General features: G+C 44.3%; 54 protein-coding genes and 1 pseudogene (2 of these 55 cut by a window edge). 33 read left to right on the top strand and 22 right to left on the bottom strand.

Going from position 1 to position 57671, the window contains the following annotated elements; translation table 11 throughout:
• The 5 genes from tnpC to ACHZA2_RS14415 form a co-directional block, all read right to left on the bottom strand.
• Positions 1 to 1132: the 5' portion of an IS66 family transposase gene (tnpC, locus tag ACHZA2_RS14435; protein ID WP_319580293.1), read on the bottom strand. Its footprint begins 317 nt before the window's first position; the window shows 1132 of its 1449 coding nt (coding positions 1-1132); the start codon lies at positions 1130 to 1132; its stop codon lies off the left edge, out of view.
• A 279-nt stretch (positions 1133 to 1411) separates the two neighbouring features.
• The gene (locus ACHZA2_RS14430; RefSeq protein ID WP_319580292.1) at positions 1412 to 4267 is read right to left on the bottom strand and encodes a S8 family serine peptidase; all 2856 of its coding nucleotides are present in this window, start codon (positions 4265 to 4267) and stop codon (positions 1412 to 1414) included.
• Positions 4268 to 4777: 510 nt separating this feature from the next.
• Positions 4778 to 5113 (bottom strand): metalloregulator ArsR/SmtB family transcription factor, encoded by a 336-nt coding sequence (locus tag ACHZA2_RS14425; RefSeq protein WP_319580291.1) that lies wholly within the window; start codon positions 5111 to 5113, stop codon positions 4778 to 4780.
• A gap of 143 nt (positions 5114 to 5256) precedes the next feature.
• The gene (locus ACHZA2_RS14420; protein ID WP_319580290.1) at positions 5257 to 6069 is read right to left on the bottom strand and encodes a methyltransferase domain-containing protein; all 813 of its coding nucleotides are present in this window, start codon (positions 6067 to 6069) and stop codon (positions 5257 to 5259) included.
• A 71-nt stretch (positions 6070 to 6140) separates the two neighbouring features.
• A complete protein-coding gene (locus ACHZA2_RS14415; protein WP_319580289.1) occupies positions 6141 to 6488 on the bottom strand; it encodes a putative zinc-binding protein in 348 nt (115 codons plus the stop codon).
• A gap of 366 nt (positions 6489 to 6854) precedes the next feature.
• On the opposite strand from ACHZA2_RS14415, the gene ACHZA2_RS14410 reads away from it, so the two are divergent.
• From ACHZA2_RS14410 to ACHZA2_RS14380, 7 genes are all read left to right on the top strand, one after another.
• Positions 6855 to 7079 carry a hypothetical protein gene (locus tag ACHZA2_RS14410; RefSeq protein WP_319580288.1) on the top strand — a complete coding sequence of 75 codons (225 nt, stop codon included), beginning with the start codon at positions 6855 to 6857 and terminating at the stop codon, positions 7077 to 7079.
• 189 nt (positions 7080 to 7268) lie between these two features.
• Entirely contained in the window at positions 7269 to 8096 is an 828-nt protein-coding gene (locus ACHZA2_RS14405; protein ID WP_319580287.1) for a permease, read from the top strand.
• Between the two features lie 64 nt (positions 8097 to 8160).
• Positions 8161 to 8397, top strand: a complete 237-nt coding sequence (locus tag ACHZA2_RS14400) for a thioredoxin family protein (protein ID WP_319580286.1) — start codon at positions 8161 to 8163, stop codon at positions 8395 to 8397.
• Positions 8394 to 8843 carry a putative zinc-binding protein gene (locus ACHZA2_RS14395; protein WP_319580285.1) on the top strand — a complete coding sequence of 150 codons (450 nt, stop codon included), beginning with the start codon at positions 8394 to 8396 and terminating at the stop codon, positions 8841 to 8843. Before ACHZA2_RS14400 ends, ACHZA2_RS14395 begins: the two co-directional genes overlap by 4 nt.
• A gap of 215 nt (positions 8844 to 9058) precedes the next feature.
• Positions 9059 to 9751 (top strand): hypothetical protein, encoded by a 693-nt coding sequence (locus ACHZA2_RS14390; RefSeq protein ID WP_319580284.1) that lies wholly within the window; start codon positions 9059 to 9061, stop codon positions 9749 to 9751.
• A gap of 617 nt (positions 9752 to 10368) precedes the next feature.
• Positions 10369 to 11190: a helix-turn-helix domain-containing protein gene (locus tag ACHZA2_RS14385; protein ID WP_319580283.1), complete on the top strand. Its 822-nt coding sequence runs from the start codon at positions 10369 to 10371 to the stop codon at positions 11188 to 11190.
• Between the two features lie 108 nt (positions 11191 to 11298).
• Positions 11299 to 11655, top strand: coding sequence for a hypothetical protein (locus ACHZA2_RS14380; protein ID WP_319580282.1), 357 nt, complete (start codon positions 11299 to 11301; stop codon positions 11653 to 11655).
• Positions 11656 to 12292: 637 nt separating this feature from the next.
• Here ACHZA2_RS14380 and ACHZA2_RS14375 read toward each other — a convergent pair.
• The 4 genes from ACHZA2_RS14375 to ACHZA2_RS14360 all read right to left on the bottom strand — a co-directional run bounded on the left by ACHZA2_RS14375 (position 12293) and on the right by ACHZA2_RS14360 (position 16302).
• A complete protein-coding gene (locus tag ACHZA2_RS14375; RefSeq protein WP_319580281.1) occupies positions 12293 to 13150 on the bottom strand; it encodes a hypothetical protein in 858 nt (285 codons plus the stop codon).
• 92 nt (positions 13151 to 13242) lie between these two features.
• On the bottom strand, positions 13243 to 13893 hold the full coding sequence (locus ACHZA2_RS14370; RefSeq protein WP_319580280.1) for a DUF4956 domain-containing protein: 651 nt from the start codon (positions 13891 to 13893) through the stop codon (positions 13243 to 13245).
• Positions 13887 to 14603 (bottom strand): polyphosphate polymerase domain-containing protein, encoded by a 717-nt coding sequence (locus ACHZA2_RS14365; protein ID WP_319580969.1) that lies wholly within the window; start codon positions 14601 to 14603, stop codon positions 13887 to 13889. Before ACHZA2_RS14365 ends, ACHZA2_RS14370 begins: the two co-directional genes overlap by 7 nt.
• A 67-nt stretch (positions 14604 to 14670) precedes the next feature.
• Entirely contained in the window at positions 14671 to 16302 is a 1632-nt protein-coding gene (locus ACHZA2_RS14360; RefSeq protein WP_319580279.1) for a CotH kinase family protein, read from the bottom strand.
• 269 nt (positions 16303 to 16571) lie between these two features.
• On the opposite strand from ACHZA2_RS14360, the gene ACHZA2_RS14355 reads away from it, so the two are divergent.
• The 3 genes from ACHZA2_RS14355 (at position 16572) to ACHZA2_RS14345 (ending at position 20234) form a co-directional block, all read left to right on the top strand.
• The gene (locus ACHZA2_RS14355) at positions 16572 to 17204 is read left to right on the top strand and encodes a DUF47 family protein (protein WP_319580278.1); all 633 of its coding nucleotides are present in this window, start codon (positions 16572 to 16574) and stop codon (positions 17202 to 17204) included.
• Positions 17205 to 17209: 5 nt separating this feature from the next.
• Positions 17210 to 18391, top strand: coding sequence for an inorganic phosphate transporter (locus ACHZA2_RS14350; RefSeq protein WP_319580277.1), 1182 nt, complete (start codon positions 17210 to 17212; stop codon positions 18389 to 18391).
• A gap of 148 nt (positions 18392 to 18539) precedes the next feature.
• Positions 18540 to 20234, top strand: coding sequence for an ATP-binding protein (locus ACHZA2_RS14345; protein ID WP_319580276.1), 1695 nt, complete (start codon positions 18540 to 18542; stop codon positions 20232 to 20234).
• A 35-nt stretch (positions 20235 to 20269) separates the two neighbouring features.
• Here the strand turns inward: ACHZA2_RS14345 and ACHZA2_RS14340 are convergent, their stop codons facing one another.
• The 3 genes from ACHZA2_RS14340 to ACHZA2_RS14330 all read right to left on the bottom strand — a co-directional run bounded on the left by ACHZA2_RS14340 (position 20270) and on the right by ACHZA2_RS14330 (position 26034).
• Entirely contained in the window at positions 20270 to 22480 is a 2211-nt protein-coding gene (locus tag ACHZA2_RS14340; RefSeq protein WP_319580275.1) for a hydrophobe/amphiphile efflux-3 (HAE3) family transporter, read from the bottom strand.
• Between the two features lie 75 nt (positions 22481 to 22555).
• Positions 22556 to 23818, bottom strand: coding sequence for an S-layer protein (locus ACHZA2_RS14335; protein ID WP_319580274.1), 1263 nt, complete (start codon positions 23816 to 23818; stop codon positions 22556 to 22558).
• 1097 nt (positions 23819 to 24915) lie between these two features.
• A complete protein-coding gene (locus ACHZA2_RS14330; protein WP_319580273.1) occupies positions 24916 to 26034 on the bottom strand; it encodes a class I SAM-dependent DNA methyltransferase in 1119 nt (372 codons plus the stop codon).
• A 320-nt stretch (positions 26035 to 26354) separates the two neighbouring features.
• Between ACHZA2_RS14330 and ACHZA2_RS14325 the strand changes: the two genes are divergently transcribed.
• Together ACHZA2_RS14325 and ACHZA2_RS14320 are read left to right on the top strand one after the other, a co-directional pair.
• Entirely contained in the window at positions 26355 to 26783 is a 429-nt protein-coding gene (locus ACHZA2_RS14325) for a transposase (protein WP_319580968.1), read from the top strand.
• Positions 26784 to 26862: 79 nt separating this feature from the next.
• Positions 26863 to 27192 (top strand): annotated as a pseudogene (locus ACHZA2_RS14320) (transposase); the annotation flags it as partial.
• 161 nt (positions 27193 to 27353) lie between these two features.
• Here ACHZA2_RS14320 and rd read toward each other — a convergent pair.
• The 4 genes from rd to hcp form a co-directional block, all read right to left on the bottom strand.
• Positions 27354 to 27515 (bottom strand): rubredoxin, encoded by a 162-nt coding sequence (gene rd / locus ACHZA2_RS14315; RefSeq protein WP_319538183.1) that lies wholly within the window; start codon positions 27513 to 27515, stop codon positions 27354 to 27356.
• Between the two features lie 3 nt (positions 27516 to 27518).
• Positions 27519 to 27800 carry an NAC family transcription factor gene (locus ACHZA2_RS14310; RefSeq protein ID WP_319580272.1) on the bottom strand — a complete coding sequence of 94 codons (282 nt, stop codon included), beginning with the start codon at positions 27798 to 27800 and terminating at the stop codon, positions 27519 to 27521.
• Entirely contained in the window at positions 27797 to 28177 is a 381-nt protein-coding gene (locus tag ACHZA2_RS14305) for a cupin domain-containing protein (RefSeq protein ID WP_319580271.1), read from the bottom strand. Before ACHZA2_RS14305 ends, ACHZA2_RS14310 begins: the two co-directional genes overlap by 4 nt.
• Positions 28178 to 28318: 141 nt before the next feature.
• Positions 28319 to 29935 carry a hydroxylamine reductase gene (gene hcp, locus ACHZA2_RS14300; protein ID WP_319580270.1) on the bottom strand — a complete coding sequence of 539 codons (1617 nt, stop codon included), beginning with the start codon at positions 29933 to 29935 and terminating at the stop codon, positions 28319 to 28321.
• Positions 29936 to 30020: 85 nt separating this feature from the next.
• On the opposite strand from hcp, the gene ACHZA2_RS14295 reads away from it, so the two are divergent.
• The 7 genes from ACHZA2_RS14295 to ACHZA2_RS14265 all read left to right on the top strand — a co-directional run bounded on the left by ACHZA2_RS14295 (position 30021) and on the right by ACHZA2_RS14265 (position 34801).
• The gene (locus ACHZA2_RS14295) at positions 30021 to 30380 is read left to right on the top strand and encodes a helix-turn-helix domain-containing protein (protein ID WP_319538187.1); all 360 of its coding nucleotides are present in this window, start codon (positions 30021 to 30023) and stop codon (positions 30378 to 30380) included.
• A 58-nt stretch (positions 30381 to 30438) separates the two neighbouring features.
• On the top strand, positions 30439 to 30690 hold the full coding sequence (locus ACHZA2_RS14290) for a hypothetical protein (RefSeq protein WP_319538188.1): 252 nt from the start codon (positions 30439 to 30441) through the stop codon (positions 30688 to 30690).
• A complete protein-coding gene (locus ACHZA2_RS14285) occupies positions 30687 to 31373 on the top strand; it encodes an NAD(P)/FAD-dependent oxidoreductase (protein WP_319580269.1) in 687 nt (228 codons plus the stop codon). The genes ACHZA2_RS14290 and ACHZA2_RS14285 overlap by 4 nt, the downstream gene beginning before the upstream one ends.
• 5 nt (positions 31374 to 31378) lie before the next feature.
• Positions 31379 to 31717: a cupin domain-containing protein gene (locus ACHZA2_RS14280; protein WP_319580268.1), complete on the top strand. Its 339-nt coding sequence runs from the start codon at positions 31379 to 31381 to the stop codon at positions 31715 to 31717.
• A gap of 98 nt (positions 31718 to 31815) precedes the next feature.
• Positions 31816 to 32631, top strand: coding sequence for a transcriptional regulator FilR1 domain-containing protein (locus ACHZA2_RS14275; RefSeq protein WP_319538191.1), 816 nt, complete (start codon positions 31816 to 31818; stop codon positions 32629 to 32631).
• Between the two features lie 110 nt (positions 32632 to 32741).
• Positions 32742 to 33410, top strand: coding sequence for a cytochrome c biogenesis protein CcdA (locus ACHZA2_RS14270; protein WP_319580267.1), 669 nt, complete (start codon positions 32742 to 32744; stop codon positions 33408 to 33410).
• 452 nt (positions 33411 to 33862) lie between these two features.
• Complete coding sequence (locus ACHZA2_RS14265) at positions 33863 to 34801, top strand: cation diffusion facilitator family transporter (RefSeq protein WP_319580266.1); 939 nt, start codon at positions 33863 to 33865, stop codon at positions 34799 to 34801.
• A 3-nt stretch (positions 34802 to 34804) separates the two neighbouring features.
• Here the strand turns inward: ACHZA2_RS14265 and ACHZA2_RS14260 are convergent, their stop codons facing one another.
• A complete protein-coding gene (locus tag ACHZA2_RS14260; protein ID WP_394698642.1) occupies positions 34805 to 35095 on the bottom strand; it encodes a zf-TFIIB domain-containing protein in 291 nt (96 codons plus the stop codon).
• A gap of 66 nt (positions 35096 to 35161) precedes the next feature.
• On the opposite strand from ACHZA2_RS14260, the gene ACHZA2_RS14255 reads away from it, so the two are divergent.
• The 6 genes from ACHZA2_RS14255 to ACHZA2_RS14230 all read left to right on the top strand — a co-directional run bounded on the left by ACHZA2_RS14255 (position 35162) and on the right by ACHZA2_RS14230 (position 42533).
• Positions 35162 to 35605 carry a hypothetical protein gene (locus ACHZA2_RS14255; protein ID WP_319580265.1) on the top strand — a complete coding sequence of 148 codons (444 nt, stop codon included), beginning with the start codon at positions 35162 to 35164 and terminating at the stop codon, positions 35603 to 35605.
• Between the two features lie 42 nt (positions 35606 to 35647).
• Positions 35648 to 36613 (top strand): YegS/Rv2252/BmrU family lipid kinase, encoded by a 966-nt coding sequence (locus tag ACHZA2_RS14250; RefSeq protein ID WP_319580264.1) that lies wholly within the window; start codon positions 35648 to 35650, stop codon positions 36611 to 36613.
• Positions 36614 to 37193: 580 nt separating this feature from the next.
• Positions 37194 to 37835: a cobalt transporter CbiM gene (cbiM, locus tag ACHZA2_RS14245; protein ID WP_319538197.1), complete on the top strand. Its 642-nt coding sequence runs from the start codon at positions 37194 to 37196 to the stop codon at positions 37833 to 37835.
• Complete coding sequence (locus tag ACHZA2_RS14240) at positions 37832 to 38179, top strand: PDGLE domain-containing protein (protein ID WP_319580263.1); 348 nt, start codon at positions 37832 to 37834, stop codon at positions 38177 to 38179. The genes cbiM and ACHZA2_RS14240 overlap by 4 nt, the downstream gene beginning before the upstream one ends.
• A gap of 330 nt (positions 38180 to 38509) precedes the next feature.
• Positions 38510 to 39550 carry a hypothetical protein gene (locus ACHZA2_RS14235; RefSeq protein WP_319580262.1) on the top strand — a complete coding sequence of 347 codons (1041 nt, stop codon included), beginning with the start codon at positions 38510 to 38512 and terminating at the stop codon, positions 39548 to 39550.
• Positions 39551 to 39854: 304 nt separating this feature from the next.
• Entirely contained in the window at positions 39855 to 42533 is a 2679-nt protein-coding gene (locus tag ACHZA2_RS14230) for an MEMAR_RS02690 family S-layer glycoprotein (RefSeq protein ID WP_319580261.1), read from the top strand.
• Between the two features lie 232 nt (positions 42534 to 42765).
• Here ACHZA2_RS14230 and ACHZA2_RS14225 read toward each other — a convergent pair whose 3' ends face one another.
• The 3 genes from ACHZA2_RS14225 to htpX form a co-directional block, all read right to left on the bottom strand.
• Positions 42766 to 43809: an AI-2E family transporter gene (locus tag ACHZA2_RS14225; protein WP_319580260.1), complete on the bottom strand. Its 1044-nt coding sequence runs from the start codon at positions 43807 to 43809 to the stop codon at positions 42766 to 42768.
• Positions 43810 to 43885: 76 nt separating this feature from the next.
• Complete coding sequence (locus tag ACHZA2_RS14220) at positions 43886 to 44614, bottom strand: winged helix-turn-helix transcriptional regulator (RefSeq protein ID WP_319580259.1); 729 nt, start codon at positions 44612 to 44614, stop codon at positions 43886 to 43888.
• A 110-nt stretch (positions 44615 to 44724) separates the two neighbouring features.
• Complete coding sequence (gene htpX / locus ACHZA2_RS14215; RefSeq protein WP_319580258.1) at positions 44725 to 45600, bottom strand: zinc metalloprotease HtpX; 876 nt, start codon at positions 45598 to 45600, stop codon at positions 44725 to 44727.
• Between the two features lie 170 nt (positions 45601 to 45770).
• Here htpX and ACHZA2_RS14210 point away from each other — a divergent pair, with 170 nt between their 5' ends.
• From ACHZA2_RS14210 to ACHZA2_RS14180, 7 genes are all read left to right on the top strand, one after another.
• Positions 45771 to 48317: a calcium-translocating P-type ATPase, PMCA-type gene (locus tag ACHZA2_RS14210; RefSeq protein WP_319580257.1), complete on the top strand. Its 2547-nt coding sequence runs from the start codon at positions 45771 to 45773 to the stop codon at positions 48315 to 48317.
• 992 nt (positions 48318 to 49309) lie between these two features.
• Positions 49310 to 49552, top strand: coding sequence for a FeoA family protein (locus ACHZA2_RS14205; protein WP_319538205.1), 243 nt, complete (start codon positions 49310 to 49312; stop codon positions 49550 to 49552).
• A 1-nt stretch (position 49553) separates the two neighbouring features.
• Positions 49554 to 49787: a FeoA family protein gene (locus ACHZA2_RS14200; RefSeq protein WP_319580256.1), complete on the top strand. Its 234-nt coding sequence runs from the start codon at positions 49554 to 49556 to the stop codon at positions 49785 to 49787.
• Positions 49784 to 51772, top strand: coding sequence for a ferrous iron transport protein B (gene feoB, locus ACHZA2_RS14195; protein ID WP_319580255.1), 1989 nt, complete (start codon positions 49784 to 49786; stop codon positions 51770 to 51772). Before ACHZA2_RS14200 ends, feoB begins: the two co-directional genes overlap by 4 nt.
• Positions 51773 to 51774: 2 nt before the next feature.
• Positions 51775 to 52212, top strand: coding sequence for a hypothetical protein (locus ACHZA2_RS14190; protein WP_319538208.1), 438 nt, complete (start codon positions 51775 to 51777; stop codon positions 52210 to 52212).
• Positions 52209 to 52553, top strand: coding sequence for a helix-turn-helix domain-containing protein (locus ACHZA2_RS14185; RefSeq protein WP_319538209.1), 345 nt, complete (start codon positions 52209 to 52211; stop codon positions 52551 to 52553). The genes ACHZA2_RS14190 and ACHZA2_RS14185 overlap by 4 nt, the downstream gene beginning before the upstream one ends.
• Positions 52504 to 53751, top strand: coding sequence for an ATP-binding protein (locus tag ACHZA2_RS14180; protein ID WP_319580254.1), 1248 nt, complete (start codon positions 52504 to 52506; stop codon positions 53749 to 53751). The genes ACHZA2_RS14185 and ACHZA2_RS14180 overlap by 50 nt, the downstream gene beginning before the upstream one ends.
• Here the strand turns inward: ACHZA2_RS14180 and ACHZA2_RS14175 are convergent.
• Complete coding sequence (locus tag ACHZA2_RS14175; RefSeq protein ID WP_319580253.1) at positions 53697 to 55022, bottom strand: response regulator; 1326 nt, start codon at positions 55020 to 55022, stop codon at positions 53697 to 53699. The genes ACHZA2_RS14180 and ACHZA2_RS14175 overlap by 55 nt on opposite strands.
• A gap of 289 nt (positions 55023 to 55311) precedes the next feature.
• Between ACHZA2_RS14175 and ACHZA2_RS14170 the strand changes: the two genes are divergently transcribed.
• Entirely contained in the window at positions 55312 to 57420 is a 2109-nt protein-coding gene (locus tag ACHZA2_RS14170; RefSeq protein WP_319580252.1) for a methyl-accepting chemotaxis protein, read from the top strand.
• Between the two features lie 138 nt (positions 57421 to 57558).
• On the opposite strand, the gene ACHZA2_RS14165 is transcribed toward ACHZA2_RS14170, so the two are convergent.
• Positions 57559 to 57671: the final stretch of a helix-turn-helix domain-containing protein gene (locus ACHZA2_RS14165; protein WP_319538213.1), read on the bottom strand. The gene runs 232 nt beyond the window's last position; only the last 113 of its 345 coding nucleotides appear in the window; the start codon falls outside the window, past its right edge — the gene reads right to left on this strand; the stop codon is at positions 57559 to 57561.

The raw sequence follows: 57671 nt of genomic DNA, 5'->3' as shown, positions 1-57671 counted from the left end.
TTCCGGGGATATGAATGGGTAGCGGATTCTCATCGAGTCCTGCTTGAATTAGTTCATCATATGAACTTTTGATGCTGTTCACCATAATCTGTGGTATGGGAATATCGTCCAAATGAAACATTTCCTTGAGATGTTTTGCTTGTATCAGTAATTCACTTAATATATTAGGCCATTTTTGTTCTGTTTCCTCTTCTACCCGTTTAAGTTCTCGAAGAATATGGGCACAGCAGAAACTGTGCGTACATGAGTATGAAAGATATGGATTCCAAAAATCGTGAACACTAATTCCCGTGTAAATTGGAAGAACTCCGATGTTATTGATCCCATCAGCTCCTCTTTTTGGCTGAACTGAGTAAGAGGTTAGTCGAGATGCACTGGTAACATGAAGCCAATGGAGTTTTCCTTCAACTCGGACCCCTGTTTCATCGTTGTGGATTACGGGTTCGCATTTAAGAGCGCTCTTAACCGATTCATGAAACAATATGAGTCTCTCTGACAATGTGCGAGTAATATTGACAATGGTTCCAGGACTGATGGAGATACCAAAGAGATCATAACAGGCCTCGGTTGCCCGATCGTATGGGATAAACTGATAATGAACGAGATAACTCAAATTGGCCTTGATTCTTGATCCATATTGAACGGGTTGTGTAACCCCCGGGGGAAAGGTTCCTGATGTTTTTCTTCCACAATGGGTACAAACCTTTGTGAGGGATTGGTGCTCGATGATCTCAATTGATGGGGGAGGAGGAAGGTCGAAAACTTGTCTTTTTTCAATTCCAATGATTGATCCATTCTGAAGACTTCTTCCACAACAGGAACAAACTTCAGGAGAATGAGTTTCGATGTGATCAGGATTAGAACTCTGTTCCAGGGTTTTTCCTTTGTGACCGGGTTGACCTCCTGGTTTTTTCTGGGTTTTCTTACGAAGTGAGGTTGTATGGTTCTTATGGGTGTAACCATCCGAGGAGGGGGGCTTGCCGCTATTGTTACTGTTGAGTTTTAGCCGGGATTCGAGTTCAGTTACTCTGGCTTCTAATTTATCAATTTTTTCGTGTAGATAGTAAATATATGCGACGATTTCAGGGGGGCAATCTGGAAATTTGGATTTGATCTCTTCAGGTATTTCCATTCCGATAAAAACAGGTTTAAACTCAAGATAAAAAGATCTTTCGGTTATAGTGGAAGATTTGAGTGAGAAAGGCAATATTTGAAGAGAATCAGGGTGGATAGTTTAGAAAGCGCTGAGAGAGGCTGAATAGTTACGAAATATCATCGATTCACAATCTATGATGTAAATAAGAGAACACTATCCAGAAAAAGTACAGAGAGTGGGTATTCCCCGTGTGATCCATCTGTCCGAAACGGGTCTTCATCACTTTTTTTCAGGACCTGTAACCGGGAATAGCGTTCATCGATACCATGTTGACGTTTTCGCTGTATGATATTCCCACTGACTTGTGACTCCGAATAGGTCCTGTAATTGAACTCCAATTTGATATTCTGTCTTTGGCGTCAACCGTACCGCAGTATATGATGTCGCTTCTCCGGAAAGATTCGCGACATTATTTCCATTTAGTGTGATTGGAATACGTGTAATCTGATGGTTTTGAGGGAGCGTCCAGTTCCAGGTGATCGTGAACGGGGTTATCTGCGTAGTATGTAGATCTTTGACAGGGGAGACAGTATTGTCACGTACCTTGATCCTCTCAAACCAGGGAAGATTTGCGGAGTAATTTTCTCCATGAGCGGTATACAGATATCCATCTTCAGCAATGGAGCCGAGATCATGATAACGTGGGAACATCATTGTCGGGAGATCAGGGGTAACCGTCCAACTCTTGTTTGCCACAGAAAAATGTGCGATATCACTGTAAACCACACCTAGAGACGTAACCCTGCGACCTCCTGCGATCCAGAGCGAACCATCAGGATCCGATCCACTCGCCCCATAATCCCATCCTATCGTGTCTGGAATATCCGGGAGCAATGACCATTTCTCACCGTCAAACATCTCAGCAGATCTCAAATTATGCTTATCGAAATCAAAATAACCACCGTATGAATCCAATCCCCCGGCCACGATAATAGTCCCGTTTCCTGATGATGCAAAAAACTGTGTCCGATTGGTGAGCATCGAAGGAGCCTGACTCCATTGACCGGTGGTGGTATTCAGGCAGAAGACCTGGTTGGTGACATTATAATAATCGGTATTTCCCCCAATAACATACATCCGATCCCCGATTACTCCGGTTTTATACAGATATCTCCCTGAAACCCGACGATCTGAAGCAATCTGGGACCACGAATCATTCGTGATATCATACACATTCAGCGTTTCATTCCTGTATCGTCCAGGAATGAAAACCTTCCCGTTTATCAATGAACCTTCGAGAGATCCACCCGGTTCAGGCATCGGTGTTATAGATTCCCAGGTTTTGTTCACGATGTCATATCTGAACGAGGATGAACTGGAACCGCCTCCAAAATGGTACACGTATCGGCCCGATGAAACCATAACTGAACCATAGACATCAAGCGGAACATCAGGAAGTGCCTCCGCTTCCGTTACGGTACAAACTGCATTCACAACCTGTCCGAATACCCCATTCAGATCAGAAAGCCGATATGAAGGATTATAATAACCAAATTGTGCAGGGGATGTTCCCTGAAAGGTAAATGATACATATTCACCAGGAGCGGCCGTTGTTCCTTTCGGAAATTCGATCCTTTCCGGTCCCATGAGGATTGCATCCCGGTTTTGTGCGAACAGCGATATCGAGCGGTTTGAATTCCAGGTATCAGTTCCTGCATTCTGCAAGGTGATGTTACATTGAAACGCAGTATTCGTGTGTATTATCGGTGGCATGTTCATGGATCCGATAGCATCGTACGGAAATATCTCCTGACGAACTGCAGCAGAAGCATTGATCCTGCCTCCTGCAATGCAATATCTGATCAAATTGGGATTTTTATCTGCTGCTCGTAACAATGCTGCTTTTAGTTGAACGTTCGTATAACCGGGATGGAGGGACTTCATCAACGCGACAACACCCGCTACCATGGGAGAAGAGAATGATGTACCATTGTCATATTTATATGGAATATCCTGGGACGACAGATTTGTGGAATTTAGGGACGTTTGATCATGCTTCATCGGCTTCAGGAGAAGAATATGAGATCCCGGAGCAGCGATAAAGATCGTGTTCTTCCCATAATTGGAGAATGATGACCTTTGATCATGGTCATCGGTGGACATGACCGGTATTACATTTGGTGAGAGGAACTGTGGCATCCGATCTACATACCCATCAACATCACTGTTTTCATTACTCGCACTCCAGGTCATGATACCGGGAAATGCTGCTATTGCATCTAACAGCGCCTGATTTCGATATGCGATCCTCCAGGAATTGGTGATAATGTCAGCATGGTGAAGAGTCGCATACTCAAAGGATTGAATCGCGGCAGATACCCAGCCACCACCCCCGCTAGACATCTTTAATGCCATTATTTTAGCTTTCCATGCGGAACCCGTTGCTCCGATGCTGTTGTTTCCAACTGCCGCAACGATACCTGCACAGGCGGTTCCATGGCCATCATAATCCATGACGTCAGTATTGTTATCATAGAAATTGTACCCATGAAGACCGGTGACCGGATCTGTCCAGATATTATCTTTCAGGTCAGGGTGAAGATAATCAACACCACTATCAACAACAGCAACGACGACATCAGAGCCCGTTGTTACATTCCAGGCTCCTTCTGCGTGAATGTCCGCTCCCGGGGTTCCGCCATACTGCCCGGTATTTTTCAAGTTCCATTGAAGCGGATAGAGCGGATCAGAGGGTACCCGGGTGGTATTCACCGCTGAAGAGGTTGGAATACTGGCAGGTGGTGCATCATCAGGATGGATCAGATTATCAGGCTGTGCATAGAGCACAGACGGTTGATTCTGATACCAGGTAACTGCATCCTGAACCTTCATGCTATCAGGGATTTTTACCAGTTGAAGACCTGGGACAAAGTTAGGGGAGGATGAGTAGACTGCCTGTGCCCCGATGGATGCATGAATTGCTTCCACCTGATCGACAGAGGCGAGAGCATGAGACTGATTATGTGCTTCTGGCGTATTGAATCTGACAAGAATCTTATGTGGGGCATACTGGGTTTCAGAATTGTTGAGTGAAGTATTGGCAGAGAGTTCATGGTCACTTGTGAATGATACATTCTCCTTTTGATATGCGGTAGAAATCTGAAATATCAATAAAAATACGATAAATCCCCATGTGAGTGATATGAACCTGACTCCCATTCTGTAATCCTTCCGTATACCCTAATTGCATTTCATATTTATAAGTCATATGATTTTATCTACCAACTATTATTTTTCAGTACATTCGATGGTTTCACAATCAGATTGGATTATTCATCTCCTGCGATCGATATGACTCTAGTAATTATTGAAAGAGAGATGCAAATCTCATTTCCTTATTACCTGTATGTACGAAAAATGTGTTTACCGTAGGCTATTCAGGTATCAACGTGGAATTATAAACAGACAGGACAAGGAACTGGTGGGAACCGATGCTCTGTTCAAATCTGGTACACATCAGACATTGATATCCTGCAGGTTCAGGGATTCCATCGACATACACGCTGGAAACGATCGGTTCTCTCCTTAGGGATATAGAATTCTGATACTTAACTCATTATCCCTGAAGGTAAAGGAGAAGATCTCCAGTAAAAATGAACGAACATCTGATCGGATCTGTATTCATACCCAGATCTGAATACACCGTCTCCCGGTCGGGGTGATTGAGTAGATAAGAAACGGCCCGTTCTGTTCTTTTTCTATCAATCCCGCAGCATTCAGGGCTTTGAGATGATATGATAACTTCGAATCTGCAATATCGATCACCTCTTTGATGACACAGACACACAGCGGCTGGGTACTCAGCAGATAGAGAATTTTGAGTCTTGTCGAATCCGCTAGTGCTGTGAATACTTTTGATTTCCGGATGAGTTCATCGTCAGGTGGGAGGTATTGCTTGAGCCCCTCTACTCCCCCAATCTGAGATAACGACTCCTCAATAGGTTCAGGCAGTGCCATATTCACTCATCCCTTATCTTGATCTGATTCACATCCTATGAAATAGATGGATTATACTCCCGTCATATGATACATCCAATCCAACATTCTCTTTGATAATAACAGATGCAGGGTATGAGAGTGAATTCTCATACACACTGATATCACAGTTTTTTCCCGGTAACCAGGAAAAAGGTCAGGGAACTGAAGAACTGACCCTTGGAGTCAGCATTGGAGAGTTCATTCTCCCACCGCTCTATTTCAGACTGGCTCACGATTCCCTTTTTTGCAGCCAGAGAGAAGGTGGTGTCAAGATCAAATATCCTCCTTGCCAGAGCAAGATCTGTTAAGGTAAGGGTGTATGGGTGTACATCAATACTCTCCAGACCTGCATCTGTAAAGGCCGCATATAATACCCGTCCGACCTGGCCGGATGGAATATTGTCACACCAGAAGTTCATCACGTTTCTGCAGATCTCACGCTCTCCAGGCCAGAGCGTATAGGTTCCCCAGTCAGGCTCAAAGATAACAACAGTTCCTGAAGGTCTGGTTACCCGGACTATCTCCTTAAGAGCGACAAAGGGATCACATGTATGCTGGATAACCCGGTCTGATCGAACCGCATGAAACGTGGCATCTGGAAATGCGAGGTGAAGCCCGTCACAAAGAAGAAACCCTGGAGAACAGCCAAGAGCCTCTGCATTTTTCCGTGCTGCACTAAGCATGGTTGAACTGATATCGATGCCAACTGCGGTACCTGAAGTGCCAACACATTCAGCGAGTTTCTGGAGATCTATTCCGTTACCGCATCCGATCTCAAGTACCGAATCACCGGGAGAGAGGGCAAGGTTCTGGTAACTCTGGGCCTTACACTCCTGGAAAAATGGAATAGAATGAATAAGATCAAGATATTGAACAAATGAGCCTGCATCACTGGTCTTGTCAACCTGTGCAAACCCTGAAGCAAATGAATCCATGTATTTCACTACGTTTTGAGATTATACTTTGACTGTAACGCTATTTCTGTATGGTGGAGCTTTCATTCCGGTCATGTACGGGGAGATATCAGATCAGCAAACCGATCTATCTCATCAAACCTGACCTCTGCCCTGACATCACGGACAACTCCAAGATCAGTAGCAATCACTGTTTTTTCATAAGCGATACCTACTTTTTCGAGTTCTTTACACGAACATCGATCGCTGCATCCAACAATAGCCCAGACTCTCTCATCAGGTGATATCGGCCGGTTCATCTTTCCTTTTCCGACCTTTACCCAGCGATACATTCCCGGAGATCTCCGGATGAGTTGCATGGCAGCCTGCGTTGTTAATTGTCCGACATTACACACACCAGAACAGGTTGCAAGAATGATCGGGGCTGATTGTTCACTCATATTACATACCTCACTGTATCTCCGGTCATGAGTCCCGGTCCTTTAGCCATGAGCAGTCAGCCACATGGCAGATCCGACATCCACACATGGCACCGTTCCTTCGCATACAGAACCTCATCATACAAAAGCAGATCGTCATCATAAGTATGAACATAACCAGAATAATCAGGATTCCATACACCACATGATACCCGAATAATACTACCATGTCATATCATGTATTCTGATGAGAAAATAACCTGGATGTCCGAATTCAGATTTGTATGAAAACGATCTATCTTTCAACATTTTTAAAATCAATATTTTTTTATAGTCACACGTCGATTCAATAAATGTTGAAATGCTTATGGCGATGGATGTGTGACAATGAATCGCAATATTCCATTGTGCCAGGCAGACGCAGTCAGGAAGGTCCGGATGATTGAGGTCAACGGCGTGGCGACCGGGATCAACATGCTGGATGAGATCATCGCAGAAGTCAAAGCGATGAATATCTCAAAGGACACGGATCTTCGTGATGTACTACTCAAAAGAGTCAGGTCCGCAATTACATCCCGAATGGCGCTGAAGACACTTATACCAGGGCATTAGTTACACATTATCGTCAATCAAAAGAGAGCTGAAGGAGGGAGAATATGGTATTTGAGATTGTGCAAACTGCTGCAGACTGGATTGTATATACACTCCTTGGACTGAGTCCACAGAGTCAGGCAGGAAGTGCACTGAACTTCTTCATCTACGACACGGTGAAGATCTTCATTCTGCTTCTCGTGATCGTGTATGTGGTCACGTTTATCAGGTCGTTCTTCTCTCCTGAGAAGACCCAGGCGGCTTGCAGAGCGGAAGGGTTCTACCTTCATAGGCCATATCCTGGCCGCTCTGCTTGGAATCATCACCCCGTTCTGCTCGTGTTCTGCTGTGCCACTCTTTATTGGATTTGTAGAGGCAGGTATCCCACTCGGTGTCACGTTCACGTATCTGATTGCCGCCCCAATGGTGAATGAGGTCGCCCTGGTGATGCTGTATGGGTTGTTTGGATGGCAGATTGCTGCCATATACATCATTTCCGGTGAGGTGATCGCAATCGTTGCAGGTCTTGTTATCGGAAGACTGAAACTCGAACGGTTTGTTGAGGAGTATGTCTACCAGATCAAGGTAAAAGGGAGCAGGGTCGCATCATACAGCCCCACGTACCCGGAGCGGGCCAGAGAGACATGGTCTGATACCGTTGCGATCATCAAAAAGATCTGGCTTTTTGTGGTGATCGGTATTGGTATCGGAGCCCTGATGCATGGATGGATCCCTGCCGGTGCTCTTGCCGAGTATGCAGGAAAAGATAACCCGTTTGCAGTTATTGTTGCGGTTATCATAGGGATTCCGCTGTATAGTAACGCTGCAGGTGTCATACCGCTGGTATCAGAACTTACCCGTGCCGGGGTTGTAATGGGGACCGCCCTTGCATTCATGATGGCAGTAACCGCCCTCTCAATTCCGGAGATGATTCTCCTCAGAAAGGTGCTCAAACCCCAGCTTCTGGCGGTTTTTATCGGAGTCGGCGGAACTGGAATTGTCTGTACCGGGTATCTGTTTAACTGGCTGATGGGATGAGAATCAAGCAGGATTTCGTTGAAAGATGAAAAATATGGTGTTTTCAGTATTATGCAGGTGAAGTATGAAGATTGAAATTTTGGGATCAGGTTGTGCAAAGTGCTCACGTCTCTATGACAACACGGTTGAGGCTGTAAAGAAGGCAGGAGTTCAGGCTGATGTTGTGAAGGTGGATGATCTGAGTGAGATTGTTGGGAGAGGAGTATTAATGACGCCTTCTTTGTTTATCGATGAAGAAGAACGCGTATCAGGGAGGGTTCCGACTGTGAATGAGATCGTAGGGATCCTCGGGGGTGCATGATGGCTGAGCAGCCGTTGTGCAGTTGTGCCGGAGGAGATGCCAGCCGTATCATCTTTCCATGTGGGGGTCAGGCCAATACTGGTCAGATATCAAATCGGGTTGCAATTCAGCTTGAAGAAGAAGGATATGGAAAGTTTTCGTGCACAACACTTCTCATCTCCTCAGAGGATCTGGTGAAGAAGGCTGCATCAATGGACGCGGTTATTGCCATCGACGGATGTGACAAGGCCTGCGCAAGGAAGATAGCGGAAATGGTGGGTGTGCCGGTCTATCAGCATATTATGATCCCTGACCTCGGGGTAGAGAAGAAGACGGGAGATCGGTCTTTTACACAGGAAGAGGTTGAGTCGATCGCATCAGCGGCCTGGAAAGGAGAAAGGATCCTCTCTGCCTCTCAAAAAGGAAGTACCTGCTCATTTCAGGGCTGCAGGTGTACCAGAGAGTGATCATACCTATTTTTGAAAAGTTCTTGATGCTGCAATAGCAGGATCTATTTGGTCTAAATTAAAGGGTTTGCCACAAAAGGGAGCAAACCCGATTGTAACCTCTTTTTGTATCATCCCACACCGAAGAAGAAGTCAGTTAAAGAATCAGGGAGAATTCATACCGCTTCGTGTAATCAGACTTTAGTTTCATCAATGAATGATGTGAGGCAAACCAGATGAAAAAATCATTACGTTCAATCATCAGTGATTCACTACAAACAAAACAACAGAGAATCGGGCGGTATTATATGCTTACTGCAGGGCTGATTCTAATCGCAGTTCTCTGTGTATCTCCCACAATGGCTGATCCCAACCAGACCATTACTCTGAATCCAATCGGTGACCATACAAGTGGTGAGAAGATCAATATCACTGGAACAACACCTATTGAAAAGTGTAAACAGATCGGAGTAGAGATCATACCCAAAAGTCTCTGGGATTCAGTGTGTACATTTGCAAAAGAAGGTACCGGAAGAGTGGTGTTCAATCCGGTTGCAATCACTGCAGAGAACATTCATCCGACCGGTATCAACCTTGTAAGATTCAATGCTGATGGGACCCAGTCACAACAGAATTTCGATATTCCAAAGAATCACGTACTTGTCACCGGGCCGGTTGTGAAGAACGGCCAGAAGGATAAGACCTGGAATGTGGTTGTTGAGAAGGGTGATGACGGTAAACCACTCAGTCCGGGTACATATCATGTAAACATCTGGGATGCAACAAACCAGAAAGAGAACAGCGATAACCCGTTACCAAACGGATGGGACATCGCTAATCAGAAGATCTATCCAAGCACCCCCCGGGTCAACATCTGGGATCCGGCAAACCAGAAAGATGTTCAGTATGCTGACCTCATTATCAAGTGATAGGCACAGGTACCTATTCAGATAGAAATATCTGGTAAAAATCTCGAATAATCTCTTTTTTTCAGGTCAAACGAGATCAGGCATCGATTTCGGAGAAGGGTTTTAGGGGGTTATACACCCGTCTCCCCTGAAAAGAACGAGTTTTTTATTTGAATTATAATCCACCAGTACCCTTTGAAAATTCCACATTAAAATTTCATATAAGTGAGGTTTTCACCATCTTCTTGATTCTCTTTTATAATGAGGTAAAATTATGCACAGAAAAAACTCACAGACAACAAAATGACTCATAGAGATAATAGATTAGCAGAAACCTGGATTTTAGAACTTTCTTCTTGAAACTAAAATTGGTACCGTTGCCTACCGGTATCTTTTTGATCACATATAAAAAGGGAAGGTTTTTTAGATACGCTCGTATGTGTATTGTTAATCATATTATTAGGATCAAACATATAGCTGAAAAAAGAGATACCATCTATAAATATGAATGGGATAGTGTGTAACTCCCCTTTGTGTAAAGCAAGTCTACATGCAGTAGATATTAGATTTTTGATATCGGGGCTTTCGCATCATCCTTTTATAGTCTACCTTGAAATACGACTGTATTTGGTGAATCTATGGAAATAGTAACACAGCGATTAATAACCGCTTTAAACAATATGGGGTTACCCAATCTTGATGCTAAGGTATATGCAGCACTTGTTTATTTGAACTCGGTTGGAGCAAAGGAATTAATTGACTTTGTAGAGATTTCTAAACCAAGTGTATACGATTCTCTTCAAAAACTTGAAGAGCGAGGCCTTGTAGTAAAAAATTCATACAAACCATCTATTTATACTGCAGTATCTCCGAATCTGGCAATAGAAATAATAAATCGGGAATATGATCAGGCCAAAGAGGTTGCTCTTGAAGAATTACAACATCTCATTCAATCCCAGAAGATTAAAGAGGAGAATGATGCTATCTGGACAGTTTTTGGTGAGAGAAACATCAGACCTAAGATTCGTGAGATGATACACTCTGCTGAAGATTATATCATATGCTTAATGGGTGAGAGATATATTCCTCTGTTTGAAGATCTTGAGATTTTTGCTCCACTTACTCTTTATATTGTCTCAAATGATCCGGATATATCTTCCAGAGTCGAAGAAAAATTAGGTAAATCCAATACATCAGTGACCTCTATTCCAATATCAGAAATTGTCAAGGGTATGCCTCATTCAACAAAAAAAGAACAGAGCCCTGAACTTATGGATATCAGTAATTTATTTGAGATAATAATTGATGACAAAGAGACTCTTTCAATTCCTCCAATACGAACAAATAAACTCACCGGGTTGCATTCGAGTATTGATCTCATGCTCTATGTTGCCATCGACAGAATGGAGATGATCTCCGGATTGGCGATACATACTCCAGGGAAAAAGAAGAGAAAATAGTCCCAACGTATCATTAGTATATCCTACCAGATATTTGAGAATAATTTATTACTTTTGCTCCAAATTACGTTGTTAATTATTTAACAACATAAAGAGGGTCAAGAAAGTATGAAAAATACTCTGGTATTGCTAATCTGTTTTATGTTTTGTCTTTGTGTAGTTGGAGAAATAGCATCCGCGAATCTACTCCAACCCATTGATCCATCAAATTCATTTAATAATGTGTATCAGCAAAATCCATCAATGAATCCAGGTTTTCAAAGCCCGAAACCAAATGAAGGAAGAATGAACCCAAATGATGGTTTACCAATTCAACCTCCAAATCAACAGTATCCAAAAAATGAACCATTAAATCAGAAAAAGCCTCTATATGGCCCTCCGAATCAGCAATATCAGCCGTCTATCCCCTCAAATCAGCAACATCCTCCAGATGACGGTATGAATCAACATAACCCTCCATATTAACATTTGAGGATAGCGATTAACCCTCCCATTTTGGAATTGAGTATATATGTAGTTTATTAACTCGAGATCTTCAGGAGGGGGTTATGCACAATCCTCATTTATGAAGAATGTTTCAATAATTTCAGAATTTATTTAGAATTGTGCCCGTTTCTCCTCTTGATCACTTCGATCCTTAAAGGTCTGATACGAACAATCAAACAGAATTTCCTCATATATGTAACGAGATCTAGCTGTGGGCTGATGGTCTCTTGATATTCTGATCTGGTTCGAACCCAAGTTTGCCACATACAAAATAGTGTTCTTATTGATTTTGGATCGACCAAAAAATATAGCATATATCAACGAAATTCATCAAATAAAGCGCTCTTGAATTTGACAGTTGCACCGTATTCCTAGATGACAAAGATAAATACGGTTCATTTACTCCTATTTTGATACCATCAACACCTTGTTTTGTATAAAATTGGATGATTACATACAATTTTAAGGAGAGATACTTCAACTGTCAAATACCGTTACCCGATGAAATTCTGGATAATATTGATAAAAACACAGGTGATCTCATCGAATATCTGATGTTAAGTGGCAAGCTTGGGTTCGAAGTAAAAATCTAGAACAGAGTGATTGTAACTTTTACCTAAAGTTTCAATCCAGATTTATATTTGAATGTTTTTTGGACAGAAGAAATATTTCCTATTGCGTCAGTTGAATCGCTCCATTGATTAGTTGCAGCTGGTTTTTTCCAGTCATTAACGTAAGCATCTTTTCTGGGTTCTGATGATTTTTTATCACGAGCCTCCATAATATCTCCTGCAAATCTTGTTTTCACAATTCCATCAGTAAACTCTTCATTCGAATTAGAATCAGGAGTTACTGCAATCTGATAACCCATACCTGCAGAAGTACTGATACTCATACCAACTGCCCTTATTTGACCTTTTGTTGATATCTGTCCACTATTAAGATTTAATATTGAGCTCTGGGCTTCAACAACATTTTGAAACATTGGGTTATGAATCAAATTGGTATCACTAAAAACACATGCTACACCTTCTGAAGAATTACTGGTATAATTCCCTTTTACATCAAGAATCAGTGATTCCTCCCCTACAAGATGTGATCCGCTCGATCCTGCATAAGTCATGACTTTTTCTGATTCCAGGTTATACTTTTTATCCATCAGATTTGAGGAATCAAATCCGGTATTCTTAACTGCACTGATATCTCCCCCGTTGGAAAGGACAGAATCAGAATATATTACTGTAGAAATAATCTCTCCTTTTCCAATAGAAGTATCAGTTGTGCTTCCATTCCTCACAGTTTGCCAATCCATCTTCGTACCAACATCAACAGCTGCGATAGCCTCAATCTGTGTGTCAATTGTTATCTGCTGTGTCTCTGGGACTGCTGCAGGTAACCTGTCGGCAGCAGACCCTCCAAATAACCCAAATAGCAAAATCAGGAATGTTGAAGCAAGAAATTTGTGGTTCTTCATTATATTCACCTTCTTCACCTATGTCAGATTAGGCGACCGAACCGGTCCCCTATGATATAATAAAAAATAGCAAATTCTCCTCTGGATGGTTATCAGTTGGAGATAATTGCTGGATTTATAATCTCATCAGATATTGATGAAAGAGAAGATTCTCTGGAGACAGATAGAGAATCTTCATCATACGTTATCATCAAATCCGCTGAATCCCTCAAATAATCCATTTCTACAACATCAACTGAAGTAACCATAAGGCCTGTTCTTGCTTTGAGATCAGCGATCAACTCTTCCCGCCGGTCAGCACGGACAAGGTCTATCTTTTCATATCTAACCAATTTACGTTGATCGTATCTAAATCCCCATTTCTTTTCGAGAATCAAGAGGACAACAATAACCATGAGATCTGATAGGATCAAGTTACCATACTGTCCACTACCGTACAGAATCGAATTGATGATTGGAAGGGCAATTATGACAAAGAGGTATGTCATCTCCCGAATAGGAACTGTGTCAGTACGATATCTGAGAACTGAAAACAAAGCAAATAACCCAAAACCAGCTCCTATTGAAAGTTCGACTGAGGTAAATAGGCCCATAATTAAATAGACTACCACCGAAAACGCCATGAATGTAAATACATAATCCTGAGCACGGCGACGTGGGTAGTAAATTCCACGGACTACAATCATGGAAAAGATGAGATTTATCACCATCCCAATAATAAATGAAAAATATTCCATTACCATCGTACTGGCCCTCCTTGCATCATTTTATTCAAAAGTCGAAGAGTAGTTGAAAAATTGTTGTGTTTTATGAAATTTCCATAAATAAGCGATATTCCAATACAGTACTTTGAAAATCCTTTTGGGTGAACTCTCATATTCGTGAGATAATCATGTGCAGGGGAAATTGAGTGACTACTGCTCCTTTTCAGTTCAGCAATTACTACCTTGGGAAGATCAATCTCTGAAGAACCTGAGTTATATGAAAGATCGACATCGAGGGTGATCCTCTCAGGCGTATCAATAGATACGAGAGTGACTCTGCGATACTGATTAATAAGTACCGGTCTGAATTGAGAACAATCAAAGGGAAGGCAAGAACAAAGAAAGTCTTTGAAATCTGATCCCATCTGAGTAATCATGTTCTCAATTGGAATACGATGTTTTATCGTTCTCCCAGTATTCATTTTTTCTTTTACTTCTAGGAATTTCAAATCCGAGTTGACATATGAGCGTGTTCTGAGTTTATATCTGGGTTTTTTTCCATTGTGATGAGTAAGGTACAGGCTGAAAGATGGGGAGTCAAAGTATGTTGTTGAATATGTCTGTATCCGATTTCCGTCAACTTCAAAGACACGGTATGAATCAGGGAGATGGGAGATAAGATCCCGAGCCTGATCCAGTGTTAACAAATACTTTGACTCCTTGCGATCCTGGAGATTTGCGTGTTCCATCTCTCCAACTCCAATACCTGTGAACCGAGAGAGCAGATCATCAAATGAAGTACTCATACATGCAAATTCATGATTCTGAATAATTATTACCCCCGTGTTCTTGATCTGAAACATATGCAACAGCTGCATCATATTGCGAAAAAACATGCGATATGAGCTTATTTAGAGAATCCTCAAAATCCTGGTCACTTTTAAGATGGGTATACTTGGCTCGCTCTCCATCTGGTCCTACAACATACGGGCTAATGAGTTCATGATTCTTTGAGAATGTCTCTTTCAGGGTGTTAGGATCAAATGCTCCATTGCTTACAGTTTTTACAGCCTCAACATATTTTTCATGATAAACGGGATCATCTAACAAATATCGTATCAGAGGCCAGTCCGCTGAAATTTCATTGGATGATAGATTAAATGTCGTATTTTTAAATCCCATTCCCATTTTTTTACTAATATTTGCCCCATCAAAACCTGGATTTTTATTTTCTTGTATTAGTGAGAGGTTATCTCCAGATGGAAAAGACATGTTTTCAGACCCTTCCATTCCATTAGAAGCATTCTGAAATGCAAGATTATAGTCCCAAGGGATCCAGGTAAATGTTCCAGTTTCTGGATCATTATACAGATAGTAGTTGTGGGACATGGACCCATAGGTATCCCAGTTCTTAATGAGTTGATTAGTTGCAAGCCAGGTTAAAAATTCATCAACATTGAAAATTGACTCCAATTGAGAACGCCAGGTTTCAGGATCAGTAATTCTAATATTTGAATTTAATGTGGTGTACAATTGGGTAAGGTCAGAATAATCGTTATCTTTTTTATTATTCTCCTTTTCATATCCTTCTTTGTACTGTGATCCTTTTTTCAGAGAACCAATATCACCCATACTGTCTGCTTTGTAAAGGTTGCCAGATGCATTGGTGAACTGATTTTTTATCATGGTATCTGCAACATCTTCCACCATTGTGTAAAGGCCAAAGTACTCAGGTCCATTACCGGTATCAATGTAAACCTGATAAAATGCGGATTTCGGAGATGGAATGCCTGCATTTGAGAGTATCTCATATGCCATTTTGTCTTTGAGTAAGGAATTATCACTAAATCCACTCTGTAGATTTAATTTTTTAAATCCAAATAACGTAGAATTATCAGAATCATCCTTCGATGTCTTATATTCACCCATGTTTAGTTTCAATGAAATCTTGTAGGTACCAGACCTCCAGGATCCAGAGAGTGAACTAGCCCCTTTAAACCTGATGCCGACATTATCAATGGTTTTTCCATTAAGCGAAATAGTTGCCGGAACTGATATTGGATTAGTCTCCATCTTTTTCATCATAGATTGATTAACTTCTCCTGGTCCTTTACCACCCATCTCCATTGGGCTTATCTCTCCGTTCATAGGAAAAGAATTTTCACCAAATTCTCCGACTTGTTCGGTCATATTGTCAAGCATCTTCTGCCAATTTTCAGGAGATATCTTGATATCAATGCGCTGAACTCTATCTTGGAGGAATACAGCATCGTAGTCTGGTGATTCTGATCCCGAGGATGATACAATAGAAGATTGGGAGAGAGATGTAGATTCCGCCACCGGAGCGACCATTATGTCTGCAGTGGTATGGGTCGTAATATCTGCTGCCTGCACTGCTCCAATCCATATAGATAGGAGAACAAGTATGAGCAACATTTTTTGTTTCATATGGGTCACTGGCTGTAACCCGTTCAAATTAGGATACATATTAGGCGCAAACCTCGTTTTTCTTGATAAATTTTGATCAGTTCAAACATTCCGGTCAATAATTTCCGAAAGAATCGATCTGATCAATCCTTCCGTCGCTCTATAAACTATAGAGATCACAGATCAAGGTCGCCCATCTAGTTGTTAAATATTATACAACTGATTGAGAGGATATCCAATACGTGAATTAAATTTTCTATAATAAATTCGTCAAACAATAGTCAGGATATATGGGAATTAAGGAATGGCTCATACCCCAGGATGAAATGTTTTATTCTCTCTTTGAAGCTCATGCAAAAACGGTAGTTTCAGCCTCAAAAATACTTGAAAAGATGATGAATAAAGAAATAGACGCAATAGAGGCTCAAAGAGATATCAAGGACCTGGAGCATTATGGTGATTTAATAACTCATCAGATCTTTAATGCTTTAAATCGAACATTCATCACTCCACTTGATCCACTAGAAATATCCAGGTTAGGATCGGCTTTGGATGATGTTCTTGATTATATTGATGATTCAGCTGAAAAGATTGTTGCTTATTATAGCATTACCAATTACGATCCGGTCATGATTCAATTCTCTTCTATTATTCGACGCTCAGCAGAGCAAATTGAAATTGGTGTAAAATCGATCAGAAATCATGCAAAACTTAGTGACTGCGAGAGTTGTTACATTGAAGTGAATAGGCTTGAAAATATGGCCGATGACCTTCTTTCTCATGCCACTCGCTCTCTCTTTGAGTGTAAAGACCCGATTCGAATCATTAAACTCAAGGATATATATGAGTGCCTTGAGATTTCAACAGATAAATGTGAAGATGTGGTAAATATTCTCTCTGATATCTGTATCCGTCATGCGTGATATTCATGGAATGGATACTCGTTTTTGGTATTACGGTAGCATTAGGCTATAATTTTATAAACGGTCTTCATGATGCTGCAAATTCGATTGCAACAGTCGTTGCAACACGAGTATTGTCTCCAGTAAAAGCTATCATACTTGCAGCGTTTTTCAATCTTCTGGGTCCTCTAATTCTTACAACAGCAATTGCCGAAACGATCAGCAGGGGAGTGTTTATTCCTGAGTATCTTACCCTGGAAATTGTTATTATTGGAGTAATCTGTGCTTCATTCTGGACACTCTTTACCGCATATGTTGGCCTGCCGGTCTCTTCTGTTCACTCATTAGTCGGGGGATTAGTTGGATCTGCAGTGGCATATGGAGGATTAAATGTCGTCATTCTGCCGAGTCTTAGTGTAATCGGTCAAATTATTGGGTTGGCAATAATCGGAATGATTGGTGGGGCTGGAATCATATACCTGCTTGCATGCTATTTCAAAGAGCAGAATCCCAGGAAGTATATGCCAATAGGTGCCTTTTTTGGATTTATTCTTATTATTCCTACTGCAATTGCCCTTCACTATCTGGTGATATCAGGAATTCTGAAGATTATTCTGTTTATTGTAATCTCTCCCTGTCTTGGGTTTCTTATCGCATTCCTTCTTGGATCCCTGGTGACCCGGTTCTTTCGCAACTCTAATACATCCACCATGAACGGGATATTTAACAAATTGCAGATAATATCCGCTTCATTTTACAGTCTGGGTCATGGGAGCAATGATGGTCAGAATGCCATGGGAGTAATCACCACGATGCTGGTACTTGCAGGTGTCATTTCTGATTATACTGTCCCACTCTGGGTTATCCTTGCGTGTAGTGGAGCAATTTCTTTAGGAACATTGACAGGAGGATGGAAGATTGTCCAGACGATGGCGAAAAAGATCACCCAATTAAGACCCTATCAGGGTTTTTGTGCAGAGACTGGTGGTGGAATCGTTCTTCTGTTCGTGAGTCTGTTTGGAATTCCTGTCTCAACAACACATGCAATAAGTGGCTGTGTAATGGGAGTCGGTTCAGTTCGCGGAACAGCAGCGGTCCAATGGAGCATGGTGAGGCAGATTGTAACCGCATGGGTGATCACCATACCGCTTACAGCCGTAGGTGGTTTTGCTGTCTGTTCTATGTATCTGGTTATCCTTGGGAGATAAGTTTCTTTCAGATTCCTGTCATCCCATTTTTAATCGGTATTCTCTATTGTTTGGGATCGATGAGAGATCTGATCCCCCACTTTTCCGCAAATTATCAGATTTTTACCGATACATATATGCCCTTGCAGATCAGTAGAGGAACGAGAGAATGAATATCAATGCTTTTGATATGAACCTGATAGTAAACTGGTTTCAAACCATATGTGTTCTTATCGCACTATTGCTGTTGTATAATTTCATACCTAATTCAGTGTATATTTTAAAAAAGTTTCATTATGCTGCTTTGGTTGGCATAATATTCTCATTTGCAGCAATATTGGGAACATTTATCCAGTGGTCCAATTCATCTAATATGATTTTAGGCCTGAATACGGTTCTGGTCCCTTTGGCAGGGTATTTTGGAGGACCTATTGCTGCAGGAATTATTACCATATCATTACTCTTCTTATCGGGAACAGTTGAAACAGCACCGATTGGTCATAATGAACAGATAATTTTAATTATTACCGCTCTTATCGGGATTCTGTTTTACTATATCAGAGAAAAAAGATTGGTTAAAATCTCTCAAAGGTGGATGGTTGGCATCCTCTCTATCTCCATCGCTCTCTTAAGTGGCTCATTATTTTTCGTGATCTTCTCACCAGATTTACATACGGCTGGTTCTCTAACCGATTTGCATAATTTTCTAATTTTAATTTTTATGACCCTTGGATTGGGTATTCTTGGAAATATCATCATATACATCGATCAAAACAAAGAGAGCGATTTTGAATTAATGGCGTATAGAAGTCATCTGGAAGCACTTGTTCAGGAGAGAACTCTGGATCTTGAAAAGATCAATGCCCTTCACAAGTCAACCATGGACTCTACGAATGATGGGATTGTTGTTACTGATTTTGAGGGAACTATACAAAATTGTAACCTTGCTGCAACTCAAATTCTTGATATTAATGAACCATCACAGATCGGTACTCCATTAACTATCAATGGAGTCTTCACCACAAAGGTTCCTGATTTTAATCCGGGAGATCTTAACAAAATCGTCTCTGGATCTCCCGATTATGAACATCAGATGTTCCTGACTTTTCGATCAGGGAACATATATGAAGTTCAGGCTGCACCGCATTTTTTTAATGGAGAAATAATTGGAAATGTACTAAATATCCGGGATATAACGAAACGAAAACATGCAGAAGATGCACTTCACCTGGTTAATCAGAAATTACTCCTTTTGTCTGGTATTACACGGCATGATATTCTGAATCAATTAACTGCATTGTACTTCTATCTTAATGAGATAAAGGAGAAAGGCATTGATCCTGAAATTTTTGATAATGTAAAAAGTGCATATCAAATATCCCGTATTATTCAGGAACAGATACAGTTTACCAGTGATTACCAGGATCTTGGATTAAATGAACCAAAATGGTTATCTTTGAATTCAAATTACCAAAAAGCTATGTCTTCATTCGCAGATCAAAATATTTCATTCTCATTTGAAGGTCAGGATTATGAAATCTATACAGATCCCCTTCTTGAACGAGTATTTTACAATTTAATTGATAATTCAATCCGTCATGGTCAGCACGTATCAACCATAACAGTACGTACGTTCACAAAAGATGATTGCCTGGTGGTTCGATATGAGGATGATGGGGCAGGTATTGAACCTGATAATAAAAATAGGGTTTTTGAGAGAGGTTTTGGAAAGAATACCGGATTTGGTATGTTCTTAATTCATGAGATCCTTTCAATAACAGGAATACAAATCAAAGAAAATGGTGTATTTGGAGTAGGAGTATTATTCGATATTATAGTCCCGATAGGAAAATTCAGAGTCTAAAACCATCAATTCAACCATCAATATTAAATAAGAAATTATTGGTGAGGATGGGGATGATGGAGCACTTCTTCTTCTATCTTGTGAGCACCACGGAGGATCCTATCAACAAGCGAAAGAACTGCAGGCATTACTACTATTGCTCCTACTAATGAAAAGAACACTGCAATAATCGTAGTAAGTCCAAAGTTGCTGATGATTGGGAAACTTGAGAGTGTAAGGGCTGAAAAACCAAAGAATGTTGCAAAACCAGATACCATAATTGCAGATCCAATCTTTTGAACACTGTGTTTTATCGCTTCAATTACATTATCTGTCTTTTCCTTCTCTTCGATGTACCGCTCCATCACGAGAATCGTATACTCAGCAGCAACTCCTATCGTCATTGAACCAAGACATGCTGTCAGGGGGTTGTATTCTATACCCATTACGTACATTGCAACCGCGTTCCACCCAACTATTGCAATAATCGGGACTATTGGAGTTATTGCATTCAAATTACGGTATACAATTCCCAGGAATAATACCACCAGAATAAAACCAAGGTACGTCATTGTCTCTTTACTGTCCACGATGTTGTCAATGAGGTCAGTAAACATTGCAAAACTACCAGTCAGACGTGCAATGATTCCCGGAGGTGGCGCAATCAGATCGAGATCTGATTCAATCTGGGTTTTAAGACTCTTTTTCGGTCCTGACTCAAGTTTTATCGTACCGATCTGAATAACGCCTTCGTTTACCCCGTTAATGTACTGTTTTTTGACATCTTCAGGAATTTTTTCTAAAGATGCATCGAGTTCAAACTGTGTCTGTGGCAATTCCCCGGTTACAGGAGAGACGACATAATCTGCGATACTTGTTGCACTGGTGATCTGTGAATGTGCCTTCTTTTCAAAGTCGGTAAACTCCTTCATCCAATGAATTGTCTCAAGTGATGTAACTCCAGACCCGGCGACATAAATTGCTGCTGAATCTGATGATCCCATCGTCCTTGATACTTTATTCATTGTCACCTTTGCAGGCATATCTGACGGAACAAATGAGTTCTCATTTGTGTTTACCTTAATTTGGGAGTCAAGTTGGATGCCTACAATTGCTACAAGAAGAACGACGAGGAGAACAACCACGGGATTTTTAGCCATGGTAACTGCAATTTTTGAAAGTCCTTTGTCAATAAATTCTGATTGCTTAGACTTTCCCGCCCCTTTTGCTCTGTAATTCAGGTATAATGCAACAGTAGGAATTCCAATCAGTGAGGTCACGTAGCAGGTGACTACTCCGATGATACTGATGAGCCCGAATCCTCTGATCATAGGAACTGAAGAGACAAACATTGCAAAGAAACCGATGGCTGTTGCAAGCATAGCATACATAACCGCAGGCCCGGTCTTAACAATGGTATTTTTAACAGCAACAGAGAGGGGGTTTGACCTCGCCTCCTCTTCAAGACGCGAATGGAATTGAATAGCATAATCAATACCCAGCCCTATAAGGACCGGAAATGCCGATATAGCCGCCATACTGATCTGAACTCCGGCTAGCCCTACAATACCAAACGTCAAGAGTAGCCCTACTGCTACCATCACAACTGGTAGAAATCTGTGGCTTACATATGAGAAGAGGATTCCAAGTACTATCACCATCAAGACCAATGCTGCCATAATGAGAGTTATCATCGACTGACTCATGGCAGCTCCCATCTCCATACTGAAAGCGGCACTTCCTGTCACTGAGACATGAACCCCCGGGGGAATATCAGTACTGGTAATGAATGATTTAACATTGGTGATTGCAGAATTCTTTTTTGAATCTGCAAGACCTGGCTGTAGTCCTATCATCACCATTGTCATCAGATTAGATGGAACATAGCGTTTGAGAACTGCTGATGAGATTGAACTCTCTGCTTCGGTAACTTCAGCATCAGATGAAGGAAGTACTCCTCCGTTTGCTTCTTTAAGAAGATCAGCTATACTTGATACCGTTGATATATATTGTAGATTTTTTAAAGGACTTTTAATAGAATCAATATATTTCAGCACTTCAGGGCTGGTAGGATCGTCACATTCGACCAGGATGATAATAGATTCTTGTGAGAATGTGTCAGAATAATGGTTTGAAATGACACTGCTTTCTGAATCTTTATTCTGGTAGGTATCGTTTCCTGTTGCCATCGATATAGACATCATGCCAAATATCGAGATGGCCATCAGGATGAAGGATATCTTAAGAATCAGACTGGTTCGGTTCACTATCAGATCAGCGATATTAGAAAAAATCGTTGATATAGACGGAAAAAATGGTAACATGTCTTTCTCCTTGTTGGATTAGACAGGATTGCCAGAACGCCGCTTTGAATACAGGTAATATCCACCACCGAGAATGAGCAGCAGGACTATTACTCCTGGAAATGGTCCCATTCCCTGTGCAGACTCAACGGTTACCGGAACCTTAATTGTATCTGAAATCTGGCTATTGTCAAGAGCATCGCGATATCTGACTTCTGAATCAAGTCCATATGTCTTAACTGTGGCATCTGATGATGCACTTACCTCAAACTTTGCTACTCCTGCCTCTCCAGGTTTCAGATCACCGAGGTATGCCAGGTCATCATTGCTGGTGAACGGATCTACTGCACTAATTCTGGCTTCTGCACTGTATGCAGGTGCTGATCCATCATTCCTATACTGAACCTCAATCACCTTTTTCTGTCCGACATTGATTGTTGCAGGACTACTGGTGACAGTAAAACTGACTTTTGATCCGACCTCCACTCCGAAGTCTTGTACCTGTGTTGATAAGTTCTCTCCATCGCTGTTCTTGTAATCCACCCGGATACTGAGTGGATAACTCTGGGCTTCGGCATCCTTTGAGACTGAAACTTTAAATTTAGATGTGCCCTCTGCTCCAGGTTCCAGATCTCCGATATAGATCGTGCTGTCAACAGGAACAACCGGCGAGTTATCGTTTCGTAGCAGTTTTGCAACTGCGTCAAAACCAGAATCACTTCCTGAATTCTTGAACTTGAGTGAAACATATCCAGATCCTCCAGCATTCAGTGATTCTGTCTGAACATCTGTGATATCAAGATTGATTGACGGTTTTACCGTGAATGGAATGTTTAAGGTGACTTCCTTCTTGTTGAATCGATAGGAAACGGTATCAGTTCCCTGTTGATCAGCTTCAGCGAGATATGTGTATGAGAGAGTGACCGGGAGTTCATATGTTCCAGCCTTGGCATTGTCTTTTACAAGCACGGTGAACGATACCGGAATACTACTTGAAGCGGAAATATCGCCTATCATCTGGGGGTCTGATTTTATGATAACAGGAGATTCTCCAGATTCTAATGATACGGTTACCATTTTAGCAGTGCTTGGAATATCATCCCTGTCAACAATACCGGACTGTACCATCTTCATTGTGTTAAGTCCGGTATTTTGAATTTTAAGTGCAATTGCTTCGGTATTTCCTGCAGTAAACTCATTACTTCCGGATATGGAGACAGAAAGATTCGGAGATCCGGTCTGGTATTTTGTTCCTGCAGAGACAGGAGAAATTACGATACAGCAAATAGCCAGACTTACCATCAGCAACATCACGGTCTGATATAGATAAGAATTTGAGGACGTTTTTTCCAAAAATATTCGGTTTTTCGGTTCCAATGTTTTATTTTTGCTCATTAGTCCAGGTATCATATGGTTTTATCCTTTGTTATTTGTCGAAAATGCAGCGGTTGATTGTTTCTACCTTCATCAGAGGGAAGAATGCGAGATAGTTTTCTAAATTTCATCAGACAGGCCTATTTTTTTGATTACACAGAAAACATAACCGAAATCATAATTTGAGGGAATTTCAATTGGGATCATGTATCAGTGAATTACCGATTACAGGTCCAATGGTATGAGATAATCCGCGAAGACTATCAGACGTGGCTTTTTTTATTCACGCTGAATTGTTGTCAACTTTTTGACAACTACACTATTTCTGTGATTCAGTTTATAGTTTTCTCAAAAAAGGGATTGAATGTAAAACCTGTCGGTTGGACATAGTGATCTACCGATATCAGGCTTTACTTTCTGAGAAATAGCACGGGAGAAGTATAGATCAGCATCGAAAATCTTCGAGATCTACTAACCTCAACCTGATCTACTCCTTATTATTCTTCAGAATTGATGGTGAATGTGTCTTCATCAGTCACTGGAATTATCCATTTGAAAACCCTAATGGTGCCCATTGGGGGACCCAGGCAAGACCGTTGAAATGCTTTCCATGCAAAATGATTGTTCAATTCCTTACTTTGAATAAAATTCGCGTCCCCATAGGTTTTCTCACTTCATCAGAAAAGTGATGAAAACAGGTGAATTGTTACAGGTATTGATATTGATCCTTTCTGTTCATGGAGCATCTTTTTGAGCTCCTCAAGATTTTTGAGAATTTCCCTCTCTATTCCCTCGATCTCACCGATTATCCACTCCGGGGGATCATACTCAACCTGTTCATATTCGATCTCCTTGTACCGGGATATTGAGAGATCAAAATTGTTCTCTTTGATCTCATCAACCGGTACATAGAAATACTTTCCTTTCCTGTCGGTGGGGTTCTCTCTTTTCAGGCCTTTGAACCTCTCAATGATATCAGGAATATCACCTCTTCCCTCAATCCGGTTTCGCTTGTCATCAAGAGATTACCCGTCTGACTCCATGTTGTAGAACCAGACCCGGTTTGTACTTCCTCCTTTTACAAATGTGATGACAGCAGTGGAGACTCCGGCATAGGGTTTGAACACACCAGATGGCATTGATACGATCCCTTCGAGTTGGCAGGTCTCAAGAAGGATCTTCCTTAAGTTTTTGTGGGCATTGGATGATCCAAACAAGACCCCGTCAGGAACAATAACGCTGCATCTTCCTCCGGTTACAAGAAGTGTGACCATCCTCTCCACAAAGAGCAGTTCGGTTTTAGTGGTTGTCAGGGAAAGGTTGTCACTAATATCACTCTTATCTATACTCCCCTTAAACGGAGGATTTGCAAGAATTACCGAGTATTTTTCTTCTTCTGTGTATCGTTTCGAGAGTGTGTCAATAATGTGGATCTCAGGAGATCGGATTCCATGGAGCATCATGTTCATGACCGATATCCGGGTCATGGTTGAGTCGAAATCAAATCCGTAAAAGATATCTGACCAGAGTTTTTCCCAGTGAGCTGGTTCGGTGATATGATCCCCAACCAGGTTGGTATATTCTCCGTCCTCGTCTACCTTAAGTGTGTCCGGACTTGTATATCTCCGGATAATATGCTCATACGCATTAACCAGGAATCCTGCAGTCCCACAGGCCGGGTAACATACCCGGTCATTGATATCAGGATCAACAAGTCCGACCATCATCCTGATAATATGACGAGGTGTACGGAACTGGCCGTTTTTTCCTGCGGTTGAGAGTTGGGAGAGGAGGTATTCGTAGATATCACCCTGGGTGTCCCGGTTTCGGGCAGTGATATCCATCCGGTCAAGAATTGATACTGCTTCCTGAAGGAGTGAGGCTTTTGCGATAATGAAGACTGCATCCTTCATGTGCTCTGAAAACCTGCTCTTCTCCCCGTTTGAGATTGTTTTGATGAAAGGGAAGACGACATCCCGTACATGAGTAAGCATCTGGTCTGCCGGATAGTTCTTCCAGTTCGACCATCGGCATTCATCATGTCCGGAAAAGATTGGCGTATAGGGAATTTTTCTTGCCGATGCTCTTCGTTCTTCGACAATATCCATGTCCTCAAGTCTTTTCATGAAGATGAGGTATGACATCTGTTCTTGTTGTGGAAGGAGTCTTCAGGGTGGGACAATAATTTCCATTGAAAAACGCCAGGTATTTGACCTTCCTCCTCCTCCGGCAATTGAAATTAAAGAACATCGATCTCAAACCTTGGTTTATAACCATTGTGGATACAAAACATCTGGGATTTTCCCTCCGGATGTAACTCAACCGGTTTAATATGGATCAAGAATCAAGGCGTATATGTGTTATCTTGTTCATTATCAATTCATTCCGTATGAACGGGCAGTTGAAGCATGTTATGACCTATTTGGCGTTTCCATCAGTCCTGGAACGATTGTAAATCTGACTCATAACCTTTCAGAAACTTACCCCATTTGAGGATACTGTCACGAATGCTCTAAAATTCGAACAGATTATTCATAATGATGAAACCGGAGTCAGAGTTGAAGGAAAACTACATTGGCTTCATGTAACCTGCACATCACAGTGGACCCATTACTCTATCCAGAAAAAGAGGGGGATGGAAGGAATAAACGAAATTGGAATTCTTCCGGATTTCAAGGGTATTAGCGTCCATGATTTTTGGAAACCCTATCTCTCCTATCCCTGTACACATAGTTTCTGTGGTGCCCATATTCTTCGGGAACTCAAACGAGTAGAAGAAGAAACGAAGCAACAGTGGCCAGGAAAACTGATTGAATTACTGATACAGGCAAAGGAAATCAAGGAGGAATATCATTCGAATGGGGTTCCTGTACCTCCAGTCATGATGAACTGATTCAAATAGGATTAGGTGAAAATCCACCGCCGATACAAATTCTAGGAAAAAAGGGAAGGACGAAAGAGCTTTTACTCGTAACTTACTGGAAAGGTTGGAGTTGTATAAAGACGGAGATTTACGGTTTATTCAAAATCTGATTGTTCCATTCGACAACAATCTGGCAGAAAGGGATATCCGCATGATGAAGGTTAAGATGAAAATTTCTGGAGGATTCAGGGACAAATCTACTGCGGAAGCGGTAACTCTGATCAGAAGTTACATCTCAACAATAAGAAAAAATGGAATCAGGGTTATTGAGGCTATTGAATCCGCTTTTAAGAACAATCCACGGATTCCAGGGCAGGATAAAATGAGAACATATACACAAGAGAGTATGGTAATGTCAACCTGTTCTCAGCATGCCTGAATAGTTACCTTCAACAACTATATGAAACAGATGGCAGAAGAAACGAAGATTCGGACTTAAACAATCTTCTCTCCTGTCCCGGAAACCAAACATTTCCATGAGAAAGTGTTGAATATTTGGCCCACCCTAAACGAAGAAAAGCCCACAAAATTGATAGAGGGTTACGAGACTTTCTCGAAGACTTCCTTTCCCTGCTGGCAGACTGGGCAGAGCCAGTCGTCAGGAAGGTCTTCAAACGCGGTTCCCGGTGCAATACCGTTCTCCTCGTCGCCTTTCTCCGGATCATACACATATCCACAGATTGAGCATTCATATGAGTCCATAATCTACTCCTTCGTCTTTCGTTTTTTAAACGCCTGCAACAAGGCTTCAGCATATTTTTCTGTCATTTTTGTCGGGATGTAATTGAACACTTTTGCCCGTTTCACCAGTTCATTCATAATATCCCGATCACTCTGCAGATGCAGGGCTGTAACCTCATCAAGGATAAATTCGAGTTGATTAATCCCTGTAGACTTACCTTCAATCTCAATGGATCCTATCGCAGAACCCTGGGGAATAATACCTCCACAGACCTTGCAGTACACCCCGTCTTTCTCCTCACTCATGATTCCTTCTCCCGGATCATGGTCAGGGACATCTTAAACCGGGTTATTGCACTTAATGCATGGGGGATATGAGCCGGGAAGATGATCGTATCACCCTCTTTCATCTGATACGTCTCCCCCTGTACCCAGACCTCGCATTCCCCGTCAAGGATCGTGACAACCGCATCAAAAGGAGCAGTATGTTCAGACAATCCTTCATTCTCATCGAAGGAGAAGAGGGTTATTGATCCAGCCTTTGTGTTAACAATCATTCGGCTGGCAACGGTCCCCTCCTGATAATCAACAAGATCTTTGAGGCTTAGTACCATTCCACGAAGTTCTTCCCGCTTTTTCCCGGGCCTGTCTTCTTTTTTGAGTGTATCTGGATCGAATTCCATCTTTCCCACCAAAGGACGATCATAGGTGTACTGGAATGCATGCACGTATTCAAAACTTATCGAAAGAGAATCGGAGCACACATCATAGACGCTCCGAATGGAACGAAAAAGATATGGGATACCGGCGAAGCCCGAATAGAATCAGGCTGGTACCATCTTCTTCATATCTTCTTCTACAGTACTGTTCTTACCTATGTTAAAGTTCTCAACCAGGACATTGAGCACTCCGGGAGAGACAAAGCCAGGAAGTTTCGGACCGAGCGTAATGTTCTTGACACCGAGTGAGAGCAGAGCCAGAAGAACGAGAACCGCCTTCTGTTCATACCAGGCGATGTTATAGACCACCGGCAGTTCGTTGATCCCTACACCGAATGCCTCTGCAAGGGCCTTTGCGATAACCACAAGCGAGTAACAGTCATTACACTGTCCGGCATCAATCACCCGCGGGATTCCACCGATATCACCAAGATCCAGAGAGTTGTACCTGTACTTGGCACATCCGGCAGTCAGGATAACGGTATTTTTAGGGAGGGCCTTTGCAAACTCCGTGTAATACTCACGCTCTGTCTGGCGACCATCGCACCCTGCCATAACCACGAACTTCTTGATATCGCCCTTCTTTACCGCGTCAATTACAGTCCCGGCTAAAGCCAGAACTGCCTCGTGACCACATCCGGTGAGGAGGTCACGCCCGTTGGTTTTTGGCTGCTGCGGGGGCTGGCACTTCTTTGCATGTTCGATAATCGCAGAGAAGTCTTTGGTCCCGTCTGCTTTCTTTACGATATGCTTTATACCGGGATACCCCGCTGGACCAGTTGTGTATACACGGTCTATGTATGAATCCTTGGGGGGTACGATACAGTTCGTTGTTACCAGAACCGGACCGTTGAACGAATCGAACTCATCCTTCTGGTGCCACCAGGATGAACCGTAGTTTCCGATCAGATGCTTATATTTCTTGAACGCAGGGTATGCATTGGCCGGGAGCATCTCTCCGTGGGTGTAGATGTCAACCCCGTTGTCCCTGGACTGATCAAGAAGTTGTTCCATGTCCCGAAGGTCGTGCCCGGTGATCAATATTCCCGGTTTGGTTCCAACGGTGGTCTTCACCGGAGTGATCTCCGGGTTACCATACGTCTTGGTGTTAGCGGTATCAAGCAGGGCAAGGGTTTTCACACCTATCTCACCGCATTCGAGCACCATCGCGATCATCTGGTCGACAGGAAGGTCCTGGAGTGTTGAAGCAAGCCCTTTCTGCATGTAATCGGTGATCGCCGGATCCGTAAACCCAAGCATCTCGGCATGGTGGTAATATGCAGCGACTCCTTTCAGGCCAAAGACGACCAGAGCCCGGAGAGAATGCACATCGTCATTCACATTTGCCTGTTCAGCGATCTCCTTTGCCTTTGCGGCAATGTCTGCATCGTTCTTTGGTGTCCATGTGCAGGCTTCAGGTTCGCTGTCACCGGATTTTGGTAATGCATCCCTGATCGAGACAGCCTGATGGATAAGGGCTTTGAGCCTCTCATCATCAAAGTTCGTATTGGTCAGGGTGGCAAAGAGGGCTTCTGTAATAAACGCCCCTGCGTCTTTGTTCCCAGCTCCTTTTGCAATTGTAGCCATATTGCGGAGAGAGATTCCCTTGCAGAGATAGATCAGAACATCCTGAACTCCCGCGGTATGATCTTCCTTTCCACATACTCCCTTTATGGTGCATCCGGTTCCCCGGGCTGTCTCTTCACACTGATAACAAAACATGGGTATCGATCTCCTGCATCGAAATGCTACATGATATCAATTACATATCAAGTAATTAATAGTTACAAGTTTCAAAAAGTATACTGTGCAAGAGATCTGTACCGTCAACATGACGGTGAAATATCTGACAAAAAAATGGACACTTCTTGTAATCCTTGAGTTATACAAGGGAGATGAGTATACCCGCCGGTTTTCAGAGCTCAAAGATGCCATCTCTGATATCACCCCGAAGATCCTCTCTGAGCGACTCAAGGAACTTGAAGAAGAGGGTATTATCACCAAGAAGGTAGATGCAACATCCTTTCCTGTCAAGTGTGAGTACACCCTGACCGAAAGCGGAGTAGATCTCGTGAATATTATTCGCGATATTAAACAGTGGGCGCTCAGATGGAAGATCGATAACATCCCCTGTGGTGAACAGGACTGTAAATCCTGTATCCTGTAATCCATGTGCAGGGATGCCTGTATAATCTGTATAAGATGAATGAAAAGTAAGTGATGATATGATTCTGGATCATTGTCCTGGTACGAAAAATCTGAAGACTCCGACCCTTACAATCAAAAAATGCCCGCAATGCGGAGAAGAGGTTGAGATATTCTCTAATGATACCCAGGTCACCTGTAGCAACTGTGGTTTTGTCATCTATAATGACACCCTCTCCTGTATTCAGTGGTGTAAATATGCGAAAGAGTGTGTCGGAGAAGAGATGTACAATACGTATTTTCAGAAGAAGGAGCAGAATACATCCCGATGACATCCGGAACCACCGGAGCGCTCCTTCAGCGTGACGGGAAAGGGTACGCGATCATGACCCATATTCCAGCAGGGATGACAACTCCTGAAGATCTTGAACGTATCGCCGCCATCGGGAAGAAGTATCATGTCCCGGTCATAAAAATCACCTCAGGACAGCGGATCATTCTTGCCGGGATCTCTGCAGAAGATGTTCCAAAGGTGTTTGAGGATCTCGGACCGTTGGCAAAACCAGAGATACGATCGGGTGTTAAATTTGTCCAGGCATGTCTTGGAACCGAGATGTGCCGATATGGCTCTCAGGACTCTATCGCTCTTGCAGAACAGATCGAAAAGCGTCTAAAGACCCAGGAATTTCCTGCAAAGGTGAAGATCGGTGTATCCGGGTGTCAGCGATGCTGCAGTGAAAGCCAGATCAGGGATGTTGGGATCGTAGGAACTACCAGGGGATGGATGATCTTTTTTGGCGGTAACGGAGGGACAAAACCCCGGATTGGTGACCTTATCGCCTGGGGTCTCTCGTCAGATGAAGTGGTTGACTGCACCATTCATCTGCTCGAATATTACCGGGACCAGGCAAACCGGAAGGAGCGTACAGCGAGGTTCATGGAGCGAAAAGGTATTAATGCATTGAAGAAAGAACTGCTCTCCCTGATTCCCTACATTCCCCTTGATAACGTGTGAGCATTATGAAGATTACAGATGTCGCAAATGTTGTATCCGGACCAAATCCGCATCATGTGGATGCCCGGAAGGTGTATGATACAGATAATGCCATGGCTGTCGTTATCACCCTGCAGCCTGGGGAGTCACTGAAAAAACACATCACGCCGGTTGATGTCTTCTTCTACGTGCTTGAAGGAACCGGTATCGTCGAGATCGGTGATGAGAAGGCGACCTGCACAAAGGATATGCTTATCGAGAGTCCGGCAAAGATTCCTCACCGATGGCTGAACGAGAGCAGTTCGGTCTTCAGGGTTCTCGTTGTGAAGGTGCCAAAACCAAAAGAAGAGACAAAATTATTGTGATGTTCTTTTCGCGGCTTTTCGAATCCTGATCTTTTTTTCCAGCAGTTATCAGATCGTGACTCTTATAGGTAAGGCTGATCTATACACTCACGTGGAATATGACCTCCCCCCTCTTCGCCTATAACGATATCCGGCTTGGACTCGAGTCTATCTTCAGGTCACGACTGCAGATGCAGATTCTTCTTTCCCTGGGTGAAGGATGCAAGACCCTTTCTGATCTGCGTACGATAACCGGATCCTCATCCCAGGCAATTATTCCGAGAATCCGGGCACTCGAAAAACGCTCATTCATATCAAACCAGAGGTACCAGTACTGCCTGACTCCGCTCGGAAGGATATTTGAGACGAAAATTAATGAAATTACAAGACTCTTTTCTCTTCTGACTCATCACGATACGTTCTGGCATGAGCATTATCTTGACGGAATCCCGGAGCAGTTCATCAATGAGATGAGTGATCTCTGCAACTCACAGATTGTTGCTGATACCTCGGTTGAGATTTTTCAGGTATATGCACATTATCAGGCCGTAATTGAAAATGCGAGACGGATTCACTGGGTATCTTCGATGATCAGCCCGGGCCATCTCCACTATATCATAACACGGGTGATGGATGGAGTTCCTGTAGAGATGATCATCACAGCAGAGGTAGATAGGCAACTCCGTGCCGAACCGTATGCTTCACAAGTGTCACAGATGAAGACCTGTTCGAACTACATCCAATACATTTCAGACAACCCATTGAAGTTCGGACTCATGGTTACAGATACCCAGTTCATCCTAGGACTATATAAACAGGATATGACGACTTTTGATGCTTCTTCGCATTTTACAAGTTCTGATTCACAGGCATTATCATGGGGTGAACGGGTCTTAACCCATTTCAGGAGTACTGCCCGGGCATGTTCTCTTTGATATTCACCGCTCCGATGAATCTTCACTTCAGAAATTAATGTAAGAACTCGCGAAGACTTAGGATCATATGCCTGGGTCTTTCAATTTTTGGTTAACGTCTGGAGGTAGAGATGGCAACACTTGATCCATCAGTTCTGGGAATATTCATTTTTGGGTTGATAGCAGGGATATGTCCGTGTAATAGTGTTCTCTGTCTTGGACTTATTGGGTATCTCACCAGCGGGAATACATCATTGTCTCTATCTAATATTCTCAAACTCACGATATCCTTCTGCATCGGAACCATTCTTGTGCTTCTCCCACTTGGATTGATTGCCGGATACATCGGGCATTACCTGCTCTTCTTAAGCGAGACAGTTGCCTGGTCAATTGGTGGGATTATTCTCATTCTCATGGGATTGCAGCTTCTTCATGTCTATAAACCGCCGATCCGGAGTATCTTCAACTTTTTGAGGGCACCGATCTCATACACCATGACGGGATCGTTTCTTCTCGGGCTCTCGTTCGGGGCAATCACAATAGGAAGAGGGGCCCCCATGCTTCTTATTGTTCTGACATACATCGCTCTGAATCAGACCGCATTGCAAGGATTTTTTACGATTCTTATCTATGCAATAGGTCTGTCAATCCCACTCATCGTCATCAGTTCCCTTGGTGGTGCAGTAGGAAAGAAGATCAAGGATTATTCCCGGATGAGTGGTGATACTATGGACCGGATTATTGGTGGTGGAATCATCCTTATCGGATTGTATTTTTTGTATATGGCATTTATTCGATGAACGGTGAATCTGATCGAACCTCACCGGTGATGATGTACAACCAGAGTGTCCGGTTGATACCCTATGCACCATCAGTACTGAAACTACGTGATGAAACGGATGCGAATTCTTCCATGATATGAAAGACCACGTTAGGGATGAACGTATCAAGGATAAATTTGAAGAACGGGTTGGGGTATCGAGTTTCTTCTCTTCAAAAGAGGAGGTTTTCAAAGCGTATCAAAGATGGGCAGATTGAAGTTTCATATTTGTGGGAGGTTTTTAAAATCCTTCGGAGCATAAACCTATAGGTTATTATCTCCTGACTTTTTGACTATCCTAAACTCTATCAGGAATAGGAATAATCTCCCCATCATTAAACTTTTAAATTAGACTTAAATATCCTAGAGTTATGCAATTTTACATAACCTTATCGTCTCCGAATCCCTATGGATTAAGTCTCTCGATAAATCATGGCAGATAATACTCAATCAATTCATCAGGAAAAAGAAAAGACAGCTCTTCTTTCTGTAGTCTCCAATACATTCCTCGTCATCCTGAAACTGATCGTTGGATTAGCCCTCGGATCAGTCAGTATCATATCCGAAGCAATCCACTCAGGAATGGACCTTCTCGCATCAGTTGTAGCCTATTTTTCAGTAAAAAAGTCTGCACAGGCTCCAGATGATGATCATTCCTTTGGTCATGGCAAATATGAATCATTTTCAGGGTTATTTGAGGCCATTCTCATCTTCGTTGCTGCAGCTTTGATCATCTATGAGGCGGTCAGAAAAATTTTTGAGCCATCATCTGAACCCCTTGATCCGACACTCATGCTCGCCGGAATGGCTGTTATGGGAATATCAGCACTTGCAAATGCCTATGTATCATCGCGCCTCATGAAGATAGCAAAGAAGGCCGAGTCTATTGCACTTGAAAGTGATGCCTGGCATCTGCGGACAGACGTCTATACATCAGTTGGAGTCCTCATAGGTCTGATCTTGATCAGGCTGACCGGCATTACTATCCTGGATTCAATTGTGGCCATTTGTGTCGCTCTAGTTATCATAAAGGCGGCATATGATCTTACACAAAAATCCTATAAAGATCTCATTGATTGCAGCCTCACGGATGATGAAGTCCAAAGGATTACAAAAATCATCTGCGAGCACAATTCAGATTACGTCAGTTATCATGGGCTTCGGACTAGAAGAGCAGGACCTGAAATATTTGTCGAATTCCACCTCGTCGTAGATAAATTCGTGTCGGTGGAACAATCACACGATCTTACCGATCACCTTGAGGACGATCTGAAACTCGAATTCCCCCGGGCCTATATCACGATCCATGTAGAGCCAAATACCGGAGAGAATGCACAAAAACCATCACTGTGCGAGAATATCCCAAAATAGAAGTTATCCGAAGATATCATCAAAGAATGACTTCTTTTTATGACTCTTGTCAGAGTGATGGTCTTCATATGAGTGATCATGGCTATGGTCATGGTCTGAGTGTTTCCCTTGGTACGAATTGTATCCTCGTTCAGAATATCCTGTATTCTGATGGGATCCCTGCATCCCGCTATTCAATAAAAGATCCAACTTCCCTTTTTCAAGCCAGATACCTCTACACTGCGGGCAATAATCGATAGAAATGGACAATCTTTCACCCATCAGGAGATCAACATTACAAACCGGACACTTCATATTCACGATCGTAATATCATTTACATGATGGGAGATATGGTTTCTCATTCATAACAGAGGTGCAGTATGAAAGAAATTTATAGCGTTTTTCTGCTTGGAGTACTGATAATCGGATCAATCGCAGTATCAGGGTGTTCTTCCGTGGTAAACTCACAAGACCTGGTATTCGTAAGCTCGTTGCAGGAGTTTCAGAATGAGTCTGTAACCAGAATTGGTCATATTAACGAGGATGTAAAGATAAAAGACTGGAATTCGGTTAAAAGTGAGTTGACTGGATATCAGGGAGTAATAAAAACTGAGATTGATCATCTGAACTCGATGCAGGTATCAGATAAGGTGGTTCCGATTCGTGACAAAGCAGTTACTGCACTGAAGAAGCAGGAGTCTATATTAAGTCAGACCCAAAACCTCTCTGATATCAACGAGTCGGTAATATCGAACCTGGCCAGTGATTATCTCTCTGATATAATCCATTCAGTCGCGACATCAGCGCTATCTGGTAAGGACTAAAACTCTTTTTTTCAAAATCATTATCCAAAAAATTCCGGCAATATGAAGTCCAAACGAAAACTGGAACAGATAATCCACAGCGAAAAAAAAGCGGTTCTCATAGTAAATACCCATTCACGTAAAGGTGAAAGACTCTTTTTCAAGGCCATGGACCTCCTGAATGAGAGGGGTATTGATGTTATAGAATCATATCCTGTTCGAAAACCTGAGCGAATAAAGCAGATTGTTCAGGATGTCATCGATGAAGGCCATAGTCTAATCATCATCGGTGGAGGGGATGGGACAATGAATTCGGTGATGGAGTCTTTCGTTCACCGGGATGTTGTTCTTGGTATTCTTCCTCTGGGAACTGCCAACAATTTTGCCAGATCAATGGGAATACCAATGACCCTTGAAAGGGCTGTTGATATAATCGCACGTGGGAAAGTTGTAGATATCGACCTGGGTGTTGTAAATGACCAATACTTCATCAATATTGCCACGGTTGGTTTTTCCCGCGACGTTATCTCGGCAACACCGAGGGTCTTCAAAAAATATCTTGGTGTCTGTTCATATCTCATGTACGAGACCAAATATCTCTTATCGCAGCAGATTTTTGAATGTACAATAACTATCGGTGAGAAAATAGAGCAGATCAAAACGAGGCAACTGATTATTGCGAACGGCAGTTTTTATGGAACCCGTAAGATATCGCCTGAAGCTCATATTGATAATAACTCTCTTCTGATCTTTGCAATGGACTCAATGAGCAGATGGCAGGGATTGAAGTTCTGGATAGGATTCTTACTGGGACGACACCTTATGTTTCCTGAATCACGCCTCTTTCAGGTTGAGTCTGCGTATATCGAGACAGTCCCACGGAAGTATGTAATTCTGGGAGGAGAGAAGGTTGCCAGAACACCAATTCAGATATCTGTGGATCAGGCTGCAGTAAAGATTATGGCAGCAGAGTCGTTTCGTGATCATGATGACTCCGAGGTAGAGATGGCTGAAGCCAATAGGGTTTAAGTTTCAAAACCTTTGAGGAACTGTCTACACCTGACGATTAAATTAGAATCGTTGTCTGTTTTATCTCATCTCAATCTTTATGCAAAACCGGAACACTGCCTTCACTACTCTGATGCTATGGCTTTTCTGGTTGGCCAGAAGTGATGGTAGATCAAGATGGGACCTGCATTCTGTCAGTACTCACAAAACCTGATCATTCATCTTCCCTTACATCCTTCTCCCAGCATCTACGGCAGCATACCTGATTCCTACAACATAGTTGGTGTGAACAATTCATTGAATGTATGAAATAATGATTACAATATCGCCGCATTCATACAAGAATCGATCAATCTGATCTCAAAAAATGGAACCCCCAATCTGACAAAAACAAGACTGAATAAGAATATAACAATTTTTCTCGTAATCTCAGTAAATTCAAGAGCATTTTCCAGATAGAACAGATCAGATCATAACCAACGAATATAGATATGGTGGTACGTTCATCAGTTACAATATGATATCACCAGAAGACGAAATGATCACACGTAAATAGAAATTAGTACTAACATACTGAATACCAACAGAGAGATTCACCCATATGCACATTCCAGATGCCTTTATTCCAATCCCGCAGGCTGCCATCTACTGGGTTATCGCCCTCATATTCCTGGCACTTGCAATCAGATGGGCAAAGAACGAGATGAATGAGGACAAGATTCCTCTTGTGGCAGTACTTGCAGCAGGTATCTTCGCCCTGCAGGGGTTCAACCTCCCGGTGAGCATGGGAACCAGCGGCCATCTGGTCGGCGGAGCACTTGCTGCTATCGTCCTTGGATCTCCATTTGCGGCAATATTCATCCTTACACTTGTCCTCATCATCCAGGGAGTCATCTTCGGTGATGGAGGAATCACCACGATGGGGGCAAATATCATCAATATGGGAGTTATCGGAGGATTTGTCGGGTACTATACATACCGGGGTGTAAACACAGTCATTAAAAATCCGTTCATCTCCGCAGGATTTGCGGCCTGGCTTGCCTGCCTGATCCCATCACTTGCCTGTGCACTTGAGATGTTCTTTGCCGGCACGTTCCCACTTATTCCCGGACTCATGGCCATGGGAATTTACCATGCAGCCATCGGTCTCATCGAAGGTGTTGTCACCGCCGGTATCATTTACCTCCTCTCAAAAGCCAGACCTGACCTCGTGAGTTCGACCATAGGAGCGGCAGCCGTATGATGGATAACAAGACATTCCTGATTGTAGGAATTATCATTGCACTGGTCATTGGCGTACTCGCTGTCTTTTTCGCATCAGGAGATCCGGATGGCCTTGAAAGTACAGCACTCATGATATCAGGACAGAAAGATCTGACTGGAGCAGCACCAGAAGACGGTGATCCGGAAGCAGTCGGCACGGGTACATTCTCATACTCTGCACCGATGCCGGATTATTCGCTCGGAGAAGCCATGGGACCGTCAGGTAGTATCATTGCCATTTTGACAGGAATATTTTTGACACTCATTGTTGTCATCGGGGCTACGTGGCTGGTTCGCAAGTCCGGCGATAAAACCAGGACATAACCGGTAAAAATCCTGAACCTGCGAACCGCAGGAATTTTCCCCTTTTTTCAGAAACAGGCAAATATCATCAGAAACCTCTGATAATTATCAAAAAATAGTCGGGAGAAACAGATCCATATATGTATCTGATACGATTCTCTTGTCCAGGGAGTGATTTCAGACCAGTACTGGTTTTCGGGTGTATCTCCTGACGGTCGATCGTGATCAGGCAAGGCTGCCATTAATCGCAGATCTACATAGTAGTTACCCGGTGCAGAAGAAAAGTGTTGCTCAACATTGGATGGCTGCAGGATATTGATCTGCTAAATACTTTGAGATCTCAGTGAGACTATGGATGTCGTTACCCGGTTTATTCTGATTTTCATCGTGATAACGTTGCTTACAAGTACGGCAACACCCGTAATCGGAGATCAGCAGACCTGGACCAACGCAAATAATGATACCCTCTATAGTGGCCCTGATAAACCAACCCAGGTCACATTCACAACCTGTATGAAGATCCTCTCGATCACCACAAACCACTGGAACTTTGGGAAAGGGGATACACCAGGAAAGATCTCACTGGTCCATACAGATGGAACCGTGTACGGTCCATGGAGAGCGTTTGGCATAAACGGAACCGACGGAGAAGAGAACGTGTACTGGTCGTACAACCCTGGTGAGGTTATAAAAGCCGGAACATACCTGGTGAGTGATACAAATCCCCAGACCTGGGCTCAAAATGACGTGTCAGACAAAAGGGGAATTGCAACCATTGTATATGAGCCCTCATCCAGCCAGGATTTGAGTGTAGAGACCACGGAAAATACCTCATTTACAGCCCAGCCAACCGCGACAGTACCGCCAGAGATGGAAGGTGCAATCACCCTTACCCCGGGAGCCATCGATCCCTCCACCCTCACCGGCGGAGAAAACGAGACTGAGACAGTACCGGTCATCGAACAGGTTGTGTTCAGACTTCTCAGCGGTGAGATCCACGGAGGAGATCCGGTGTTCACCATGCTCAGGGTCAGAAACAGTGGCTTTCGGGCACTCGAAGACGGATATATCACCATCAGGCTCGTAAGTCCGACAGGAATCACCACATACTTGAGTGGGATGGCACAGCTCCCGACCATCACTGCTGATGAAGAACGTGATATCCCCCTGATCATACCCACTGCAAAACCGGATGGGAATGGGGTCACGCCTGCAGAAAATTCTCTTATCTGTGGAAATTATATCCTGGACGGGAGCATTACCGAACACATGGAAGGAGGGAAACTTGTCCGCCGGGGAGACCTCCTCCTGCCAAGAGAGAAGATGGTATCAGTAACCGGATGCTGCCAGGAGCCCCAGACCAATAATCTTTTGAGAGGTTGCAGATCATAGAGCGGGATCCCATAAGTATTATAAGGCAGCGGAGAGCTGCGGCGGTATCAGGTACATAGGAGATCGATCCATCCCGAAGGCTGTTCATATTCATGCAATACTGGTCAAAGAAGTCGACACAGTTTTCATGAAAAAACCCGAAATCCCACTTTTTCAGGACATAATTAAGGATTGTCCGGCTATATCTCGGGTACGGCACCGATAGACAACCACTATATTTATTGAAAATAAATGTATAGTGCCTACATTGTTGTCTAAATAATGGTGGGCGTGTAAGTATACTCGGACTGTTCGAGGACATGTAATGAACGCACGAATCGTAGTAGTAATGATGGTGCTTGTCGCATGTGCATTTATTGCACTTCCGGCATCTGCAGCACTCAACAAGGTCAGCCAGGGAGGAGATGTCTTCCTTGGAGAAAAGAACCTTGATGTGACCGCAGCTTCCGGTAGCGCCAAGCAGATTGCATGGTGGCAGCCAGGCAGCAACTCAGACACTGAGCAGCCTGCTGACATTCAGACTATCTCTGATCCAAAGACCTTTTACGTCTCACCAGACATCTTCGTTGGTAAGACCGGTATTTGGTACCAGTGGAATGGACAGGCAACCGCAAATCAGACTGCAAAGGGAGCTCCAGCATTTAACGTGAAGGAACCATCCCTCAGTCTGAAGGTCTGGGACGCAACTGCAGGTGAGGATATCACCGGCAAGGCAATTCCAGTCGGGAACTATGCAAACTTTGCAGTTGAAACCAACATGCAGAGCATTGCATCCCGTCCAGGATACCAGGCAGCTGATGGCCCATTCAAGCTGAAGGTTAAGACCTCAGACGGCGGTGTCTACCAGCAGCTCGTTGGAAACAACGGCAAAGAGTGGCCACTCAACGCTCTGACCATTAACAACCAGCTCTGGTACTGGGTCGGAGAAGGCAGCGATCATTCCAAGTATGCAAAGAACGACGGCTGGAACACTGCAGCTGAAGACAAGAACAACAACCGCCTGTACAAGGCCGGTGTGTACACTGTCTGGGCAGAGTGTAACGCCAACGCAATGAAGGACCAGTACAAGGCTCCTGACGGCTCTGACTACACCGGAAAGACTGTTTCCGCAGTTAAGAGCGTCCAGATTGCCACCGATCAGGTTAAGATCGAAGCCAACAAGGACACAGTAGTCCGTGGCAATCCGTTCTCCGTCACCATCACTGGTGTTCCAAACGCCCAGTATGTTCTCTGGGTAAAGGGCACCAGCTCCATGACCGGCGCAACCGGCGACCAGCCACCAATGATCCTGACAGCTCAGGACAATGTTAAGCAGGACGACCCGGCAGGCCCATACGAGATTGGTAAATACCAGTACGAGGGTGGCGCAGGAAAGAGCGTTAAGCAAGATGTCCCCGACGATCCAGACTACCACGGAACCAAGTGCTACGCACAGGTAAAACTTAACTCCAGTGGTACTCGTACCGTTGAGTTCAAGACAACCAAGGACACCAAGGACAAGAAGTACACCGTACGTGTCGAACGCAAGTCCGGCAACCAGTACAAGTCCGATGAGGTCGATATCAAGGTAGAGAAGGGCGATGTCACCATCGTCGCTGCAGGCGATCAGAGCTACTACCTTGGTGAGGAAGTCAAACTCTCCGGAACAAACTCCGAGACTGACACTACTTATCTCTTCATCACTGGTCCAAACCTTCCAACAAATGGAGCAATGCTCAAGTCTCCAAAGAAGGAAGTCAACAACAACCAGCCACAGTCATTCGATGTAGCTGATGTTCAGGACGATGACACTTACGAGTACAAGTGGCAGACTGCAAACCTCGAGATGGATGCAGGAACCTACACTATCTACGCAGTAAGTGCACCAAACGACAAGGATCACCTGAATGATGCACAGTATGACACTGTCTCACTCGTGATCAAGAAGCCGTACATCCAGGCAACTGCATCCGGCTCAGTCGTTGCAAAGGGTGACAAGCTCTACGTCAGAGGTACCGCAGAAGGCGACCCATCACTGGGAATTGCACTGTGGATCCTTGGTAAGAACAAGGTTCTCTACGCAACAGAGTCCGTGAATGATGACATGTCATTCGAATACGAACTCACTAAGGAAACCACCAAGAGCCTCTACGCAGGTCAGTACTTCGTCGTTGTTCAGCACCCAATGTACAACAACGAGTTCGATGTCTACCCAGACAACCCATTAAGCCCACAGAATGTCCTTGGTTCATACCCAACCCGTGGATCACAGCTCTTCAAGATCGGCGGTCAGGGTGCACTTCAGGGCACTGACGCAGCAGAGGCACTCATCCAGGCAATCAACAACGCCATGGTAGACGACACCTACACCAAACTGCAGTTCCTCGTAGAGGAGCCAAAAGTCACCATCAACCCGATCGGTGAGCAGAAGGTAGGTTCCAAGTTCGAGATCGCCGGTACCACCAACCTGGCATACGACGACAACGATCTGCTCGTTGAGGTTACTTCATCCTCATTCAAGCCGACCGACAAGTCACAGAGCGGTGAGTTCAGCGGCGCAACCGGAACTGTCAAGGTCCAGCAGGGCACTGACGGTCTGAACAAGTGGAGCTTCAGCGTTGACGCATCCACCTTCAAGCCAGACGAGTACATCGTCCGTGTTTCCGGTGTTACCTGTGATGTAGTTGAGACTACACTGTTCAACGTTGTTGAGGCAGGCGGAGCTCCGGCAGCAGCAGCTACCCCGGCAGCAAAAGTCACCCCAGCAGCACCAGTAGCAGAGAAGACCAATGCAACTCCAGCAGCAAATGTTACTGCAAAGAACGCAACTCCAACCGAGAAGCCGACCGCAGTAGCAACCACTGCCGCAGCAACCAGCAAGCCAACCGAGAAGGCAACCACCGTTCCAACCCCTGAGCCGACTAAGAAGTCCCCAGGATTTGGTGCAATGGCAGCACTCGCAGGCCTCGGAGCAGTTGCATTCCTTGCACTGCGCCGGAACTAAGGGTTAAATCCTAATTTTTCTTTTTTACAGCACAATTCGGTACAGGTTTCATATCGCCGGTATCACCCGACATTACGGTACACAGGTACATCTGCCACTGAGCAGGCTCTGACCTTTCATTGCCCCGGTTCGATCAGTGTCACATCAGGTTGATAGATTCATCCTGTAATGTTACAAAATCGGGTTCTAAAAAAGGGATTGTGAACTGGATTGATACCCGGGAAGATCGACTCTATTGCGTTTCTTCAGAAGGTCCGGGACCTATGAACTGAGCGGCCCACTGGGTTTCAGGGAAACTATCCAGGACCATCTTCAGGAGAACGGTAAGGGGAATTGCCACAATTACACCGGATCCTCCAAGGAAATATCCCCAGAAGATCATGGAGATAAAAACCACTGCCGGTGAAAGATCCATTCCCCGGCCGGCCAGTTCAGGGAAAAGGATATTTTCCGAGAATAAGTTTACAAGGGATGCAATGATTATCACCAGTCCTGCCGTGAGGGGACTGATATCAATAAGGGCCAGAACTGCAGGGGGAATAACTGCGATGAGAAACCCGATGTAGGGAACGAAGTTCAGTACAAACATCATAACCCCCCATAACAGGGGATCCTGGACTCCCAGTAAAACAAGGGCAATGCCAAACCCTGCTCCGGTAACTAAATTCACTTTTGTCCTGATGATGACATAATCTAATACGATAGACCCGAATTCATTGATCTGGTCAGCGAGTTCCTGCTTTTGGGATCCAAGAATTGAATTGATTTTTCGGGAGAATGATGTTGCTTCCAGAAGAAGGAAGAGTGTTGTAAAAAGGACGATAAATAGCGTTGAAAACTGACCGATGACAGAATAAACAGCGTCAGGAGAGAAAGATGAGAGTGAGCCGGTCATCTGGGTTACAGGAAGTATTGTCCCAAGATCTATCCCGAATTGAGAGAGGGATCCCTGAAGAATATGAATATTTGAATTGATCCCCTCTGATATTTTTGGTAGATGACTGATGAGAGGAGAGATCGAGAGCACTATGATTGCACCTACCATGACTAGACAGGCGACAAAGATAGTAAAAGCAATATATCCGGATGTACGGATGGAGAATCCTTTCTTCTGAAACCATAAGGAGACGAAGGAGAATATGATTGCAGCAAATATTGAGATCAGAAGTGGACCGATAAAACCGCCTGCCATCTTCAGCCCGGTCAGAATAATAAAACAGCACGCTCCGAGAAAAAGAAACCGATCAATCTGTGGAAAATCACGAAGAGCAGCCATATTATAGATTTAGAGGGAGAGAAAAAATACCTGCGTATGAAAAAAATCGCAGAATCTGTTGCTGAACAGAGGTGATTCACGCGGGAATTATTCTCTGAATGATGGAACAGGAGTCGCCGGTCAGAAAGTGTCTTGTGTACTTTCCTTCTTTTACCAGGTGCACACACTCTTCATGTACCAGGATCTGAACCATGCGGGTAGCGGTGGGACTGGATACACCAAGATGATCAGCGAGTTCCCGGCGGGTAACTCCCGGCTTTTGATGAATCAATGAAAGTATTTTTCCGGTCTGGCCTGACGAATAATATGACAAAAACCTCTGTTCTTTTAACGAGAATTCATTATGGTTCTCAAAGAAATGAAATGATTTTCCCTGGTCATAGACAGTAATGTAGTCCTTTTCTGCGATCTGATTGATATGGTACCGCAGTGTTCTCTCATTACATTCACAGAGCAGGGCAAGCCTGGTCAGATCAATTCCCGGGTTCAGGCAGATGAGGGCAAATATCTTTCTCCGGGTCTCATTTTCCAGAACATTATGGGTTGTTATCTTCCTGTATCCTCTGAGCTGTCTCAGAAGGGTCCGATATGCCTGATCAATATCAGCAAACAGGCCAGACCATACCGAATGGTAATCCATTCCGGCCTTATCCCTCGGGCGAGGATGAGAATTCTCGGTCTCATTCTCTTCCCTGCCTGATACATCAGGAAGGGAGATCCTGGACTCATGAATAGGACAATCAAGGGGAAAACTCAATGAGATGAGAAAAAAACCAAATGCAAAACCCAGATTGGTATATTGCATACGTCATATCTCGTTGAATCGCAGAAAAGAAATACTCTCTGGTTTTTGCTAATAAAAATAGTTCTATCCGGAAAGCCTGGATAATTTACCGAAAGAGAGAGTTCAAAGGATTAATATCCACGAATTTCTTTACGAACGTTCTCAAGATTCTCAATCCGTTTTTCTAATGCCGGGTGAGTTGAGAAAAGAGCAGCAAATGACTGGCCGGAAATTGCTGGAATAATGTAGAAGGCATTTACACCTTCAGCTGCTGCCCGGGTCTCTACAGGAACCCGTTCCATTCTTCCACTGATCTTTTTGAGTGCAGATATTAACGCGTCAGGATCTTCAGTGATAAAGGCAGCACCGCGATCTGCAGCAAATTCACGATATCGTGACAACGCCATCATAAGCATGGTTGAAAAAACCCACACTACAGCTGCTACAATTCCTGCAATAATCCACGCTCCTCCCTGTTCACGGTTGAAGAGTGAAGCAAACAGGAAGTTGTTCATGATCATGGAAGCGATCATTGCCACAAAACCTGCAACTGTCATCGTCAGAATGTCACGGTTCTTGATATGGGACAGTTCATGTGCAAGAACAGCCTCCAGTTCTGCCTTGTTCAAGGTTACCATAATAGAGTCGGTGACAGCAACAAGGGCATGATGAGGACTACGGCCGGTCGCAAATGCGTTCGGCATTGGCGACTGCATAATTGCAATTTTAGGCTTTGGTAGATCTGCTTCTATACATAACTTCTCGATCATCCGGTGCAGATCAGGGTATTCATCCTCTTCAACAACCCGTGCACCGGTAGTCATCATCACAAGTTTTTCAGAGAAGAAGTACTGAATAAGACCCATCCCCACAGCAATGAGGATGATGAACATGGATGGAAGGCCCAGAGCCATGAGGACTCCCATAAAGATCAGATAAACAAGTAACAGCAGGACCCATGTGAGAAATATTCTTCCGGAAAGTCCGGAATCACGTTGCCATTTCATGAATAATCACGATTTTATTTGTATTCTCACCTAAAAAGGATCCATGATTCAATAAGCTACCAATGAGACCTCTCACCGGTAGATCATTCCAGAAGGGGCATAACCGGTAACTCATCGTATGAGGTATACCGGTATTCTGATGTCTCTATACAACATGATCATGGATCACCATGATCCCCTCACCGGACCAGGGCACGTTTAGCAGAGATGGTCTTTCCACCGAGGAAGTTCTTGATTCCCGGAACAAGTACGGAAAGAATGAGCTAGCTCCACCCAAACGGATCCCTGTATGGAAACAATACCTGGATAAATACCAGGATCCCATCATCAGGATCCTGCTCATCGCGGTAACACTCTCAGCCATCGTTGCCATTATCGAAGGCAATAGTCTTATTGATACTATTGGCATTGCACTTGCAGTAATTCTCTCAACCAGTATTGCATTTATTACTGAATTCAGAAGTAACCGGGAATTTGATGCATTGAACGCGATGCGTGAGGACACCGCTGTCAAGGTAATACGAAACAAAAGCCCGACAACAGTTCCGATGAGGGATATTGTAGTTGGAGACACGATCCTGCTCGAAGCCGGGGATATGGTCCCTGCTGACGGATTCCTTCTCCAGGCATCCGATATCGAAGCGGATGAGTCTGCATTCACCGGCGAGAGTGAGGCGGTCGGGAAAAAAGAGAATGATACAGCCCTGAAAAGTTCATATATCACGTCTGGACGTGGAATCCTGATCGCATCTGCAGTCGGGGATGATACAAAGATGGGCCTGATCGCTGCATCGCTCACCGAAGGGACACGGCCGGATACTCCGCTTCAGGTCAAATTAAAGGATCTTGCTCACCTCATCAGCAGATTCGGATATGTGATGGCAGCTCTGATCATTATTCTTGTGCTGGTTCAGGATCTGGTTCTTGCAGCCCCACCTGAATCAGCCTTTGATATCTTCAGGATCTTTCTGCATGCCTGCATGTTTGCCGTTGTCATCATCGTCGTTTCTGTTCCTGAGGGCCTTCCTGTCAGTGTGACAGTATCCCTGGCTCTTACGATGAGAAAGATGACCCGGGCAAAGAGCCTGGTCAGACGGCTTATCGCCTGTGAAACCATCGGGTCGGTCACGGTTATCTGTACAGACAAGACCGGGACCCTCACCATGAACCAGATGGAAGTTGCTGCTTCTTCCATCGAAGTTCCGGTCGATGTCCAAAGTCTTCCTGCTGATCCTGCAGGCTGGATCTCCCTGAATGCTGCAGTGAACAGTACTGCTGAGCTGGAACATGTAGATGGGCAGTTGATAACGGTTGGAAATTCTACCGAGGCTGCCCTGCTCAGATGGCTTCACCGTGCCGGAATCGGGTATCAGGAGATCAGAGATGCCTGGCCACCCCTGCACCAGATTTTTTTTAATTCAAAGAAGAAGCAGATGTCAACAACTGTCGCTCTCGGGACAAGGCAGTTTATTCTGGTAAAAGGGGCACCGGAGATTATCGGAGCACAATGTAATCCGGTCCCTGATTTAACCCATCTGCACGATCTGGCAGGCAGGGCCATGCGGACACTGGCGTTTGCTCATGGGGAGATCAACTCATCAGAACCGGATCAGGTTCTTCTCACCTGGGACGGGTTTGTAGGAATTCGTGATGAAGTTCGCCCCGATGTCCCGGATGCAGTACAGACCTGCAAAGATGCAGGAATCACGGTAAAGATGGTCACCGGCGACAGTGCCGAGACAGCATCTGCGATAGCACGGGAGACCGGCATTCTCGGAACCGGTAGTGTTATGACCGGTCCTGAGTTCAGGGAGTTGTCAGACGAAAGACGAAAGGAAGTTGCGGGCAATATTCAGGTTCTCGCCAGGTCAGAGCCTCACGATAAACTCCTGCTTGTCCGGGCCCTTCAGGCAAACGGTGAGGTGGTTGCAGTAACCGGAGACGGAACAAATGATGCTCCTGCTCTGAAGAATGCAGATGTAGGTCTTGCCATGGGGATTGCCGGGACAGAGGTCGCACGGGAAGCGAGTGACATCATTCTTCTGGACGACTCCTTCCCGACGATTGAGCAGGCGATCTGGTGGGGAAGAGCGTTATATGAGAATATCCAGAGATTTTTGATCTTTCAGCTCACAATCAATATTGCTGCAGCATTGCTGACCTTCATAGCACCACTTCTCGGATTTGCCCCACCATTTACCATCATCCAGTTACTCTGGATCAATATCGTGATGGACTCTCTGGCAGCTCTCGCCCTCTGTTCTGAAGCACCTCACCCGGCACTCATGGAACGAAACCCCATCCCAAGGTCGGCTTCAGTGATCACACCGTATATGGTCAGGGCAATCCTGGTAACTGCCGGAATTTATATCGTCGCCGGAATCGCGGCACTTATGCTGGGAATCCCCTTTATGCATTCACCACAGGAACAGGCGTCTGCCTTCTTCGCAGGGTTTGTTATTGCACAGGTGTGGAACGGAATAAATTGCAGGGGAATTAACGGGGTGATGCCTCCTCTGTTTAAAGGAAACCCGGTATTTTTCGGGATCATGGGATTGATCATCTGTATTCAGATTCTCATCATACAATTCGGTGGATCAATGTTCGGAACTGTGCCACTTTCCCTGTTTCAATGGATAGCCATCGGAGTTGGAACTCTCCCGGTTTTATTCATCTGGCCAGCACTCCGTATGTTTCATACGGTACAAGAAGAGTGATCCAGACTACTGTTTACGCAGATAATACCACTTTTTTGTGAAGTGATCCAGATACGAACAGATAAACGAACTGTACCCGAAGGGACCAAGGGAAATGGCCTGTGAACGAACATATGTAATACTTCTGTCACAAACTGGTCAGAAGATAATTCAGCTCACTATCAACGAAAAAAAAGACTCATCTCATTTTTCTCTGAACATTCATAAAGGCGAGAATGTTCGGGATTTTCCCGCTTGTGGTTTTGATATGGATGATATTGGTATTCGAATTCCTCATGTTTTAGTCTGATTTCTCGTTTCCAGTGTCACCTCCAGGGCCCGGGTATCACGGTCGCCTATACTATTATTCATATTTCGAGAACAATTACCGATCCCCTTACACCGTAAGGCTTTGTGGGGATACCCGAACTATTTACAGGCCAGGTATTTTCCCATTGCTCACTGGAACCAGTCCCATGGAAGATATGAGATCAAATTGAAGGGATAATGATCAACGCTGATTATGCGTCAGCCCTGATACTACAGTCACAATGGAATGGAACCATATCATGCGAGTGAGAGAAAAAGGGATACTGCTATGTATAAAAACCGAGAAATTGGAGAGGAGCGATCGTACTGAACATTATCGCTGATGAGTTGCAATCAGGCAGGTATTGCATCATGAATTCTCTTGTCCACTAGATGTCCAATTTTTTTGTGCCTCCTTGTCCGGGTATCACGGACGTATATATTCTCATTGCCATTTCGAAGACTATTACACCTGCCCTCATCATGTAAGGATCGAAAGAGGGATCCGAAACTACCCCCGCACATTTTTCCCGACTATAGCAGATTTTGCACAGCATTATGAGATTGCTCATTCCGCGTGATCAGCGATAAATCGTAAAAGAGCTTTATCCAGCGCTTTTTTAGTACCATAATAGATCAATTGCATTAAGATTTATATGATTGAACGAGCAAATTTAGATTGGTCGAAACTTATAAGATCAAATATGAAAACTACAACTGTTGAAAATATAGCCCCTGGGACTTCCGCTGTTATCACCGGAATCGCAGGGGATCCAATGATCAAGCGAAGACTGATGGAGATGGGTGTAATTCCTGGTTCAACACTCAAACTGATTCGCTGGGCACCGCTCGGTGATCCGGCAGAATGCCAGATCAGGGGATACAAACTCTCGATCAGAAGATCCGAAGCCGCGATGATAACCGTTTCACCAGAAGGTGAGATGTAACATGGTCCCGCTCAGCCTGATGAAAGAAGGAGATCACGTACGGGTTGAACACATATCAGGAACCGGATACCTTGCCAGTACGTTGAGCCAATTAGGAATCTCTGTTGGAGAAGAACTCATGATTATCCAGAAAGCAAATGAGTCGGTCATCGTCAGGGTTCGTGGAAGCCGGTATGCCCTTGGAACAGGAGCTGCAAGCATGGTACTCGTAAAACCGGTTTCAGGTGCAGCATGACGGAAATAAAAGTCCTCCTTGCAGGAAATCCCAACGTTGGTAAAACAACCCTGTTCAACACACTCTGTGGGGTATACCAGCACACGGGAAATTACCCTGGAGTCACCGTTGACATAAAAGAAGGAACCAGAAAGAGCGGCTCAGATCTTCTCAGAATATCTGATCTACCGGGAACATACAGCCTCAGTGCATTCACGCCTGATGAACAGGTTGCACGTGATGCCCTCCTGACCTCTAATCCGGACGTTATTGTCCAGATCGTGGATGCAACCAACATAGAACGGAACCTCTTCCTGACTACTCAGTTGACAGAGATCGGTCTACCGATGATCATCGCCCTGAACATGGTTGACCTTGCACAGGAATCAGGTATCACAATCGATGCAGCCTGCCTGTCAAAAAACATCGGATATCCGGTTGTAAAGGTCGTGGCCAGTAAAGGAACCGGGGTAGATGAACTGGTTAGGACCATTGTCAGTGAAGCAGGGAAAGCAGGAGAAAAAAGAACCCCACTTGTCCACTATCCAGCGTCGATAACTGCCCATCTGGATGCAATCACCGGAGTAATACAGAATCATCGAGAGCACCTAACAAACCTGACCCCTGAATATGCATCAATCAGGCTCCTTGAAGGAGATCAGCCCCTATCAGATCGACTCCATCAGGCAGGGGTAACAATTCCGGTCATCGACACCTGCGATCCAGCAGAAGTCGATGGACATATTCAGGAGATTATGCTGGCCCGGTACAAGGCTGCTGAAAAGGTGACCAGTTGTGCAGTCTGCTGCTCCATGTGCAGGGTGATGCCGACTGACCTGCTCGATCAGGTCCTGACACACCGGTGGTTCGGAATTCCGATCTTTCTCTCGTTCATGTGGTTCGCATTTCAACTGACATTCAGTGCCTCGGCACCGGTGGCATCGGGACTTGAGATCCTGTTCGGAGGTATCACAGAATCACTTGGAGAGATCGGACTTGATCCGACTGTGACCTCATTCCTCTCTGAGGGAGTTATCGGAGGAGTCGGAACAGTGTTCAGTTTTGTCCCGAGCATCTTCATTCTGTTTCTGCTCCTCTCACTGCTCGAAGATTCAGGGTACCTTGCACGGGCAGCATTTGTCATGGACCGGCTGATGCATTCGATCGGACTTCATGGCCGTTCGTTTATTCCGCTCCTCATCGGGTTCGGATGTAATGTCCCGGCGATCATGGCAACACGAACGCTCCAGAGCAGGGCTGATCGGATAATCACCATCATCTCGATACCGTTCATGTCATGTGCTGCTCGCCTTCCGGTATATGTTCTCCTTGCAGGCATCTTCTTCGAGGTTCAGGCAGGGACCGTGATCTTCTTCCTATATATACTCGGCATCCTGACAGCGATCGGAACCGCTTTGCTCTTTAGAAGATTGGTATTTCACGATGACCCTTCTCCGTTCATCATGGAACTTCCACCATACCGGAGCCCGACACTCCATGCAGCAGCCTTACACATGTGGCACAGGGGAAAAGAGTACCTGCAGCGGGCTGGGATAGTCATATTCGGCGGTGTCATCGTTGTCTGGATCCTTGCAACCCTTCCATTCGGTGTTGAGTATGGATCAGCAGAGAGTCTTGCAGGCACACTCGGTCACCTGGCAGAACCGATCTTCGCACCACTAGGCTTTACCTGGCAACTTGTAGTCGGACTCATCTTCGGATTCATCGCAAAAGAGGTCGTTGTCGGATCACTTGGAACATTGTACGGTGGTGAAGACTCACTCGCGGCAGCCCTTGCAGGTGATCCGGCACTCGGACCAGCAACGGCTCTTGCCTACATGGTCTTTGTCCTTCTCTACCTTCCATGTGTTGCAACCCTCGGAGTCATCAAACAGGAGATGGGATCCTGGAAATGGACAGGAATCGCTCTCGGTTGGGGTATTCTTGTAGCATTTGTCCTGGCCGGGGTAACCAGGATCGTCGCAACGCTCATCATTGGAGCATAAATATGTCAATCAACAGCATTCCACATAAAAATCTGTATGCCTGGACTGTGGTTCTCACAGTCGTAACCGTATTCGGTGGTATACTTGCGATCATTTCAGGCATTGGGATAGAAGGGATTCCTGTAACTCCGGATATCCCGGGAGGATGCATCCTGCTCCTCCTCGGAGCCCTTCTGGCAACTGGGCTGTATGAAGGATCACGCGATCATGCACGATGGGTCCAGTTTGGATACACCGGGATTATTCTGATCCTGATATTCGGAGTCTGCTCAGTTATTATATCTGGTGCAAATCTTCTCTCACTCATGATTGAAGGAGAGGCAGCAGAACCGGTTGCTCTCATCAGTTCAGGATTTATTTGGGCAGCTCTGCTTGCCATACCCGCTTATCCGGGAATCAGGAATCTTCTCTTCGGATGTTCACAGGAAGGTGAGTTATGATGAGCGAAGGTCTTGAAGTTCTCGGATTCATCAACTCCCGGGGAGGGTGTATGCTCACTGATATCAGCTCAGAACTGAATCTCCCCATCAGTTCTGTACATGGATGGATATCCCTGCTTTGCAGCACCGGGTATCTGAAAAAATGCGAACAGGAACATGGAACATGTGCCTGTGAAAAGAACGGAACCAGATGCGTACATTGCTCCTGCTCCTGCAAAGCAGTACAGGCTAACACCCCGGTACGGATAGAGGTTACAGAACGAGGAATGAACCTGTTCAGGAGGAATTCATATGAAACCTGCAAAACTGAAGTTGTCGCAGACAATGGAAGACTATCTTGAAACAATCTTTGTAGTAAGTCAGAACCGTGGGTATGCACGCACCTGCGAGATCGCAAAAAACCTTCAGATATCTCCTTCTTCTGCTGTTGAGATGGTAGGAAGGCTTGCATCGCTGAATCTTGTTGTTTGGAAACGGTATGAAGGTGTATACCTGACACCTGAAGGTCGTATTCACGGTGAAATAATTCACATCCGCCATGAAATGCTGCGACGCTTTTTTGAGTTTATCGGGGTTCCCAACGATATCGCAAATGCCGAGGCATGCATTATTGAGCATGAACTAACACCGGTCACTACTGCAGCAATAGGAAATCTGGTTCGGTTCCTGCAAACACCAGCAGGAGAAAAGACATGTTCATCACTGAAACTCTTCACCAGATTACAGGATGCAGGCATCCCATTAGCAGAAAAGGAGATAAGACAGGAGCAGGTATCATCAGATGAGATTCAGGAGACGATCCAGAGAAGCAGTCAGCAGTATAAGGTGCTTTCTACACTGACCCGTCATGATCTTCTCAACTCACTTACTGCACTGTACGGGTATCTTGATCTTCTCAAGGAACAAAAACCAGAGGCAGGAACTGCAGAGATTGTTTCCCGGATTGAGCAGACTGCAACCTCGATGTATCGCCAGATATCAGGAACAGGCGATCTTCTCATACCTGGATCATCCACACGGACATGGCTTGACATCGGCAGAGTTATTGACAATGCTGTCGAGGGCCTTGATACTACCAAGATCTCCATCGAAAACAACCTCCATGGAGTTGAGCTGCATGGTGATCCGCTGATAAACAAAGTTATCTTTAATCTTCTTGAAAATGCCGCACGACATGGAAAAACGGTAAGCACAATCAGATGCGGGTGTTTCCATGATAATTCTGATCTGGTCATATACATTTCAGATGATGGAACAGGAATACCAGATGAAGAAAAACATGCCATCTTCAGACCGGGTCATGGCACGAACTCAGGTTTAGGGCTTTATCTGAGTGATCAGATACTCTCATCGTGCAGAATGCGAATTGAGGAATCAGGTAGGTTCGGAGAAGGAGCATCGTTCAGTATCCGGGTCCCTCCGCCATTGTTCAGGAATACCAGGATGGGTTGTGTAGAATTAAAGTCAGAAAAAGAAGATCAGCATCATGACCCTGAAACAGAGTCCCCTCTCCCTGTTCCTGAAAAGGGTTTTTCATGAAGTTCGACAAAAATTCTTACACCCGGCAATAGATCTCCAGTACAGGGGACTGCAAAGAGCAGGACTTGTTTTATGCCCTCTTTTGTGATCAGGCCCAAAGAGACATCCCGGATCTGCATAGACTGATGCATAATTCTGGTGCAGGCCTTCCCTACAAAATTGCTCTCCTGGAAAAGATGAGGAAAGGGTGTTCCCATAATATTTTCTCTCAAATCTCCAATGACCTCTTCTGCAGCAAGATTGAGATCTGATATTACCAGATCTTCATCCAGTGTTATCAGGGGATCAATATGAGTTTCTACAAGGCTTCGATGATACTGGCTCTTTGCCCTGAGATCATGTTCAGTCTTCTTTTCAGAAGTAACATCGCGGATTGTCTCAATCGCTCCAATAAGATAGCCGGATTCTGATCTGAGTGAAGTGGTTTTTACCCAGTAGACCGCAGTATTGAGATCCTCATTCACTACACTGATCTCGCTCATCACCATCCCTGGTGTCTGAAGAAGAAGAACAAAGGGATCAGGAAGATCGACTCTCAAACCAAGAACCATCTCAATTGGAAGTCCGGTTTGTGCATGGATGTATGGTAATGAACTGTGGTTTATGTTTGTTCCTTCAGCCTGTAACCGGGAGATGCCGGTCAGTTCTTCCATGGCCCGGTTCCATGCAATAACTTTTCCGGAGAGATCAACTGCATAGGTAGGATCTGGAAGATGCTGAAAGATGGATCCAATCAGATGCTCCTTCTCACGAATAGCCTTTTCAGATCTGATATTCGATGATATCTGGCGGATAACATTGCATAACTCAGCATACATTGGTTTTGGGTCACAGCCCTTGCCGATATAATACGATGCTCCACAATTAAGGGCTTCAATAACCACCTCCTCCCTTCCTCTGCCGGTACAAAGAATGAACGGAATATGACAACCCGATTCACGCAGCCATGAGAGATACTGGATCCCATTCATACCAGGCATGTCATAATCAGATACGATAACATCGATTTCAGGATCATGAATCTTTGAACATGCCTCCACCGCAGAATTGCAGCAGATTGTCTGAATATATCCGATTCTTTCAAGATACCTTCGTGTCAGATCAAGAAACAGGGGTTCATCATCCACAACAAGAACTGTACAGACACCACTCAGATTGGATAATGGGAGAGACAATTCTGGGGGGAGATCAGGATGGAAAGCAGGAGTCTGACTACTTTGATCAGAGTGTAACGTGGTGATGGTATCTGATTGGGGAATGTTCGTGATCATTAGTTACTATTTCAGAATTCGGGAGTGAAATGTCTCATCCGAATAAATTTCTGTGTTAATAAAAACGCCGAATGAATTGAACATTAAATGGTTGTGCCGATTGAACCCAGTATATAAATCCTCAGCCTGTCCTCCATGAATAATCAGATACACTGTCTGGAAAGGTTTAATTATATCTTCCCGTATTCTTCCCAAAATAGTAAAAAACGGTGCTTTGAAGGGATTAAACCGGGAACATAAATAATATATTCATCTATAGAGGAACACTAATCATATTCGGAGGGGGTTTATGAAATTTTTAGATGACATGCCAATTGGCAGGAAACTGATTGGATCGTTTCTTGCAGTTGTGATCATTATGGTGCTTGTAGGGGGAACCGGGTATGTTGGGGTGACCACAACCAATACATATCTTAACCAGATGTATGATGAACAACTCGTTCCAACTGACATATTAGAGACGATGCAGTCCCAGATCTGGCATCTTCGTGGAAATCCCCCGGGTATATATCTTATCCCGGAGACCAGGGAGAGCAGTAGGGCTGATAGTGACGCCCTCATGAAATCTGTTGACGAAAACCTCTCTGTATATGAATCGTATATCGTATCTGATGAGGAGCGAGCGATATTCAATGAGGCAGTCAGATCATGGAAGGGGTATAAGACCGCATTCGCTGATTTTAATACGATCGTCGATTCAGGTGATAGTAAGGCCGCAATAGCAGCGCTAACGACAGGCGATCTTGTAAATGAGAGGAAGGCATTCACCAATGCTATTGATAAACTCGTTCAGATAAACCGTGAGGATGCAGAGGCTCTGAAGGAAGAAGGAGCAACAACAGTCTCAACAGTTATTCTGACACTGATTATCGTTATTCTGATTGGAGCCGTCCTGGCACTATCTCTTGGGATAATTATCAGCAAAAGCATCACAGGCCCTCTTTCTCAAGGTGCCTTTATGATGCAGGAGATGAGTCTTGGGCATCTGAGTAACAGACTCAGAATGGACCGTAAAGATGAGATCGGGACTCTGGCTATGGCGATGGACAAATTTTCCGATGATCTCCAGTTTGTCATCATCGCTGGCCTGAAACAGGTAGCCGAAGGTGATATCGCACTCTCTGTTCCTCCCCGGGATGACAAGGATGAGATTGCCCCTGCATTCAACCAGTTGATCGCAGCGATCAACGGAATTGTCGGAGAACTGGGAACCCTCATTAATGAGGCAGAAGAAGGAAGGCTCAAGGCAAGAGGTGACACCGCACAGTTTTCAGGTGCATACCAGAACATCATTGTCGGCATCAACAACATGCTTGATGCCATCACCACCCCACTGAACGAGGCACTGAGGGTTTCAGATCAGTATGCACAGGCCAAATTCAGTGCACGGTTTGATGAGAACGTTGCCGTGAGAGGGGATCTCATCGCATTAAAAGACGGCCTGAACACCATCGGGTATGAACTCTCAAAGGCAATATCAGATATCTCCGAACAGGTGAGCAACCTCACTGCTGCATCAGAGGAGGCAGCGGCCAGTGTAGAAGAGATTACGGCAGGTTCTGCTTCAATAGCCCAGAGTTCGGGAATCGTCAGTTCAAACGCTGAGCGGAGTGTCAACGCGGTTGAGCAGGTTCTGATTGCTATGGAAGAGTTATCCTCCTCTGTCACTGTGGTTGCCTCAAAGGTAGAAGCGGTGAGCAAACTTACCCAGGAGGCAAACGACACATCAACAAGGGGGGTTACCCAGGCTGCAGTAGCAGAGAACGGAATATCCGCAATCAATGGAGCTGTGGGTGATGTCGGAACGATCATATCAGAGATCCGTGCCCAGATGGTTGAGATCAACAAAATCGTCGTGATCATCAGCGACATTGCAGATCAGACCAACCTGCTTGCACTGAACGCTGCGATAGAGGCAGCCCGTGCAGGCGAAGCGGGTATGGGATTTGCAGTCGTTGCAGACGAGGTCAAGACTCTGGCCCAGGAGTCACAGGGTTCCGCAGAGAATATCTCAAGGATTATCACATCACTGCAACGTCAGTCTGAACAGGCTGCAACAGCAATGGGTCATGCAACCACTGAAGTATCAAGGGGATCTGTTGCAATCACCGACACGATTCAGTTCTTCCACACCATTGCAGATCAGGTAGAGGAGATCTCAAAGAATATGGGAGAGGTTGCTGGTCTCACTGAAGAAGAAGCAGCAGCAGTGGAGGAGATCACTGCCAGCATCACTGAAGTGAAGGAGATGTCAACCGAGACTGCACAAGAGGCAGTGGGATCCGCTGCTGCAACAGAGGAGACCTCTGCGGCTCTCAACCAGGTATCAACCATCATAAGCAACCTCTCAACGGTTGCCACCAGGATCGATGAGTCTATGTCAAGGCTGAACGGGTAAACCAGAGATCCTCCTTTTTTTGAGCCACGATCTGTGTCTCACAAACTGACCCGAAAGAGCATGTAAAACGACAGCATGTATTGTAATACTGCTTCTCATGCCCGGATTCACATAATGGTTGTGGACACACCGGACAGATCAATCATCTTTCGCCTGACACTCGGTTCCTAGGTATTTTGCCCCCCATGAGCAGAGGGCCTGGATGATCGGGACAAGTGATTCTCCGAATTCTGTAATTGAGTACTCAACAC

This window comes from uncultured Methanospirillum sp., assembly GCF_963668415.2.
Taxonomy (GTDB): Archaea; Halobacteriota; Methanomicrobia; order Methanomicrobiales; family Methanospirillaceae; genus Methanospirillum.
Note: the sequence above shows the minus strand (reverse complement) of the source record. Positions and strands in the feature narration are given on the sequence as shown.

What these genes read in the sequence shown, in the direction of transcription:
- ACHZA2_RS14425 (WP_319580291.1), bottom strand. Translation starts at nt 5,113, where the DNA reads ATGGCACTGCCTGAACCTATTGAGGAGTCGTTATCTCAGATTGGGGGA.
- ACHZA2_RS14420 (WP_319580290.1), bottom strand. Translation starts at nt 6,069, where the DNA reads ATGGATTCATTTGCTTCAGGGTTTGCACAGGTTGACAAGACCAGTGAT.
- ACHZA2_RS14415 (WP_319580289.1), bottom strand. Translation starts at nt 6,488, where the DNA reads ATGAGTGAACAATCAGCCCCGATCATTCTTGCAACCTGTTCTGGTGTG.
- ACHZA2_RS14410 (WP_319580288.1), top strand. Translation starts at nt 6,855, where the DNA reads ATGAATCGCAATATTCCATTGTGCCAGGCAGACGCAGTCAGGAAGGTC.
- ACHZA2_RS14405 (WP_319580287.1), top strand. Translation starts at nt 7,269, where the DNA reads ATGTGGTCACGTTTATCAGGTCGTTCTTCTCTCCTGAGAAGACCCAGG.
- ACHZA2_RS14400 (WP_319580286.1), top strand. Translation starts at nt 8,161, where the DNA reads ATGAAGATTGAAATTTTGGGATCAGGTTGTGCAAAGTGCTCACGTCTC.
- ACHZA2_RS14395 (WP_319580285.1), top strand. Translation starts at nt 8,394, where the DNA reads ATGATGGCTGAGCAGCCGTTGTGCAGTTGTGCCGGAGGAGATGCCAGC.
- ACHZA2_RS14390 (WP_319580284.1), top strand. Translation starts at nt 9,059, where the DNA reads ATGAAAAAATCATTACGTTCAATCATCAGTGATTCACTACAAACAAAA.
- ACHZA2_RS14385 (WP_319580283.1), top strand. Translation starts at nt 10,369, where the DNA reads ATGGAAATAGTAACACAGCGATTAATAACCGCTTTAAACAATATGGGG.
- ACHZA2_RS14380 (WP_319580282.1), top strand. Translation starts at nt 11,299, where the DNA reads ATGAAAAATACTCTGGTATTGCTAATCTGTTTTATGTTTTGTCTTTGT.
- ACHZA2_RS14375 (WP_319580281.1), bottom strand. Translation starts at nt 13,150, where the DNA reads ATGAAGAACCACAAATTTCTTGCTTCAACATTCCTGATTTTGCTATTT.
- ACHZA2_RS14370 (WP_319580280.1), bottom strand. Translation starts at nt 13,893, where the DNA reads ATGGTAATGGAATATTTTTCATTTATTATTGGGATGGTGATAAATCTC.
- ACHZA2_RS14365 (WP_319580969.1), bottom strand. Translation starts at nt 14,603, where the DNA reads ATGGAACACGCAAATCTCCAGGATCGCAAGGAGTCAAAGTATTTGTTA.
- ACHZA2_RS14360 (WP_319580279.1), bottom strand. Translation starts at nt 16,302, where the DNA reads ATGAAACAAAAAATGTTGCTCATACTTGTTCTCCTATCTATATGGATT.
- ACHZA2_RS14355 (WP_319580278.1), top strand. Translation starts at nt 16,572, where the DNA reads ATGGGAATTAAGGAATGGCTCATACCCCAGGATGAAATGTTTTATTCT.
- ACHZA2_RS14350 (WP_319580277.1), top strand. Translation starts at nt 17,210, where the DNA reads ATGGAATGGATACTCGTTTTTGGTATTACGGTAGCATTAGGCTATAAT.
- ACHZA2_RS14345 (WP_319580276.1), top strand. Translation starts at nt 18,540, where the DNA reads ATGAATATCAATGCTTTTGATATGAACCTGATAGTAAACTGGTTTCAA.
- ACHZA2_RS14335 (WP_319580274.1), bottom strand. Translation starts at nt 23,818, where the DNA reads ATGGTAAGTCTGGCTATTTGCTGTATCGTAATTTCTCCTGTCTCTGCA.
- ACHZA2_RS14330 (WP_319580273.1), bottom strand. Translation starts at nt 26,034, where the DNA reads ATGTCATACCTCATCTTCATGAAAAGACTTGAGGACATGGATATTGTC.
- rd (WP_319538183.1), bottom strand. Translation starts at nt 27,515, where the DNA reads ATGGACTCATATGAATGCTCAATCTGTGGATATGTGTATGATCCGGAG.
- ACHZA2_RS14310 (WP_319580272.1), bottom strand. Translation starts at nt 27,800, where the DNA reads ATGAGTGAGGAGAAAGACGGGGTGTACTGCAAGGTCTGTGGAGGTATT.
- ACHZA2_RS14305 (WP_319580271.1), bottom strand. Translation starts at nt 28,177, where the DNA reads ATGGAATTCGATCCAGATACACTCAAAAAAGAAGACAGGCCCGGGAAA.
- hcp (WP_319580270.1), bottom strand. Translation starts at nt 29,935, where the DNA reads ATGTTTTGTTATCAGTGTGAAGAGACAGCCCGGGGAACCGGATGCACC.
- ACHZA2_RS14290 (WP_319538188.1), top strand. Translation starts at nt 30,439, where the DNA reads ATGATTCTGGATCATTGTCCTGGTACGAAAAATCTGAAGACTCCGACC.
- ACHZA2_RS14285 (WP_319580269.1), top strand. Translation starts at nt 30,687, where the DNA reads ATGACATCCGGAACCACCGGAGCGCTCCTTCAGCGTGACGGGAAAGGG.
- ACHZA2_RS14280 (WP_319580268.1), top strand. Translation starts at nt 31,379, where the DNA reads ATGAAGATTACAGATGTCGCAAATGTTGTATCCGGACCAAATCCGCAT.
- ACHZA2_RS14275 (WP_319538191.1), top strand. Translation starts at nt 31,816, where the DNA reads ATGACCTCCCCCCTCTTCGCCTATAACGATATCCGGCTTGGACTCGAG.
- ACHZA2_RS14270 (WP_319580267.1), top strand. Translation starts at nt 32,742, where the DNA reads ATGGCAACACTTGATCCATCAGTTCTGGGAATATTCATTTTTGGGTTG.
- ACHZA2_RS14265 (WP_319580266.1), top strand. Translation starts at nt 33,863, where the DNA reads ATGGCAGATAATACTCAATCAATTCATCAGGAAAAAGAAAAGACAGCT.
- ACHZA2_RS14260 (WP_394698642.1), bottom strand. Translation starts at nt 35,095, where the DNA reads ATGAAGTGTCCGGTTTGTAATGTTGATCTCCTGATGGGTGAAAGATTG.
- ACHZA2_RS14255 (WP_319580265.1), top strand. Translation starts at nt 35,162, where the DNA reads ATGAAAGAAATTTATAGCGTTTTTCTGCTTGGAGTACTGATAATCGGA.
- ACHZA2_RS14250 (WP_319580264.1), top strand. Translation starts at nt 35,648, where the DNA reads ATGAAGTCCAAACGAAAACTGGAACAGATAATCCACAGCGAAAAAAAA.
- cbiM (WP_319538197.1), top strand. Translation starts at nt 37,194, where the DNA reads ATGCACATTCCAGATGCCTTTATTCCAATCCCGCAGGCTGCCATCTAC.
- ACHZA2_RS14240 (WP_319580263.1), top strand. Translation starts at nt 37,832, where the DNA reads ATGATGGATAACAAGACATTCCTGATTGTAGGAATTATCATTGCACTG.
- ACHZA2_RS14235 (WP_319580262.1), top strand. Translation starts at nt 38,510, where the DNA reads ATGGATGTCGTTACCCGGTTTATTCTGATTTTCATCGTGATAACGTTG.
- ACHZA2_RS14230 (WP_319580261.1), top strand. Translation starts at nt 39,855, where the DNA reads ATGAACGCACGAATCGTAGTAGTAATGATGGTGCTTGTCGCATGTGCA.
- ACHZA2_RS14225 (WP_319580260.1), bottom strand. Translation starts at nt 43,809, where the DNA reads ATGGCTGCTCTTCGTGATTTTCCACAGATTGATCGGTTTCTTTTTCTC.
- ACHZA2_RS14220 (WP_319580259.1), bottom strand. Translation starts at nt 44,614, where the DNA reads ATGCAATATACCAATCTGGGTTTTGCATTTGGTTTTTTTCTCATCTCA.
- htpX (WP_319580258.1), bottom strand. Translation starts at nt 45,600, where the DNA reads ATGAAATGGCAACGTGATTCCGGACTTTCCGGAAGAATATTTCTCACA.
- ACHZA2_RS14210 (WP_319580257.1), top strand. Translation starts at nt 45,771, where the DNA reads ATGATCCCCTCACCGGACCAGGGCACGTTTAGCAGAGATGGTCTTTCC.
- ACHZA2_RS14205 (WP_319538205.1), top strand. Translation starts at nt 49,310, where the DNA reads ATGAAAACTACAACTGTTGAAAATATAGCCCCTGGGACTTCCGCTGTT.
- ACHZA2_RS14200 (WP_319580256.1), top strand. Translation starts at nt 49,554, where the DNA reads ATGGTCCCGCTCAGCCTGATGAAAGAAGGAGATCACGTACGGGTTGAA.
- feoB (WP_319580255.1), top strand. Translation starts at nt 49,784, where the DNA reads ATGACGGAAATAAAAGTCCTCCTTGCAGGAAATCCCAACGTTGGTAAA.
- ACHZA2_RS14190 (WP_319538208.1), top strand. Translation starts at nt 51,775, where the DNA reads ATGTCAATCAACAGCATTCCACATAAAAATCTGTATGCCTGGACTGTG.
- ACHZA2_RS14185 (WP_319538209.1), top strand. Translation starts at nt 52,209, where the DNA reads ATGATGAGCGAAGGTCTTGAAGTTCTCGGATTCATCAACTCCCGGGGA.
- ACHZA2_RS14180 (WP_319580254.1), top strand. Translation starts at nt 52,504, where the DNA reads ATGAAACCTGCAAAACTGAAGTTGTCGCAGACAATGGAAGACTATCTT.
- ACHZA2_RS14175 (WP_319580253.1), bottom strand. Translation starts at nt 55,022, where the DNA reads ATGATCACGAACATTCCCCAATCAGATACCATCACCACGTTACACTCT.
- ACHZA2_RS14170 (WP_319580252.1), top strand. Translation starts at nt 55,312, where the DNA reads ATGAAATTTTTAGATGACATGCCAATTGGCAGGAAACTGATTGGATCG.